The organism is Embleya sp. NPDC059237, from assembly GCF_042754105.1.
In the GTDB taxonomy this organism is placed as follows: Bacteria; Actinomycetota; Actinomycetes; order Streptomycetales; family Streptomycetaceae; genus Embleya.
The window spans coordinates 587,367-645,037 of record NZ_JBHZAE010000003.1 but is presented as its reverse complement, the minus strand read 5'-3'; the positions used below and the strand labels follow the sequence as shown (position 1 = coordinate 645,037).

The window sequence follows — 57,671 nt, the reverse complement described above, 5'->3', positions numbered from 1 at the left end:
CACCCAGCTGGTACACCATGTAATAAATCAAGAACGTGGTCCCGATGAACACCGGGATCATCTGGAGCAGCCGCCGTACGACATATCGCCCCATGCCAGCCTCCTGCTGTCGTCGTCGGCCCGAAGCGAGAGATCGGACCAGAGGCCGGCACGTGGATCGCACGTCGCCGGCCCGGCCCGCCACCGGCAAGATCCGGCCGCACCTGTCGAGGGTGCGGCCGGACCGTGGTCAGTGCCGGGTCATGTCCCGATCACTTACTTGACGGTGACCTCGGTGAAGACCGGGTTGCCGTACGGGTCGAACTGGACGTTGGAGACCTTGGTCGAGGAGCCGGCCTTGGTCACGTAGTACCACAGCGGGATGGACGGAACGTCCTTCGCCATCTGCTGCTCGGCCTGCTTCCACAGGTTGACGCCCTCGGTCTGGTCCGAGGCGGCCATGGCGCGCTTGGCCAGGTCGTCGAACGCCGGGCTCGAGTAGCCGGAGTCGTTGGACGCGGCACCGGTGAAGTAGACGTCCGCCAGGAAGTTGTCCGGGAACGGGTAGTCGGCCTTCCAGCCGGTGCGGTAGGCGCCGGTCATCTTGTGACCGGAGATGTCCTTGCGCGCCACGCTGAACTCGGGGTACAGCTTCGGCTCGCAGGCCTGAGTCTTCAGCGACTCGTTGATGCTGTTGCAGACCGCGGTGACCCATTCCTTGTGCGGGCCGTCCGCGTTGGTGGCGATGGTGAACTTGCCACCGGGGATGCCGCCACCGGCCTCGATCAGCTGCTTGGCCTTGACCGGGTCGTACTTGGTCAGGTCACCCGTGATGTCCTTGCTGTAACCCGGGATGTTCGGGGCCAGCCAGTCGGTCGCGGGCTGCTCGGCACCCTTGTACAGCGCCTTGACGATGCTCGCGCGGTCGATCGCCATGGAGATGCCCTGACGGACCTTCTCCTTGCCCGGGGCACCCCAGGCGGCGTCGTACAGCGGGAAGGCGATCTTCTGGATCGAGAACTGCGGCGCCTCGATGGCGCGCTCGCCCAGGTCCTTCTTGTAGCTGCCGACCGCCGACGTCGGGATCTGGTCGATCACGTCGAGCTTGTTGTCGCGCAGCGCGGTGTAACCGGCGTCGTACGTGGTGTAGACGCTCAGTCGCACACCGGCCGACTTCGCCTTGTCGTCACCGGCGTACTTGTCGTACCGCTTCACGGTGATCGACTTCTTGTGGTCCCAGCCGCCGTTGGCGGTGTCCAGCTGGAACGGACCGTTGCCGATCGGCGCGTTGCCGTACTTCTCGGGGTCCTTGTAGAACTCCTGCGGCAGCGGCGCGTAGACCACGTAGCCCAGGCGCGACTTGAAGGACGAGACCGGCTGGGTCAGCTTGATCGTGAACGTGTTGTCGTCCACGAGCTTGAGACCGGTCATCTCCTTGGCGGTCGGCGCACCGTCCTTCGGGTGCACCGCGTCGTAGCCCTCGATCAGCGAGAACCAGCTCGCGTTGATCTGCTTGCTCGTGGAGAGCGCGCCCCAGTTCCAGGCGTCGACGTACGACTTCGCGGTCACCGGCTCGCCGTTGTGGAAGGTCCACCCCGGCTTGATCTTCACGGTGTAGTTGGTCGAGTCGGTGCTGTCCACCGACTGCGCCATGGCCGGCACGGGCTGGCCGGTCTTGGAGTCGTACGTGTAGAGGCCGCGGAACATGAGCTGGAGGGCGTAGAACCCACCCGTCTCGTTCGAGTTCGCCGGCTGGATCCCGTTCTGCGGGTCGGTGCTGTAGGCCGAGTAGTAGCCGGCGGGCAGGCCGTTGCTGCCACCGCCGCCGCCCTTGTCGTCCTTCTTGTCGTCGCTGCTGCTGCCACACGCAGTCGCGGCCAGGCCCAGAACGGCCACACCGACGACCCACTTCACGCGCGTTGTTCCGCGCATGGGTTGCCTCCTCATGGAATCACTACCGAAGTGAAGTGCAACGGGGCCACCCGAGCGGGAAGCATCCGTCACAGCTGCTCGTAGAGTCGGCGCCCCCGAGCGCGTGACCAGGTTCCGAGCACAAGCGGATCCACTATCCGTCACCGATTGGCCGTGACCAATCCCCTGCAGGTTTCAGTTTGATCACGTAAATCCGTGATCAATCTCGAAACCCAGACATATGAGACCAGTAACGAAGCCGTATCAAACGGACACCATGTACCGCTGCCCGGAGCATACAGTCCGATGAACGAACACCCATAAGACGCCCCTACCTCGTCTCACAAAGCGAGAAACGCTACGGAGCGTGACGGTACTCGCTCGGCCGAGACGGCGCGGACCGACTGGTCGTATCGGGTTCAACGCGCGTAGCTGACCTGCAGGAAAGCACGAAAAACGGGATGTCACCAAATCGGTGGCATCCCGTTCTCGGGTGCGGTATGACGATTCGCCGTCACGGCGATGCGTCGTTACTCCGGGTCGGTCGTGATGCCGGCCTCCAGCGCCGCCTCGATCCGCTCCTCGGGCATCGTCTCCTCCGCCTTGGCGGTCGCCTCCAGCGGACCGGGGAAGTGGCACGCCACCCGGTGGCCCGCGAGCAACGTGTCGATCCCGATCAGCGGGGGCTCCTCGTTCGCGCACACGTCCTGCGCCTTGGGGCAGCGGGTCCGGAAGCGGCAGCCGGACGGCGGGTTGATCGGACTGGGCATGTCGCCGAAGGCGTGTACCCGTGTCCGGTTTCCGCTCTTGTCCGGGTCCGTCTCCGGCACCGCGGCGAGCAGCGTGTGCGTGTACGGGTGGTGCGGGTTCGCGTACAGCGACGTGCGGTCGGCGATCTCGACGATCTTGCCGAGGTACATCACCGCCACCCGCTGGGAGAAGTGCCGGACCACCGCGAGGTCGTGCGCGATGAACACGAACGCGATGCCCATGTCCCGCTGCAGGCCCTGGAGCAGGTTGACCACCTGCGCCTGGATGGACACGTCGAGCGCGGACACCGGCTCGTCGGCCACGATCAACCGCGGCTGGAGCGCGAGCGCGCGGGCGATCCCGATCCGCTGCCGCTGGCCACCGGAGAACTCGTGCGGGAAACGGTTGTAGTGCTCGGGGTTGAGACCGACACGTTCCAACAGCTCCTGCACCCGCTTTTTCCGGCCACCCTCGGGGTTGATCCCGTTGACCTCCATCGGCGAACTCACGATCGCGCCGACCGTCTGACGCGGGTTCAGCGACGAGTACGGGTCCTGGAAGATCATCTGGATCTGGCTGCGGATCGGGGCGATCTGCTTGCGGGTCGCGTGCGTGATGTCGTTGCCGTCGTAGTGGATCGTGCCGCCGGTGGGCTCGAGCAACCGGCTGATCAGCCGACCGGTGGTGGACTTGCCACACCCGGACTCGCCGACCAGGCCCACGCTCTCCCCCGCCGCCACGGACAGGTCGATCCCGTCCACCGCACGCACGTTGAGCATCTTGCGACGGACCAGGCCGCCGCCCTTGACGGGGAAGTACTTGACCAGCCCCCGTACGTCGAGCAGCGGTTCGCCGGGCGACTTCGGCGCGGGGTCCGGAGCCGGCGCCGGGGTCTCGCTGATCGTCTCGGTCATCGTCGTTCTCCTGCTTTCTGCCGTCGGCCGAGCCTCGGCGATCAACCGAGCAGCGGGCGGACGTCGTCGATGAAGATCCGCTGCTTGTCCTCGGCGCTCAGGTGACAGGCCGACCCGCGCCCCTCGGACAGCGCCAGGACCGGCGGCTCGGTCCGGCACCGCTCGCCCCCCACCACGTCGGCGTAGTCGCACCGCGGATGGAAGGGACAACCCGACGGCGGCGCCAGCAGGCTCGGCGGCGTACCGCGCACCGGCCGCAGCGGAATGTCGACGTCACCGGAGAGATTGGGCATCGAGGACAGCAGCCCCCACGTGTACGGGTGCCGCGGATTCTTCAGCACCTCGCGCACGGTGCCCTTCTCCACGCTGCGTCCCGCGTACATCACCAGCACGTCGTGCGCCATCTGGGCAATCACGCCGAGGTCGTGGGTGATGAACAGGATCGCGGTGCCGAACTCGTCCTGGAGGTCGCGGAGCAGATCCAGGATCTGCGCCTGGACCGTCACGTCGAGCGCGGTCGTCGGCTCGTCGGCGATCAGCAGGTCCGGGTCGCACACCAGCGACATCGCGATCATCGCGCGCTGGCGCATGCCGCCGGAGAAGTGGTGCGGGTAGTCGTTCACCCGGGTCTTGGGATTCGGGATGCCGACGCGGTCCAGCATCTCGATCGCCCGCGCGTGCGCGTCGCTGCGATTGGCACCCAGGTGCCGCCGATAGGACTCGGCGATCTGCTCGCCCACCGTGTAGAACGGCGACAGCGCGGTGAGCGGGTCCTGGAAGATCATCGAGATCCGCCTCCCGCGCAGGTCGCGCAGCTTGCGCTCCGGCATGGTGATCAGCTCGCGGCCGTCGAACCGGATCTCGCCCTCGATCTTCGTCTTCTCCCGGTTGTGCAGCCCCAGGATGGTCAACGAGGACACCGACTTGCCCGAGCCGGACTCGCCGACGATGCCGAGCGTGCGGCCCTTCTCGACGTCGAAGGACAACCCGTCCACGGCCTTGACCACGCCGTCGTCGGTGGAGAAGTGCACCCGCAGATCGCGCACCGACAAGAACGCGTCGGTGCCGTCGGCGCGGGCGGACGCCCCCGCCTTCCCGGCGGTCTCGGCCTTGCCGGTCGGCTGATCGGCGGTGGTATCGGTACTCGCGGCCATGCCCTGCTCCTCGGCCCCTGCGGCTGGTGGACGGTGACGCTGACTCATCGGACGCCGCCCTCTCACGAGAGCCGGACCCGTGGATCGATGACGGCGTACAACAGGTCCACCACGAGATTCGCGAGCATCGTGAAGCTGGCCGCGATGACCACCACGCCCATCATCATCGGCAGGTCGGAGTCGGTCACCGAGGTGACCGCGAGCATGCCGATGCCGTGCAGGCTGAAGGTGCTCTCGGTGATGATCGTGCCGCTCATCAGCACGCCGATGTCCACGCCGAGCACGGTGACGATCGGGCTGAGCGCGCCCCGGAAGGCGTGTTTGATGTACACGCTGCGTCCGGACAGGCCCTTGGCCTTGAGTGTTCGTACGTAGTCCTCGGACAACACGTCCACCATCGTGGATCTGGTGAGGCGGACGTACATGGCCATGTGGATGGTCATCAGACAGATCCACGGCAACAGCAGTCCCGACGCCCATTCGAACGGATCGTCGGTGAACTGGTGATACTGCGGTCGATCCATCCAGCCCAACTGCTGGACGAAGAGATAGATGAACAGGGGCCCGAGCACGTAGATCGGTGCCGAACCGCTGAGCAACGCAAAGCCCGTGGCGACCTTGTCGGTCTTCTTGCCCCGCCGCATCGCGGCCAGGATGCCCAGACCGATACCCAGCGTCATGAACAGCACGACCGCGCCGATGGCCAGCGACACCGTGGTCGGGAAGCGGTCCGCCACCGTGTGCGCGACGTTCTGGTTGTTGGCGAACGAGTAGCCCAGACACGGGAAGTTGCAGGTTTTCTCACCGATGTTACGGCCGGCGAAGATCCCGGATATGAAGATCCAATACTGCTCCAGGAGCGGTTTGGTCAGGCCGAGGTTGTGCCGGACCGTCTCGCGCATCTCTGGCGTGCAGTTCTTGCCACACGACAGGCGCACGACCGAGTCCTCGCCGGAGGCGGCGAAGAACAGGTAGAACGTGATGAGGCTGACGACAAGCAGGATCGCCGCTACGCCGAGCAGCCGCCGGACCAGGAATCGAAGCATGAGGCCGGTCTTCCTCCGCGATGTGCCCCCGGCGATCGATCCGGTCGGACCGGTCGGTCCCGGGAGTCGCATGCGCGACTCCCGGGACCGACCGACCGACGGGCGGATCGACCGCCGACGGGCCTGACGGCTACTTGATGAAGATGTTGTTCAGGTCGATCGCGCCCTTGGAGTTGAGCGCGGCGCCGCCGATCTGCGGGCCGTACACCAGGCGGTGACGCTGGTAGATGTACGGGATGGACGGCACGTCCTGCATGATCTTCTCGTCGAGCTTCATCCACTCGACGGCCTGCGCGTTGGTGTCGGTGATCTTCAGGATGCGGTCGATCTCCGCGTCCACGGCCGGGTTCTTGTACTTGGCGTAGTTCTGGCCGTTGTCGAGCACCTGGCGGCTGTCGTACACCGGGGTGTAGACGGTCGAGCCGGTCGGCCAGTCCGCTCCCCAGCCCGCCCAGTAGAGGTCACACGGCGTGTCGAGCTTGCCGATGACGTCGTAGTACTCCTTGTCGGAGATCTCCTTGCGCTCCATCTGGAAGCCGGCCTTGCCGAGCATGTCCATGATCGGCAGCGCGCGCTCCTGCTGGACCTTGGTCGTGTTGATGCACAGCACGACCTTCTGGCCGACCTTGCCCGCGGCCTCCAGCATCTGCTTGGCCTTGGCCTGGTCGCCGTCCGGCGGCAGACCGTCGAACAGGCTCTTGTACGGCGCGTAGCCCAGCTGGGTGGGCGAGGCGATGGTGGTGGAGAAGTCGCCCGCGGTCGGGCCACCCTCGGCCAGTCGCGCGGACTGGCGCGGGAACGCGATCGCCATCGCCTTGCGGACGTTGACGTCGGTGATCCGCAGGTTGTTGATGTCGAACCGGTTCGCGTACGGGCCGATGCCGTCCGTGACCCGGTTCTTCAGCGCCGGGTCGGTGGCGATCTGCTGGGCGAAGTTGGCGTCGGGACGCTCGTTCAGGGTGAACGCGGCGGCGTCGCTGCCGGCCGCGGCGGTCAGCCGCTGGAACTGCGTCGCGCCCGGGATGCCCATCTCGAACTTGAACTGGTCCACGTACTGGTGGCGCACCGAGTCGCTGGCCGGGTCCCAGTTCGGGTTCTTGTCCAGGATCAGCTGCTTGTCCGGCTCGTGCGTGGTGATCTTGTACGGGCCGCTGGCGAACGGCTTGGTGTCGATCTGCTCCTTGGTGTCCTTCGACTTGGGCATCGGAGCGGTGGTGCCCATCGCGGCGGCGAAGGGGAAGTCGCCCTGCGGCGAGGCCAGATGGAAGATGATCGTCTTCGCGTCCGGAACCTCGATCTTGTCGTTCGGCAGCTCGGCGCCGTCGTACGGACCGGGGTAGGTCTCCCAGTACTTGTCCGAGCCGGTCAGCCAGCCCTGGATCCAGACCGGACCCTCGTTCCACGCCTTGTTGAACATGCGCTCGACGCCGTACTTGACGTCGGCGGCCACGATCGGCGTGCCGTCCTCGTACTTCAGGTTGTCCTTGAGCGTGTACTTCCAGGTCTTGCCACCGTCGGTGGTGGTGCCGGTGTCGGTCGCCAGGTCACCGACGAGGGTGGTCTTGTCACCCTCGCGCTTGTAGGTGGTCAGCCGGCGCGAGATCAGCTCGGACACCGTCATCAGGTTGCTGACGTAGGCGCGACCCGGGTCCAGGTGCGAGAAGCCGGTGCGGTTGAGGACGCCGGCCACGCCGCCCTTCTTGGCGCCCGGTACCTCGGCCGCCGGGCCCTTCGAGTCGGCTGCGGTGCCGATCACGACGGACGCCGTCTTGGCGGAGGGTTTCGCCGTGTTGTCCTTCTTGTCTCCGCCGCCGCTGCTGCACGCGGAGGCCGAGGCCGCGAGGGCCCCTACCGCGAACAGCGCGACGAATCGGCGCTTCCCCGTCGATGTCATGTGATCCCCTCATCCAAGAAACCGTTCACCGGGCCCAGGTGCCGCGGCGGTGGGACGTACGCAGGAGCGGTTGCGCAGGCTCCGGGGTCACGACGGGCACGATCGGCCCGCGCGTGGACCCCGGCCGGTCATCGGTTCGACTTGGGGTCGAGCGCGTCGCGTACCGAATCGCCGAGGAGGTTGAAGGCGAGGACGAAGATCACCATCGCGATGGCCGGGAAGGCCAGGTAGGTGACGTCGCTCTGCATGCCTTCGAAACCCTTGTTGATCATCCGACCCCAGTCCGGGGTGGGTTCGGTCATGCCGACCCCGAGGAAGGACAGCGCCGCCTCGGTGGTCACGTATGTCGGCAGGTCGAGCGTGGCGACGATCAGGATCGGGGTCCACAGGTTGGGCAGGAGTTCCTTGAAGATGATCCGCCCGGATCCCGCCCCGCTGACCTTCGCCGCCTCGATGTACTCGCGTTCGCGCATCGACAGCACCTGGCCCCGCAGGATGCGGGCGATCCGGGTCCAGCCGAACAACGACAGCACGATGATCAGGGCCGTCGCCCGGAGCATCGTCGGTGTCGTCTCGCGCTCGCTGACGAACAGCGCGAGCACGATCGGGGTGAACGCGATGAAGAACAACTGCGAGGGCATCGCCAGCAGGGTGTCGATCACCCGGCTGATCACGTAGTCCACCTTGCCGCCGAGGTATCCGGCGGTGATGCCCAGGACGGTGCCGACCACCGTCACGATGATCACCACGACCACGGCGAGCAGCAGCGAGGTACGGATCCCGTACACGAGCTGCATCAGCACGTCCCGACCGACCGCGGGTTCGATGCCGAACCAGTGCTCGCCCGAGATGCCGCCGTTGGGCGCGATGGGCGCGCCGACCTCGTTGAGCAGGCCCGGGTGGATCTGCCCGTAACGTGTGTACGGGTCCTTTCCGTACAGCTTTTCGATCAATGGCGCAGCGAAAGCGATCAAGAAAAAGAAAATCACGATCGACGCGGATATGACGCCGCTGCGATCCTTGCGGAAACGCCGCCAGGCGAGCTGGCCGGGCGATCGCCCGACCACCTCTTGCGGTGCCGCCGCGACCCCCGCTTCGGAGAGCGGTGAGTCGGGCGTTCCCGGATTCGGGGATCCTCCCGCCTCCGGGACCAGCTGGGGTTGCATGGTCATGACTGCAAATACCCCCGAGTCGCGGTCGAGTGCGACCGGATTCCGTTTGGTTTGGTGGCCGCACGGACTCTCGCAACCCAATTACCGTGTCGTCAAGAGGACAGTCATACTAAACCCGAGAGCGAAAGATATTCGTCATTTAGGTTTGTTAGAAGTTTCGAATCTGATCGATTTTTGCTCGAAAATGTTAATCGCATTGGAAACATAACGAATATAACCGGGCAAAGATATCGAGTTGGTCTCAGCATGCGAAAAGCCGGTGACCTGCGGGTTCGACCGCAGGTCACCGGCTCGTTTCGGGTCGCCGAACGGCGTCCTTCGTGTGATCAGCGCTTGGCACGCGAGGCCGAGCGGCCCCGCTCCTTCTGATCGAGGACGACCTTGCGGATGCGCACGGTCTCCGGGGTCACCTCGATGCACTCGTCCTCACGGCAGAACTCGAGGGCCTGCTCCAGCGACAGCTTGCGCGGCGGGATCAGCTTCTCGGTCTCGTCGGAGGTCGACGAGCGCATGTTCGTGAGCTTCTTCTCCTTGGTGATGTTGACGTCCATGTCGTCGGCGCGCGAGTTCTCGCCGACGATCATGCCCTCGTACACCTCGGTGGTCGGCTCGACGAACATCTGGCCGCGTTCTTGCAGGTTCATCATCGCGAACGGCGTCGCGACACCGGCGCGGTCGGCCACCAGGGAGCCGTTGTTGCGGGTCCGAATCTCGCCGAACCAAGGCTCGTAGCCCTCGTGCACGCTGTGCGCGATGCCGGTGCCGCGGGTGTCCGTGAGGAACTCGGTACGGAACCCGATCAGGCCGCGGGCGGGCACCACGAACTCCATCCGGATCCAGCCGGTGCCGTGGTTGGTCATCGTCTCCATGCGGCCCTTGCGGGACGCCAGGAGCTGGGTGATCGCGCCGAGGTACTCCTCGGGCGAGTCGATGGTCAGCCGCTCGACCGGCTCGTGGACCTTGCCGCCCACCTCGCGGGTGACCACCTGCGGCTTGCCGACGGTGAGCTCGAAGCCCTCCCGGCGCATGGTCTCCACCAGGATCGCCAGCGCCAGCTCGCCGCGGCCCTGGACCTCCCACGTGTCGGGGCGCTCGGTGGGCAGCACGCGCAGCGACACGTTGCCGACCAGCTCGCGCTCCAGGCGGTCCTTCACCAGGCGGGCGGTGACCTTGTGGCCCTTGCCCCCCTTGCCGACCAGCGGCGAGGTGTTGGTGCCGATGGTCATCGAGATCGCGGGCTCGTCCACCGTGATCAACGGCAGCGGACGCGGGTCCTCGGGGTCGGCGATGGTGTCGCCGATCATGATGTCCGGGATGCCGGCGATGGCGATGATGTCGCCGGGGCCGGCCTCCTCGGCGGGCTTGCGCTCGAGCTGGTCGGTCATCAGCAGCTCGGTGATCTTCACCCGCTCGATGGTGCCGTCGTGCCGGCACCACGCGGCCTGCTGGCCCTTGCGGATGGTGCCCTGGTGCACGCGGCACAGCGCGATGCGGCCGAGGAAGTTGGACGCGTCCAGGTTGGTCACGTGGGCCTGGAGCGGCGCGCCCTCCTCGTACTCCGGGGCGGGGATGGAGTCGAGGATGGCCTGGAAGAACGGCTCCAGGCTGTCGCTGTCGGTCGGCACGGTGCCGTCGGCGGGGCGCACGAGCGTGGCCACACCGTCTCGCGCGCACGCGTAGACGATGGGGAACTCGATCTGCTCCTCGGTGGCGTCCAGGTCCATGAACAGCTCGTAGGTCTCGTCGACGACCTCGGAGATGCGCGAGTCGGGACGGTCGACCTTGTTGATGCACAGGATGACCGGCATCTTCGCCGCGAGCGCCTTGCGGAGCACGAAGCGCGTCTGCGGGAGCGGTCCCTCCGACGCGTCGACGAGCAGCACGACACCGTCCACCATCGACAGGCCGCGCTCCACCTCTCCGCCGAAGTCGGCGTGGCCGGGCGTGTCGATGATGTTGATGGTGACCGTGGGGCCACCGTCCTTGGGGTGATAGGCGACGGCGGTGTTCTTCGCGAGAATGGTGATGCCCTTCTCGCGCTCCAGGTCATTGGAGTCCATCACCCGGTCGTCCATCTGGTGGTGGGCACTGAACGTGCCCGCCTGCTTCAGCATGGCGTCGACGAGGGTGGTCTTGCCGTGGTCGACGTGGGCGACGATGGCGACGTTGCGGATGTCATGGCGCGTGGGCACGGCTGCGTGTCTCTCGGCTTCGGTCGGGGATGCTACGGACGGCCGGCGACCGCGGGCCTCCTCGGTCGTGCGATGGGCATCGCGCGAACCGGCCTGCCTCCTCGGCGCCAAGGTCAATCGTACGGGGAGTAACGCGCGCCGCTCGGTGCCGGCGCCCGCGAGAAGCCGTTCGGGGGGCGTACAGGGCACAATCCGTAGGTGTGAGCGAGTCTGGCGAGTCCTTCAACGAACGCATCCGCAAGCGGTGGTCCCGGCGGGCCGCGGAACGGCGGGACGGAACCTTTGGGCCCGTTCCGGCCGATATGGGGGCGGACGAAACGCCCGCCCCGTCGGATCGGGGCACCCCCGAGGGGCGGGCGCGGGTGCTGTACGAGCGGGCCACCGAGGCCTATCGCGACGGAGATGTCGCCCTGGTCGAACAATTGGCGGATCTGATCCCCGACGGGCCGGAAAGTGAGCCCTATCGCACTTTCGCGCGTGTCCAGTCCTTGGAGGCGCACGCGGACGACGCCGCGGCGGCCGCGGTCGCCCGGGCCTATCTGGACCGGATCGGCCCCAGCCATCCGGCCTGGGACACCGCCCGCGCGTTGTTCGGCGAGGTCATGGTGCAGGCGCTGATCATGGGCACGGTGCCGCTCGCGGACAACCTGGCCGCCGCCGAGGAGGCGCTGCGCAAGCCGGGCGATTCGTACCGACACCCCTCGGGCGCGACGATCCGCTTCGAGGCCGAGGACGACGAACCGCTGCTGATGGTGTTGCACGGAAACGCCGCGAAAGCGGTACGCGCCGCCAAACGCCTGGTGGACACCGAAAAGCGGGCATCCCGCGCGGGGCATGCCGACGCATTGTGCACATTCGCGCTGTGTGTATGCGCCGAAGGCGACATCGTCTCCGCCCGGGAGGCGCTGGCCGAGGCGGAACGTATTCTTCCCGGCCGACCCCGGATCGCCGCGACCCGCGCCCGGGTGGAATCCAGCCCGGCCGCCACGATGCGCCTCGACGATCGCTGAGTCGGCCCGATCGCCGAAACCGGCAATCGGCGGACATCGACAAGATCGTTAAACCTCGATCGGCTCGCCCGATCGAAGATCTTTATCGCCCATCCCCCCTGATCACCGGAATTCGATCTTGTTTCCCGAAGATCGAATTCCGGTGATCTTTCCGTTCCCGATCATGTTTTCCCGATCTGTGACCGACGAGATCCGCGAAACACTTTCCTTCGATTGATCGTTCGCGCCAGACTGCCGACGTTCCCACCTCGGGAATCCATGGCAAGTCCGCAACACCATCCCCATCCCCCGGCCCCCGACGACGTGGCGCCGGAAAAGCAGGAGGTGAGCGCGATCTTGACGACTCGGGCGCACGAGGACCTGGCCCTTGCCCGGCGCAGGCTCGACGAACTGGCACGCGCGGTGCGCGCTCTGCGCCGCACTCTCGGCGATACGTACGGCGTCCGTCGGCTCTGCGACGACGTGGAGCGGGCTCGGAGCAGTCTCGGCTTCGTGGGCGAGACGATCGCCGAGGCCGAACCCGTGGTCGTGCCCGTCCCGACGCCGACCGAAGTGATGTCCGATCTGCCGTACGACCCGGTCATCTTCGCGGACGCGGACGACGAAGGCGTGGGCGGCATGCGACCGCAGCGCCGGACAGGAAGGTGACGTCTTGGCTACAGGGACGACGGGGCCGGCGGGCAACACCGGCACCAACGCGCCGGGCCGCGCACAAATCCCGGCGCGACATCTGCGCACGGACCGCTGGTGGCTCTCGCCCGCGGTGACCGTGACCATCCTGTCCGCGTTCATCGTCTACTCGACCTGGCGGGCGTTCGCGAACGACGACTACTTCGCCGAGCCGTACGTGTCGCCGTTCTACTCGCCTTGTCTGGCGTCCAAGTGCGACAGCATGCCGATGAGCGCCAACGCGCCGCTTTTCGGCGACTGGTGGAGCCTGTCCCCGGCGCTGCTGATCCTGATCTTCCCGCTCGGCTTCCGGCTGACCTGCTACTACTACCGCAAGGCGTACTACCGGGGGTTCTGGGCGTCGCCGTCGGCGTGCGCGGTCCCCGAGCCGCGCGGCTCGTACTCGGGCGAGACCCGGTTCCCGCTGATCCTGCAGAACATCCACCGCTACTTCTTCTGGTTCGCGGCGGTGGTGGCGGTGATCCTGACCTGGGACGTGCTGATCGCGTTCCGCGACGAGCACGGCGCCTGGGGGCACATGGGGCTCGGCACCCTGGTGCTGCTCGCGAACGTGCTGCTGATCTGGGCATACACGCTGTCCTGCCACTCGTGTCGGCACATCGTCGGCGGCAAGCTCAAGCACTTCTCCAAGCACCCCGTGCGGTATCGCCTCTGGGGCTTCGTCAGCCGGCTCAACGGCCGGCACATGGAACTGGCCTGGGCCTCGCTGTTCGGCGTCGCGCTCGCCGACCTGTACGTGTACCTGGTCGCGAGCGGGGCCTTCGACGATCCCCGCTTCTTCTGAGCGATCCCCCCGCACGGTTGTTCGCCCCCGGCACCAACGTCCCAGCCCAGTACAGGAGTGGCACTCGTGTCCGAAGTGGAACGTCATTCGTACGACGTGGTCGTGATCGGCGCGGGCGGCGCCGGATTGCGGGCCGCCATCGAGGCCCGCACGCGCGGCCTGCGCACCGCCGTGGTCTGCAAGTCGCTGTTCGGCAAGGCCCACACCGTGATGGCAGAGGGCGGCATCGCCGCCTCGATGGGCAACGTGAACTCGCAGGACGGCTGGAAGGTGCACTTCCGCGACACCATGCGCGGCGGCAAGTTCCTCAACCACTGGCGGATGGCCGAGCTGCACGCCAAGGAAGCCCCGGACCGCGTCTGGGAGTTGGAGTCCTGGGGCGCGCTTTTCGACCGCACCGCCGACGGCCGGATCAGCCAGCGCAACTTCGGCGGTCACGAGTATCCGCGCCTCGCGCACGTCGGCGACCGCACCGGACTGGAGCTGATCCGCACCCTTCAGCAGCGCATCGTCGCGCTCCAGCAGGAGGACGAACGCGAGTTCGGCGACCCCGAGGCGCGGCTGAAGGTCTTCCAGGAGTGCACGATCACCCGGCTGCTGACCGTGCCCGACGCCGGCTCCGAGGCGGGCAACCGGATCGCGGGCGCGTTCGGTTATTGGCGCGAGTCGGGCCGCTTCACCGTCTTCGACGCGCCGGCGGTGGTGCTGGCCACCGGCGGGATCGGCAAGGGCTTCAAGGTCACCTCGAACTCGTGGGAGTACACGGGCGACGGGCAGGCGCTCGCGCTGCTCGCGGGCGCGCCGCTGATCAACATGGAGTTCGTCCAGTTCCACCCGACGGGGATGGTCTGGCCGCCGTCGGTGAAGGGGATCCTGGTCACCGAGTCGGTGCGCGGCGACGGCGGGGTGCTGCTCAACTCCCAAGGCAAACGTTTCATGTTCAACTACATCCCGGACGTGTTCAAGGAGAAGTACGCCAGGACCCCGGACGAGGGCGACCGCTGGTACACCGACCAGGAGAACAACAGGCGCCCGCCCGAGCTGCTGCCCCGGGACGAGGTGGCGCGGGCGATCAACTCCGAGGTCAAGGCCGGTCGGGGCTCGCCGCACGGCGGGGTGTTCCTGACCGTGGTCGGCCGGATGGCCGGCGGCACCGAAGAGATCCGCCGCAAACTGCCTTCGATGTACCACCAGTTCAAGGAACTGGCCGACGTGGACATCACCGCCGAGGCGATGGAGGTGGGTCCGACCTGCCACTACGTGATGGGCGGGATCGCGGTGGACCCGGACACCGCGGCCACCCCGGGCGTGCTCGGCCTGTACGCGGCCGGCGAGGTCGCCGGCGGCATGCACGGCAGCAATCGGCTCGGTGGCAACTCGCTGTCCGATCTGCTGGTGTTCGGCCGCCGGGCGGGCGAACACGCGGCGCGCTACGCCGAGGAGATCGGCGAGGCACGGCGCGAGGCCCCGCAGGAGCAGCTGGAGGCGGCCGAGGCCGAGGCACTGGCACCGTTCGCCGTGGAGAGCGCGGAGAACCCGTACACGGTCCACCAGGAGCTCCAGCAGACCATGAACGACCTGGTCGGCATCATCCGCCGGGAGGGCGAGATGGCCGAGGCGCTGACCCGCCTGGAGGAGCTCAAGGCGCGCGCGGCCAAGGCGGGCGTGGAGGGCCACCGGCAGTACAACCCGGGCTGGCACCTGGCCCTGGACCTGCGCAACATGCTCCTGGTCTGCGAGTGCGTGGCGCGCTCGGCCCTGGAGCGGCAGGAGAGCCGCGGCGGGCACACCCGCGACGACTTCCCGGCGATGTCCGCCGAGTGGCGTCGGGTGGTGCTGGCGTGCTCGATCGTCGACCCCGACGCAGAGACCCTGTCCGTGCGGCTGACCAGGAGCGAGGCCGTGCCGATGCGCGCCGACCTGTTGGAGCTGTTCGAGCGGGACGAGCTGACGAAGTACCTCACCGACGCGGAGCTTCCCGGGAAGGACGGCTGATGACCCACAAGGCGGACTTCCGCATCTGGCGCGGCGACACCGACGGCGGCGAGCTGCGCGACTTCAAGGTCGAGGTGAACGAGGGCGAGGTGGTCCTCGACATCATCCACCGGCTCCAGGCCACCCAGGCCCCGGACCTGGCCGTGCGGTGGAACTGCAAGGCGGGCAAGTGCGGTTCGTGCAGCGCGGAGATCAACGGCCGGCCGCGGTTGTTGTGTATGACCCGGATGAGCACATTCGCGCCGGACGAGGTGGTCACGGTCACCCCGATGCGCACCTTCCCGGTGATCCGCGACCTGGTCACCGACGTGTCGTTCAACTATGCGAAGGCCCGACAGGTGCCCTCGTTCACGCCTCCGGAGGGGCTGAAGCCTGGCGAGTATCGGATGCAGCAGGTCGACGTGGAGCGCTCGCAGGAGTTCCGCAAGTGCATCGAGTGTTTCCTGTGCCAGAACACCTGCCACGTCATCCGCGACTTCGAGGACAACAAGGCGGCGTTCTCCGGCCCGCGCTTCCTGATGCGGATCGCCGAGTTGGACATGCACCCCCTGGACGTGGCGGACCGGCAAAAGGCCGCGCAGGAGGAGCACGGGCTCGGCCTGTGCAACATCACCAAGTGCTGCACGGACGTGTGTCCGGAGCACATCCACATCACCGACAACGCGCTGATCCCGATGAAGGAACGGGTCGCCGACCGCAAGTACGACCCGCTGGTCTGGCTGGGCAACAAGATCCGCCGGCGGGGGTCCGGGGACTGAGACGGGGCGGGGGCGGCCGGCCGGTCGGGCATCAATCGCGCACGAAGGCGGCCACTCGCACAACAGATCGACGGGTGCGCGCGTTTTGAGAGGGTGAAGATCGCCGCCTCGCTGCGCCGCCGCCCGGATTCCGCGAAGCCGCGGCCGGCCGCCGGGGCCACCGCCCCCGGCCCGGTCGGCCCGCCGGCCGCCCCGCTCGCGACGCCCGCCTCCCCGCGGCGCCTGGCCGCCCTGGACGGGTTGCGCTTCCTCGCCGCGCTCATGGTCGTGCTGTACCACTACGCCGGTTACGCCGGCGGCATCGGGAGCGGGGCCTGGAACGGCAAGTCCACGGCGGTGCTCTTCCCGACCGTGGCCGGGATCGCCGCGTACGGCTGGCTTGGGGTCGAACTGTTCTTCCTGATCAGCGGGTTCGTGATCTGCATGAGCAGTTGGGGGCGCACGCTCGGCGACTTCTTCCGCTCCCGTGTGGTCCGGCTCTACCCGGCCTACTGGGCGGCGGTGCTGATGACAGCCGTGGTGCTGCGGTTATGGCCGACGGTGCGCGGCGCGCCGAGGCCGGGCGACGTGCTGACCAACCTGACGATGCTGCACGAGGCGCTGGGCGTTCGGCATGTGGACGGCGTGTACTGGACGTTGTGGGCCGAACTGCGCTTCTACCTGCTCTTCGCCCTCGTCGTCGGGTTCGGCCGCGGCGTCACGTACCGGCGCACGGTCCTGTTCTGCGTGACGTGGACGGTGGCCGCGGTGGCGGTCACCTCGACCGGGGACGAACTCCTGGAGTCCGTCGTCCAGCCGAGGTTCGCCCCGTTCTTCATCGGCGGCGTCGCGTTGTACCTGGTCCGCCGATTCGGCCCGGACCCGCTGCTGTGGGGCATCGTGGGCATGTCGTGGCTGTTGGCCCTGCACTCGACCGCCGCGGAGATCCCACGCCAGGTGGACGCGAACCACCCGCACCTGTCCGCAACCATCTGCATGGGCGTGGTCACCGCCTTCCACGCGGTGATGATCGCCCTCGCGCTGGGTCTGCTGGACCGGATCACCTGGTCCTGGCTGACCGCTCTCGGAGCCCTCACGTACCCGCTCTACCTGCTCCACGAGAACATCGGCTGGACCCTGATCCACTGCCTCGACCGCCCGGGCCGCTCGGCCTTCGTGGTCCTGGGCGCGGTCACCCTCGGCATGATCGTGGCCGCGTGGCTCCTGCACCGAGTGATCGAACGCCCGTTGGCGAGGATCCTGAACCGGGCCCTGGTCCGAGGCATCGCCCGGATGCGCGAGTCGGCGCCGGAACCGCGCCGAGCGTGAGCGGAGCGTCGCCCACACCGGTGCAGGCGGTGCTCCCGGGCGGCACCCGCAACGGCTATTCCGGCAAAGGCAGTTCGAACCAGACCGTCTTGCCGTGGCCGGATTTTCGGCTGCCCCAGCGTTCGGCGAGCTGGTTGACCAGTTGCAGGCCCCGGCCGCCCTCGTCGGTGTCGTCGGCCTCGCGCATGCGCGGCAGGGTGGTGCCCGCGTCGGCGACCTCGCACAGCAGCGCCCGACCACGCAGCAGGCGCAGTCGGATCGGGCCCGCGCCGTAGCGCAGCGCGTTGGTGACGAGTTCGCTGACCAGCAGCTCGGTGATGTCGACCAGGGCGTCCAGGCCCCACTCGGTGAGCGTCTTGCGGCTCAGCTCGCGGGCCCGGGAGACCACGGCGGGTTCGGCGGGCAACCACCACGAGGCGACCGAGTCCTCGGCGAGGGCGTCCAGGCGGGCCACCAGGAGGGCCACGTCGTCGAATCCGGGCTCCTCGTGCACGTCCGCGACGATCCGGTCGGCGGTGCGCTCCAGGGGCCCCGGCGGGCCCGCCAGGGCGTCGCACAGCAGGCCGATGCCGACGTCGAGCGAGCGATCCCGGGTCTCCACCAGGCCGTCGGTGTACAGCACCAGCGTGCTGCCCGACTCGACCGCGAAGTCGCCCTGTTCGAAGCCCAGTCCGCCCACGCCGAGCACGGTGCCCGGCGGATTGTCGACCACCCTGGGCCGACCCGTCGGCGGCACCAGGATCGGCGGCATGTGGCCCGCGCTGGCGAACTCGCAGGTACGCGCCACGGGATCGTAGACCACGTAGACACACGTCGCGTAGTGCAGTTCCCCGAGCCCCACCACGATGTCGTCCAGATGCCCCAGCACCTCGGCGGGCGGCAGTTCCAGCCCCGCGAGGGTGCGCACGGCGGTGCGCAACTGGCCCATCACCGCCGCCGCGTGCACCCCGTGGCCCATCACGTCGCCGACCACGAGCCCGATCCGGCCGCCGGACAGCGGGATCACGTCGTACCAGTCGCCGCCGACCTCGGTGACGGAACTGCCCGGCAGGTAGCGGTGCGCGACCGCGATGCCCGGCAGATCCGGGAGGTTCTGCGGGAGCAGGCTGCGCTGCAACATCACCGCCGTCTCGCGCTGGTGGTGGTACAGCCGCGCGTTGTCCACCGACACCGCCGCGCGCGAGCCCAGTTCGGTGGCCAGGGTCAGGTCGTCGGGGTCGAAGGCGGGTCGGCCCTCGCCGCGCCCGAGCAGCAGCGTGCCCAGCACCACGCCCCGGGCGCTGAGCGGAACCACGATCATCGTGTGCAGCCCGAGGGCCCGCGCCGCCTCGGCCCGGGTCGGGTCGTGGATCAGCTCGTCGTACATCTCGTCCTGCACGTTGCGCATCAGGTACGAGCCGCCCGTGCGCAGGCAGCGGCCGAAGGTGGAGTCGGCCGCGTAGACCAACGTGCTGCCCTGGCGCAGCAGTTCGTCGGTGTACCGCCCCGGGCGCGCGCCGCGTGAGGCGACGCGCTGCAGGCGGGCCTTCTCGGCGTGCGCGCCGGGCGGGATCTCCTCGCCCTGCACGATGGCCTCCAGCAGGTCCACCGCGGCCAGGTCGGCGAATCCGGGCACCACCGACGCGGTCAGCTCCTCCGCGATCCGGGGGATGTCGAGGGTGGCGCCGAGCCGGGTGCCGGCCTCGTTCAGCAGCGCGAGCCGCTTGCGCGCGGCGTCGACCTTGACCATCGCGTAGTGCCGCTCGGTCACGTCGATCAGCGAGCAGCTGATGCCCAGGATCCGGCCGCCGGGCGCCTCCAGGCGGTTGTACGACATCGACCACACCGTGCGCGGGCTGCCGTCGACGGGGATCGGGCCGAAGATGCGCGAGTCGACCACGGGCTCGCCGGTCTCCAGGACACGCTGCTGGATGGTGCGCACCCGCTCGGTGTCCATCCCGGGGCGGACCTCTTCGAGCCGGCGCCCGATGTGCGCCTCGACCGGCGTGCGGTTGATCGCGGCGAGCGCGTCGTTGACCGCGACGTAGCGCAGGTCGGCGTCGAAGATGCCGACCCCGATCGGCGACTGGTCGAACAGCGCCTCGCGGATCGCGAGGTCGGCCTCGACCTTGTGCACCACCGCCGAGTCCATCGAGGTGATCAGCACGAACCGGTTGCCGTCCAGGTCCTCGGCGAAGGCGGCCCGCGACTCGACCGTGCACAGCGTGCCGTCGCCGCGACGCATCGTGTACAGCCCGGCGAACACGTCGACGCCGGCCACCGCGTCGGTCGTGGCCGCCTGCTGCTCGGGGGTGAACGGCGGATGCACCAGGTCGACCGCGCGGGCGCCGAGGATGTCCTCGCGCCGGTAGCCGAACAGCTGCTCGGCGGCGGCGCTCCACATCACGATCCGGCCCTCGGCGTCGAGCACCCAGGTGGCCGACGGGACGAGATCGAACAGGGATCCGGGCGCCGTCGAGCGCCGGGCCGGGTCCCCCGGATTCCGGTCGACTTCTCGGCGCTGCTCCATGGACGGCGGATTCCTTTGTCGCTGCTACTCCGGACCGTTTTCCCGATTGATCACCATCTCAAGCCCGGCCCCCGGGCACGGCCACGTCGACCTTATCCACGCATTGGCAGCGATTCGTCACCCATGACCTGCTTTCCGGTAGCCGACTCGTCCATGACCGCCGCGACCAGGTCCACCGCCGGTCGATCCGCCGCGAGCCAGTCCAGGTCCGCCACCGCGGTCGGGGCGAGCCAGCGCACTTCCGAGTGGTCCTGGAGCGGACGCGGCTCACCCGAGATCAGATCGGCGAGCCATACATGCAACACGTACCCTGTCCCGAGCGGCCAGGCACCGGGCAACCGGCGCACCGGGCGCACGGTCACGCCCAGCTCCTCGCGGCATTCGCGCACCAGCGCGGCGGTCTCGTCCTCGCCCGGCTCGACCTTGCCGCCGGGGAACTCCCAACCGCCCGCCAACGCGGCGGGCGCACTGCGGCAGGCGGCCAGCAGGCGTCCCCGGTGGAGGATCGCGGCGCCGACGACGATGCGGGTCCCGGTCATGGCGGACAACTCTACGTGCCGAGCGGGCGCCGCAGCAGGCAACCTTTGTCGGTTCGCGAGCGTCTGTCTTCGGGGACATGCTTCCCGAACGGACCGGATCCGGACCCGGGTCGCCGAACGAGGTGGGGTGGGCTGTGGCGGGATTCCGGTACCCGGGCCTGCGGGGGGTGGGTCGCGCGCTCGCGGTGTTCGCCGCGGTCGCCGCCGTACTCGCCGTGTTCGCGCTGTCCCGACTGACCGCGCACGCGAACGATCCCGCCGCGCGGGCCCGCTCCGCCGCGGTGGACGTCGGCTGCGACGGGCGCGACCGGCAGGGGTGGGTGAGCGTGCCCGTGTCCTTCTCCGGCGAGACCTTTCGGGTCCAGGCGTACCTGCCGCAGAGCTACGACGGCACCGATCCCCGGCCGCTGGTGCTCAACCTGCACGGCAGCAACAGCACCGGCGCGGCGCAGATGGCGATCACGGGGATGGGGGCGTCCGCCGAGCGCCACGGATTCGTCGTCGCGATCCCCGAGGGTGGGCTCAAGTATCCGGGCAGCGGTCCCGGGCGGGCCTGGAACATCCCCGGCGTGCCGCTGTACGGCGGGCACCCGGCCGCGGCGGGCGGGCGGGACGAGGTCGGCTTCGTGGGCGCCGCGCTGGACGCGCTGGACCGCTCGTTGTGCCTGGACGATCGGCGGGTGTACGCGACCGGGTTCTCCGGCGGGGCGCGGATGACGTCGCTGCTGGGGTGCACGCTCAGCCGGCGGATAGCGGCGATCGCCCCCGTGGCGGGTCTGCGCGCGGACGGCACGGACGGTGCCCGGCCGGCGCCGTGTCGGCCGATCCGGCCCGTCCCGGTGCTGACCTTCCACGGGCTGGCCGACCAGGCGAACCCCTACGACGGCGGGCCCGCCTCGCGCTGGACGTACACGGTGCCCGAGGCGGCGCGGCGCTGGGCCGGCATCGACGGCTGCCCGGGCAAGCCGGTGCGCACGCGTGTGTCCCGGCACGTGGAGCGCACGACGTACGGCGACTGCGCGGGCGGTACGTCGGTGGTCCTGTACACCCAGTCCGACGCGGGGCACACCTGGCCGGGCGCGCCCGGCGTCGAGGTGCGCGGCTTCGGGCGGATCAACCAGGAGATCTCGGCGAACGACCTGATGTGGGCCTTCTTCACCAAGTACTCGTTGTGAGGCGGCTACTCGCGGTGAGGCGGCACGGCGGCGCGGGGCGGTCGGGGTTCAGGACTGCGGGCGCAGCCGGTCGAAGCCACGCATGATCGCCCGATGCGCGGGGCGCTCCACCAGCACCGTGAGCAGCCAGCCGAGCCCGATCGCGAGCAGGGCCAGCGCCAGGAGTTGGCCCCACGCGCCGACCCCGTGGTCCTGGAGGCGGCGCATCACCACGTAGCCGATCGACTGGTGCACCAGGTAGACCGCGTAGGTGATGCCGGCGATCCATTCGAGCACGCGGCCGGCCCATCCGGGCAGGAAGCGGTTCCAGTCCGGGCCGAGCGCCGCCAGGCAGATCGCGGCGATGCCGATCGCCAGTCCGACGCTCCAGGACACGTGCCGGGTCTGGCACAGATGCGCGAACGTACAGGTGCCCAGCAGGAATACCGCGTGTGCGCCGCGCACCCGCCGCCGCGACCACAGGTGCACGACGATGCCCGCCACGAACAGGTGCACGCGGTACAGGCCGAACCCGTCGTAGAGGGTGCGGAACGCCTCCGACTGCAGGTGCAGCCGGATCGGCAGCAGGAACATCTCGACCAGCAGCACCGTCCACAACGCCCGGGCCGTCGCGTCGCCATGCACCCGGCGCCAACGCCACAGCGCGAAGATCGCGGTGAACCAGAGGAGCTGCAGCGGAATCGTCCAATAGGCCGCGTCCACATAGGTGTAGGACTGCGGTTTCCAGTTCCACAACATGGCCAGATTGGCCAGCACGTCGCGCAGGTCCGGCGCGTACCACCCCGGCGGCGCGCACAACCGCAGGAACAGCGAGGTGCCCAGGACGCCGACCAGGAAGGCGGGCACCATCCGCGCCATCCGGCCGACCCACCAGCGGACCACGTCCCCCCGGCGCAGCGAGTGCGCCGCGAAGTAGCCGGAGACGACCAGGAGCAGGCTCGCGCCGAGCTGGTACGGGAACACGATCGGGCGGGCGACCAGTTCGGGATGCCACTGGCGGGCCAGGTAGGTGCCGTGGAAGAGCAGGACCAGCGCCACGAACGCCACCCGCAGCAGATCCCAGCTGACCCGGCGCCGTTTCGCGGATGCCCGACCGCCCGAGGTGTCGTTTTCGGGCCGTTCCGCTGAGCTGAAGGGCATCCGACGTCTTCCCGTGGACGGCGTGGGCGGGCACGGGTACGGCGGATTCGCAACCGGCCCCGACCAAAGGACCCTATTACGTGCGCTTTGCCGCTCGGACGCCGATGGATCACCGATCGGCGCCCGTACGATGGAGCCATGTCGTCAACCAGCCGCGTCCTGCTCGCCGCCCCCCGGGGCTACTGCGCGGGCGTCGACCGAGCCGTCGAGACCGTCGAGAAGGCCCTCGATCTGTACGGTGCGCCGGTGTACGTGCGCAAGCAGATCGTGCACAACAAATACGTCGTCGAGACGCTGGAGAAGCGTGGGGCGATCTTCGTGGAGGAGACGGCGGAGGTGCCCGAGGGCGCCACGGTCGTCTTCTCCGCGCACGGGGTGGCCCCCGTGGTGCACGAGGAGGCGGCGGCCCGGTCGCTGCGCACGATCGACGCCACGTGTCCGCTCGTGACCAAGGTGCACAAGGAGGCCGTGCGCTTCGCCGAGGAGGGCTACGACATCCTCCTGATCGGCCACGAGGGCCACGAAGAGGTGATCGGCACCTCCGGTGAGGCGCCCGACCACATCCACCTGGTGGACGGTCCCGAGGGTGTCGCCAACGTCGAGGTGCGCGACCCGTCGAAGGTGGCCTGGTTGTCCCAGACCACGCTGTCCGTGGACGAGACCGTGGCCACCGTCAAGGAGCTGCGCAAGCGGCTGCCACTGCTGATCGACCCGCCCAGCGACGACATCTGCTACGCGACGCAGAACCGCCAGGTCGCGGTGAAGCAGATCGCCGCCGAGTCGGACCTGGTGATCGTGGTCGGCTCGACCAACTCGTCCAACTCGGTGCGCCTGGTCGAGGTCGCGTTGGAGGCGGGCGCTCGCGCGTCGTATCTGGTCGACTACGCCGAGGAGCTGAAGGAGGAGTGGCTGGAGGGGGTCGGCACCGTCGGCGTCACCTCCGGGGCCTCGGTGCCCGAGGTGCTGGTCGACGGCGTGCTGGCCTGGCTCGCCGAGCGCGGCTTCGGCGATGTGCACATCCACCGCTCGGTCGAGGAGCGGCTGCAGTTCGCGTTGCCGCAGGAGTTGCGGCGGGATCTGCGCAACTCCTGAGCGGTGGCGCGTGGGCGCTACGTGTGGGGCCTGTCCGGGTGCGCTCGGGCGGGCCCTTTTGGGTGGCAGGCCCTTTTGGGTGGCGGGCTCGGCGGGGGTGGGCGGGCCGCTCGGGTGCCGGTGCTCAGGTGCGGTCGGTCAGGCGGCGTTTGATCAGGACCACGACGGCGGCCAGGGCGGTGCCGCCCCACAGCAGGCCGGCCTTGAAGGACAGCGCGGTGAGCAGGTCCAGGCCGACCCGGGTGAGGTAGCTCTCGTGCGTGTCGCCGCCGAGGAGGGTGCTGACCAGCACGACGGTCACGGCGAAGGCGATCGGCGGCGCGATGATGGCGGCGATCCAGTCCTGCGCGCGTACCTTCCAGGCCACGAAGACGGAGCTGATCAGGAACGCGAGGCCGAACACGAGGCCGAGGCGGTCGGTCGCCAGGTGGTCGACAAGGCCGCCGAGCAGGGTGCCGCCCAGGCCGAACACGGCCGCGCCCGCGGCGGTGAGGCCGCCGGTGTAGGCCGGTCGGTACGCGCCGGCGGCACCGGGCGGGCGCCGGGACGGGCCGGGACGCGGCTGTGGGCGGGCGGCCCGCTGCGGATGGGCGCGTCGGGGCCGGCCGGCGCGTTCCCCCGGCCCGCGCTCGGCCGGCGGTGGGCCCGCGGTGGGTGGCGGCGGTCCGGTCGGCGGTCGACGACGCACCGGCTCACCTCGTCCCGGCGCCGGCACGCGAGACCGCTTCGGTGGGTTCCGGGGCGGGACGGGACGCGCTCCCGCTCGGCTGCGCTGTTCCATCCCCACAAGGTATTGCCGCATCACGGTCAAAACCGTCCAAGAACACGAAAAACCTCACCCGCCCGTGTCGAACCGTGCGCCCGGTCGCCGTTTCGTCCTCGATTGTCCGTCCTCGATCGTGGTGAATCGCCGTGGATCGTTGTGCTTGTGCCCCCGATCCGGGTGGGCTCACCAGGGAGGACGCTCGCGGGGCGGGAATCGGTGGCGGAATCGGCCGAGGAATTCGGCGGACAGGCGAAATCGGGCGGAGGGACCGTCACCCCCGAGCGCCGCTCTCCACGAGGTCGACGGCACGGACCACCTCGTCGGTGCTCAGCACCCGGACCGCGATGCCGCGCGGCGCGGCGTACCAGCGCAGGTCCACCGCCAGATACGCCAACGTGTCCTTGTCCAGGAAGTTGATCGTGTGCTGCTTCCGGGAGCCGTCGCGCATCGTGCAGCGCACCACCGCGTAGCACGGGGCGTCGCCGGTGCCGACCTTGAGCTTCGCCTCGACCGCACCGATCTCCTCCCAGCGCAGACCGCGGGTGCGGAACAGGCCGTGGAAGACCAGGCCATTGGGGCCGATCGACAACTTCCGGTACTGATAGAGCGCGTAGCCCAGGAGTACGAACAGGGTCAGCCCGCCCCACAGCGCGACGCTCCAGAGGGTGGACAGGCCCAGATCGGCCAGGTCGAGCAGGCCGAGTCCGACCGGGACGAACGCGGCGACCAGCAGGACCCGCATGGGTTTGGCCTCCCACAGGACGCCGTCCGTGAGCTGCCTGCGGTTGAGGTTGATGTTCGAGGTGCGGCTCATCGATGTCCCCGTCGTCGAGTGTCCGGCGTACGAAACCAGGGATGCTACTGGCCGCGGGCCACCGCCTACACTTCCCGGAGGCGCTTGTATGTCCGCAGCGCGCCACATCGATCGCCGAGAAGCCAGGGAATCCAGTTGTCGCTCACCATCGGAATCGTCGGCCTGCCCAATGTCGGCAAGTCGACCCTCTTCAACGCCCTGACCAAGAACGACGTGCTCGCGGCGAACTACCCCTTCGCGACCATCGAGCCGAACGTGGGCGTGGTGGGCGTACCGGACCCGCGACTGGACAAGCTGGCGGAGATCTTCGGGTCGGCCCGCAAGATCCCGGCCACGGTCGACTTCGTGGACATCGCGGGCATCGTGCGCGGCGCGTCCGAGGGTGAGGGCCTGGGCAACAAGTTCCTCGCCAACATCCGCGAGTCGGATGCGATCTGCCAGGTCATCCGGGTCTTCACCGACCCCGACGTGGTGCACGTCGACGGCAAGATCTCGCCGGCCGACGACAAGGAGATCATCGAGACCGAGCTGATCCTGGCCGACCTGCAGACCATCGAGAAGGTGCTCCCGCGCCTGCAGAAGGACTCGCGGCTGCAGAAGGACAAGATCGCCGTCGCCGCCGCCGTGCAGCAGGCCAAGGAGGTCCTGGAGGCCGGCACCACGGTCTTCGCCGCGGGCCTGGACCCCGAGCCGCTGCGCGAGCTGCACCTGCTGACCGCCAAGCCGTTCCTGTACGTCTTCAACGTGGACGAGGAAGAGCTGGTCAACGAGACGCTCAAGGCCGAGCTGCGCGAGCTGGTCGCGCCGGCCGAGGCGATCTTCCTCGACGCCAAGATCGAGTCCGAGCTGATCGAGCTGGACGAGGCCGAGGCCCTGGAGCTGCTGCAGAGCCTGGGCCAGGAGGAATCCGGCCTGTCGATCCTGGCCCGCGTCGGCTTCGACACCCTGGGCCTGCAGACCTACCTGACGGCCGGCCCCAAGGAGGCCCGCGCCTGGACGGTCCCCAAGGGCGCCACCGCCCCCGAGGCCGCCGGCGTCATCCACACCGACTTCCAGCGCGGCTTCATCAAGGCCGAGGTGATCGGCTTCGCCGACCTGGTCGAAACCGGCAGCCGCACCGAGGCCCGCACCAAGGGCAAGGCCCGCATGGAGGGCAAGGACTACATCATGCAGGACGGCGACGTGGTGGAGTTCCGCTTCAACGTCTGACCGCCGCGACACCTTCCATCGGGTCCGGAACCCGGCGGGGGCCGACCCTCGAGGACCGGCCCCGCCGGGACGGCGTTCACCCGGGTGCCTGCGCCCGGCGCGGACCCGAAGCCGAGGTCCGCACCCGGGTGAACGTCACACAGCCGCGAGACTCGATGTCGCGCCGGTCAGCTCCCGCAGCTTGCCGCGGGTCTCGGCGTCGGTCGAGTACACCACCGTGCCGATCATCCCCCGCGTCAACAGCACCTTGTAGGTGTTGCGGATCAGTCGGTCGACGTCCGCGTCCGGAGTGGACTTCCTGAAGACCGGATCCTTGGACGCCGTACGGTCGGTGATCCAGCGATCACCGCGCCACACCAGGTCGGGGCCGATGATGACGCCGCTCCAGTCGTACTCGAAGCCTTGTGCCGTGTACACGCATCCCACCTGACCGAAACCGGCCGGATCGGTTGCCCACAGGGCGGCCGGTGGCGCGCCTGCGACGGCTCGGTCACCGTAGACGTTCCAGGGGCGCTTCCACTCCCCCACGACGACATCCGCCGGCAGTGCCTGTCCGGCCGGCACCTCCTTCGTCCACTGCCAGCAGTAGCCCGCGGCCATGCGCGCGCTGTACTTCAGGGCACGGCGGCCGTCGAGGAATGCCTCCATCTCCTGCGGACTGTCCGCGATCAGGAGCTGCATCCTGTCGTCCGGCTCCCAGGTCACGGGGCCGCCCGGCTCGAGTTCCAGCAGCCGCACCACCCACCGCAGATATGCATCGCTGCCACCGCACCGGAACTGACTGTCCAGCGGCACGACCCGGCAGCGAAGCCCCTTCTTTGCGGCCGTCGTCTCGATCTCCCCCAGCGTGCCCATCTCGCCGGGACGAACGACCTGATGCTCGTCCAGCAGGAACACCGGAACACGAGCCGCGTCGATGAGTTCCTCGATCTGGGGTTTGCCGGTGCGATGCGAAGCCCGCGTGTAGCGGTTGGCCGACGTCTCCCGCATACGGTGGGCTTCGTCGCAGATCAGCACATCGAGACTGTTGCGTTCGGCGGTCATGAAGCTGTTGAAGTACTTGAAGAGATCCTTCACTTCGCGCTTTCGAGCGCCCACGATCTTCCTCATCGTCGTGGTGAACGAGCTGGATCCCGTCGCGTGCAGCGCGGTGATTCCGCGCCGGTACAGCTCGCCGAGGAGCGACAGCGCGATGACGCTTTTGCCGGTGCCGGGGCCGCCGGTGACGACCACGACCTCCTTGTGATCGGACTCCTTGGCCCGACGGACGGCGTTGAGGACGATGCGATACGCGACCTGCTGCTCGTCGAGCAGGACGAACTGCTCGCGCTCGCGCACCTCTTCGGCGGCGACCGCCATGAGCTGTCGCGACGGGCCGATCTTCCCGTCGACGAACTCGTCCGCAGCCGACGCACCGGAGCCGGCTCCCAGCCTCGTCCGCAGAAATTCAAGGAACTCCCCGCGCCGCGCGCCGATGAAGAGCCGACCGAGTCGGTTCTGTTCGGTGCCGAAGAGCCCGCCCACGCCGAACTGGGTTGCGTTGTGCAAGTAGGCGGCGCCGCTGATGCGTTCGGGGTGTTCGGCCAGGGCTCCGTTGAAGGAGACGAGGTACTCGCAGTATCCGCGCACCTGGTCGACGGGGTTCAGCACCGGCCGGGCGTAGGCATCAACGTGGCACAGCGAGGGATCGTCGTCGTCGGGTTCCGCGCTGCTCCACTGCTTCAGTTCCACGACGACATACGACGGCAGACCGGTCTCGGGGTGTACGCCGGCCAGCACGGCGTCGGCCCGCTTGCTGGTCAGTGGCAGCCCGTACTCCAGGAGCATCTCCACCTGCCCGAGCCCGGCATCGTTGAGCGCGCTCGCGAGTACCGGGATGCTCCGCTCCCACGAGCGGACCTCGGACGAGCCGGGCCGGTAACCGTGCAGGTGCACGAACTGCTCCGTCAGGCGGAGATAGAGAGCGCCGGAGAGGCACTCGGCGGCGACCGCGGCGGCGGAGTCGCGGAACAGCAAGGATTGCCCCCAGGCAGCACGAAGGAACTCGTGCGGGTGGGGGCATGTCCTTGGCGACTCCGCCAGGCGGAGCGGAAGCCCGGCGGGCCGCAACTACGAGGAAACAAAGGCTACCTGCGACCTCTGCCATAGGCCGGTGGCAGTTGTGATCCTTCCGCGGTGAGCTTGGGTCGGGCACCGACATAGTGCTGCATGCCGATGGTGCCCGGGATGAGCCTGCGCAGCGCGTTGTGGGTGTCGGGATCGACCGAGTAGACCACCGTGCCAACGACGCCGCGGGTGAGAAGCACGTGATAGGCGTTGCGGACGCACCGGGCCACGGTCGCGTCGTCGACCGAGGTCCGGAAGGCGGGATCGCAGGACCCGGTCCGGTCCACCGTGAACCTTCCGTCCCGGAAAAGCAGGTCGGGGCCGATGATGACGCCGTTCCAGTCGTACTCGAAGGTCTGCGCCGTATAGACGCAGCCGATCTGCCCGATGCCCCGGGAATCGGTCGACCACATCGCCGCCCTCGGCGCGTGCGCAACGCTGTGATCGGGCTTCACGTTCCACGGCATCCGCCAGTCGCCGATGTGCACATCGTCGACGAGCCGTTCTCCATCCGGGGCGCTCCACGGCCAGCAGTAGCCCGCGGTGATGCGTGCGGTGGCCCCCTCCAGGGCACGTTGCCGTAGGAAGTCGTCGAGTTGCCCGGGGGAATCGGCGACCATGAGATTCATCCGTCCATCCGGGCGCCAGGCCACGGGGTCGGAGACGTCCAGCCCCAGCAGCTGCTGGACCCAGCGCTGATACCGCTTGCTGCCGCCCGCCCGGAACATCACCTCCAGATCGATCATTTCGACCTGACAACCGCACTCTTCGGCGCGCTGCCTGAGGTAGTCGGCGGTGCCCACCTCGTCCGGGCGGATCGACTGATGGTCATCGAGCAGGAAGATCGGTACCTTCGCGGCCCTGATCAATTCGTCCGCCTGCGGTCGGTCGTCGTTCCGGAGTTCCTTGCGGGTCCAGCGGGATGTCGAGTTGCGCCGCAGGCGATGAGCCTCGTCGCAGATCAGGACGTCGATACCGTCAGGCGGGGCATCGGTGAAGCTGTTGAAATACCTGTACAGCTTGCGGGCGCTCCGGTGTCCGTCCGACCTCAGCGTGCGTGCCGTACTGCCCATCAGTTCACGCAGCGTCTCCGTGTACGCGTGGGATCCGCTCGCGAGCACCGCCTCACGGCCCTTGAGCCCGAGCGCGCGCAGCAATTCCAGCGCCACGGCGCTCTTGCCGCTGCCGGGTCCACCGCGCAGGACGAAAACGCGCTTGCCGGCCGAAACGAGGGCGGGGCCGTCGACCGAGTCGAGGTCGGCGAACAACCCGACGTTGAAACCCGTGTGGGGCACGGTCTTTTCCAGATGCCGGGTGATCCGGTCGCACGCGACCCACTGCTCGTCGAGGAGCATGAGGCCGCCGCCGGTGACGGAGCGCTGCCGTGCCACGTCGGTGACCTTGAGCAAAGGTTCGCAACGTGCCTGTTCCAGTGCGCGGGCGGCCTCCTCTCCGGACGCAGCGGCGAATTTCGAGGTGAGGACTCGTCGGAACCGCTTGAGGTCGTCGAGTGTGTAGAGGAAACCGTGCTCGGACTCCGGGAGTTCGAACAGTGCCTCCACGTCGGCGTCGCGCGCGTTGTGCAGCAGCACCACCCCTGTCAACCGGTCTTCATTCTCTCGAAGATGGGGGAGATAGCGCATCATGAACTCGCAGTAGCGCTGAACCTGGCGCACCGGATGGAGCTTGTTCTTCCCGTCGCCGAACCCGAGATCGACGGCGATCGGGCACCGTGGATCGACCGTGGCGTGCCGTACCTGCTTCAACTCCACCGCGAGGTAGGAGTCCATTCCCGTGCCGGGATGCCGGCCGCATAGCACGAGGTCGACCGCACAGTTGGTGTGTGGCAGGTCGACCTCGACCTGCACCATCACTGCGCCGAGCCCACAGTCCAGCAGAGCCCCGACCACTATGGGGATGCTGTTGTTCCACGCGGCGATGTCGCCCTTGCCGGCCGGCCGCTCCTTGACCTCGGAATGCCGGCGCATCAATCGCTCGGTAAGCGGAAGATCCGTCGATCCGGCCGAGGCGACGACGAGTCGACCGAGTTCGGCGGCGGACAGTTGCAGGAGCACGAAGGATCCCCAGGCACGAGATGACTCGTGCGGGTGGGGGCATGTCCTTCGTGGCTCCGCCGAAGCGGAGCGGAAGCCCGTCGGGCCGCATTGACAGGCCGTAGCCTAACCCGCGCCGTGGCTGGGCGAGGGCGGGATGAGGGCGGGTCCCGGAGACCCGCCCTCCGCCCGGCTCAGCCGAGGCGGTGCACCACGATCTGCGCCAGCATCCATGCCAGGTTCGAGCCGAAGCCCGCCATGACGCCCACCAGGACGTCACGGACCCAGATGCGGTGCTTGCGCGGGTACTCGACGGCAGCCATGGGAATCCGTCCCCTTCGGTTGTGACCGATGACGGATGCCGGATGGCTCCCGCCGGGAACACACCGTGAAATCACGCCACCGAACCGAACGGCCCATCAACCCGCAGACCACGTCGCGTACTTCCGCCGGGAAGGACACGTAGTGCGCGGCCACGCTAACTCACGACCGGGCGCCGTGGTCAAGCCGTTTCCGCCACAAGGCGGGTAGCGCACGGGGAGTGGTGGGGCCGGGTGGGGGGGTTGGTTCGTAGCCTCGCGGCGCTGCCGTACCCGCCGCACCGGGTCGGGCTGGTGTGCGGCGGGCCTCGGCGGCAGAGCGGGACGTATTGCAGAACGCGCAGCGGCGGTGGCCGGCGGTAGGGGCGCCATCGCCCCCGAGGCCGGCGGCTTCATCAAGGCCGAGGTGATCGGCTTCGCCGACCTGGTCGAATCCGGCGGTCGCACCGAAGGGGTCAGGGGTCGGAGGTGCGGAGGCGGGTCAGGGATGTGGTCAGGGCTTTGTCGAGGGTCTTGGACATCGGGCGTTCGGCCAGGCGGTGGAGGAGCCAGGCGGATATGAGCATCGTGACCGTCACCGCGGCGAGGACGGCCCAGGCGGGGCGGCCCGGGCGGTAAAGGGCGTGGATCAGGGTCCAGCCGAGGTTTTCGTGGAGCAGGTAGAGCGGGTAGGTCAGGGCGCCCAGGGTGGTCAGGCCGGACCAGGAGACACGGTCCAGCTTGCCGAGGGCGAGGGCGATCATCAGCGCGTAGAACACGGTGACCAGGGCCATACAGATCGTCGCGGACAGGTGTGGCGGGTTCGCGTCCACCCGGCGGGGCATCTCCTCGACCGTGGAGTTCTGGGCCAGCAGCCAGGACATGCCGACGATGCCCCACAGCAGCGGGTCGGGGCCGAATCGGCGGACCAGGTACAGCGCGACGCCGCCGATGAAGAACGGGGCGTACCTCGGCTCGGTGACGGCCCGGAGCAGGTCGTCGTGCGCGCCGGCGGCGGAGACGGTGACCACCGTCCATGCCACGCAGAACAGGACCGTACGCCGGTAGGTGACCCCGCGACCGAACCCCACCACCAGGGCGAACAGCAGGTAGAAGCGCAGTTCGGCCCACAGGGTCCAGTACACGCCGTCGACGTGCGGGACGCCCAGCGGCTGTTGCAGCATGGTCAGGTTGGTCAGCACGTCGCTCGGCGTGGGCGCGTGCCGCACCGTCGGCCACAGCCGCAACACCACGGCGCTCAGCACTACCGCCACCCAGTAGGCCGGGTAGAGCCGGACCACACGGGAGCGGAAGAAGTCGCCGAGCGTACGCCCCCAACTGCTCATGCAGATCACGAACCCGCTGATCAGGAAGAACAGTTCGACCCCGAGCCAGCCGTAGGCGGCGAACCGGGACAGGCCCGGCAGCAGTTCAGCCGCGGACCGACCGTCCCAGGCCCGGGTCTCGTCGCCGCTCTCGTAGCCGACGTAGTGGTACAGCATGACCATGACCGCGGCGAGGAAACGAAGCCCGTCCAGAGCGGCCAGCCGGACCCTGGGCGGCTTGCCCACGTGCGCGACGGGTGGGGCCTCGACCGATCCGAGTCTCACGGGTCTCATAACTGCATAAATGCACGACGCTCTCGTTTCGTTGTGTCGATCGGCGCGTGGTGTCGCTCGGTGCGCCGTGCCGGCCGGCGCATCGGGGTGCGTGGAGACCGGGCGGATAACCTCTGGGGATGGCTCTCACGACGTCCGCCGAAGCGCCCCTGCCCGTGGCCGAGATCTCTCGGTTGATCGGGGGGTGGATCGATCGGCTCGGGGCGGTGTGGGTCGAGGGGCAGATCACGCAGCTCAGTCGGCGGCCGGGGGCCGGGGTGGTCTTTTTGACCCTGCGCGACGCCGAGCAGGACGTGTCGATTTCGGTGACCTGCTATCGGAAGGTCTTCGACGCGGTCGGGGACATCGTGGCCGAGGGGTCGCGGGTGGTCGTGCACGCGAAGGCGGACTGGTATCGGGCGCGCGGGACGTTGTCGTTGCGGGCGGCGGAGATTCGGCCGGTGGGCATCGGGGAGTTGTTGGCCCGGCTGGAGCAGTTGAAACGATCGCTCACCGCGGAGGGGTTGTTCGATCCTCGGCACAAGCGGCCATTGCCGTTTTTGCCGCATCGGGTGGGGTTGGTTTGCGGGCGGGCCTCGGCGGCCGAGCGGGACGTGTTGGAGAACGCACGGCGGCGGTGGCCGGCGGTGCGGTTCGCGGTGCGGAACGTGGCGGTGCAGGGGGTGAGCGCGGTGCCGCAGGTGGTGTCGGCGGTCCGGGAGTTGGACGCGGATCCGGATGTGGATCTGATCGTGGTGGCTCGTGGGGGTGGCAGCGTCGAGGACCTGCTGCCGTTCTCGAGCGAGGAATTGGTGCGGGCGGTCTTCGCCTGTACGACGCCGGTGGTGAGTGCGATCGGGCATGAGCCGGACTCGCCGTTGCTGGATCTGGTGGCGGACTTTCGGGCTTCGACGCCCACGGATGCGGCGAAGCGGATCGTGCCGGACATCCGCGAGGAGTTGCACAAGGTGCACCAGGTCCGCGATCGGGGGCGGCTCGCGCTCCGGGCCCGGTTGGATCGGGAGTATCAGGGTCTGCGGGCCGCGCGTTCGCGGCCGGTGCTGGCCGACCCGCACCGGATGGTGGACCTGCGCGCGGAGGAGGTGGCCGCCCTGGTGGACCGCTCGCGGCGTACCCTGCGGCACCTGTTGGACCGGGCCGAGAGCGACCTCGCGCACACCCGCGCTCGGGTGGTCGCGCTGTCCCCGGCGGCCACCCTGGAGCGCGGCTACGCGGTGCTGCAACGCGCGGACGGCCACGCGGTCCGGGACCCGGCCGAGGTGGCGGCGGGCGAGAAGCTGACCGCGCGGGTGTCCACGGGGCGCTTCGACGTGGTGGTGGCGGACGGCCCACCGGCGTCGGGCGACTGACGGGGGCTCGCGACATCCGGGCCGCGCTCATCCGGGTCTCGCTCATCCGAGTCCCGCACGTTCGGGTTTCGCTCGACGCGTCTCACTCGTTCGGGTGTGGCGGGCGGGTCGGCTTGGCCCATTCGTAGGACAAGACGTCCTACCTCACCCGATCAGCTGTCGAAGCGGCTTATTTTGCGCATGTGTTGCGTCATCTGCTCGCCGCGTCCGCGTTGTTGCTCACCGGCGTCGCCACGTCCTCCGTGGCCGCCGCCGACGACTCGCCCGCGCGGTGGAATCCGTCAGCCGCCGACTCCTACGTCAACTACGTCGCGCCGAGGGACCCGTTGCCGCCCGACGGACCACCGGGCGCCTCCCCCGAGGTCCGCGCACGCGCCCTGGCGGCCGATCGGCGCGCCCGGCAGTACGACCGCAAGTTCGCCGCCGGGAATCCCGTCGCCGCGCGCCGGCTTGCCCGGGCCGAGGCGGTCGCCGCTCGGACCGGGGTCAGTCCTCGGGCCCAGGAGGGGGCGCCGCACCGCGAGGCGCGGCTGCTGACCGTCCTGGTCGAGTTCGACGATCACGCCGACGACGACTTCTCCGGGTTCCGCCGGCCCACGAGCGTGGCCGATCCGACCTGTGTGACCGAGCCGCCGGGCACCGTCAAGAACGGTCCCCGGCACAATCTGCTGCCGGATCCGGCGGTCGGCGGCGGGGACAACAACACGCTGTGGGTCGCGGACTTCGGCAAGGATCACTACGAGCGGATGCTCTACTCCGATCGGGGCATCACCGAGCGCGTCCGGCCCGACCTGACCGGCCCCGACGGCAAGCCGGGCATCGACCTGACCGGCCTGACCATGCGCTCGATGTACCGGGAGATGTCGCACGGCTCCTACTCGATCGGCGGCGAGGCGGCCGGCTGGGTGACCGTCCCGCACTCCGAGGCCTGGTACGCCGCCGGCCACTGCGGCGCGATCCGCCAGGACAACGGCGGCAGCCCGCAGAACCCGCGCGGGGTACGGCAGTTCGTCACCGACGCAGTGGACGCCCTGGCCACCGCCCGGCCCGACTTCCCGTGGGCGGATTACGACAAGGAAGACCCGGGCGACGCCGACCACGACGGCAACACCCAGGAGCCGGACGGCGTGGTGGACCACCTGGTCCTGGTCCACGCCGGCAAGGACAAGTCCGCCGGCGGCGGCGCCGAGGGCACCTACGCCATCTGGGCACACGCCTCCACCGTGCTCTTCGGACACCAGGTCCCCGGCAGCAACATCAAGATCGCCAACTACATCGTCCAGCCCGAGGACTCCGGAGTGGGCGTCTTCGCCCACGAGTTCGGCCACGACCTCGGACTCCCCGACCTGTACGACAACTTCAGCGGCGGGGACACCGACGTCGACTTCTGGGACCTGATGTCCTCCGGATCGCACGCCGGCCCGCTGTTCCAGACCATGCCCGCGCACATGGGCGCGTGGTCGAAGTACGTGCTGGGCTGGATCGATCCCCAGGTCGTCCCGGTCGGCGGCGCGCCCTCCACCGTGCTGCTCGGCGCCGCCGCCGCTCCGCCGCCCGGCACCCGCGACGCGGTCCGGGTGAACCTGCCCGACGAACGTGTCCGGATCGGCACCCCGCACAGCGGCACCCACATGTGGTACTCGGAGCGGGACCAGGAGTGGTCCGACGCCCGCCTCGTCCGCGACCTCACGATCCCCACCGGCGGCCCCGCGACCTTCTCCATGTGGAACGACTACACCATCGAACAGGACTGGGACTTCGGCTTCGTCGAGGCCTCCACCGACAACGGCGCCGGCTGGACCCAGCTCGCGGTCAGGGACGAGGCCGGCAACCCGGTGAGCACCCCGCCCGACTATCCCGACCCGAACCACAACCTCGCCGAGTTGCGCAAGACCAACGGCCTGACCGGCACCACCAACGGCTGGCGGCACGACCACGTCGACCTGACCCCGTACGCGGGCCGAAACATCAAGCTGCGCCTGACCTACAACACCGACGCCGCCTTCATGGAGAAGGGCTGGTTCGCCGACGACTTCACGCTCACCGGCGGCGCCGACGGCGGCACGGTGTGGTCCGACGACGTGGAGCGGGGCGACAACGGCTGGATCGCGACCAAGGGCAGCACCACGGTCACCCGCGGGGCGGGCTGGGGGCAGACCTCCGGCGAGGTCGAGCGCGAGCAGTACTACCTCCTGGAATGGCGCGCGCCCGTCGGCTTCGACCGCGGCCTGAGCCACGCCTACACCGCCGGGCACAACGACGAACGGGGCGTACAGGTCCGCCGGTTGGCCTACAACGTGCCCGGCATGCTGGTCTGGCTGCGCGACGCCGAGTACCAGAACAACGGCGTGAACTTCAATCTGGGCGCACCGCCCAGCTACGGCGCAAAGGGCCAGACCCTGCTCGTGGACGCCCATCCCGACCCGCGTCGCTGGACGGGCGAGGCGGCCGCGCACTACACGGTGAAGAGCAACCCGCGGAAGAACCTGGACAGCCGGGCCCAGTCCGCCGATGCCGCGTTCGGCTTCGCCCCCACCCCGACGTTCGTCGCGTGCCACTCCAACGGCGCGTGGTGCCAGGATTTCGCCGCCCGCGAACCGGTCCGCGCGTTCTCCGACGCGCGCGGCTGGGCGCCGGGCGTGGAGTACGTCGACGGCACGCCCGTGGACCGCTTCACCGACGGGTCGACCGTGGTGCCCGCGCGCGGGCCGTACAGCACCCGGGTGGTCCTTCCGGACGGCTCGCCCGATCCCGAGCACTACGGCGTGCCGTACCAGGGTTCCGTGCTGGGCAGTGGCGATCCCGGCCCCACCCTCGCCTACGGCGCCTCGGCCGCGCTGGTGAGCCCGGCCGGACGCGACCCCCACCGCGGCGCCGCCGTGCGGGTCACCTCCGCCCGCCGATGACCCCGACACCCACGAACTAGGCTGGCGCCATGAGCGAGCAGCAGACCGCATCCGTGCCGGAGGACGAGGCGCCGGCCTACGAGCAGGCCCGTGACGAGCTGATCGAGGTCGTGCGCCGCCTGGAGACCGGCGGTATCACCCTGGAGGAGTCGTTGGCCCTGTGGGAGCGCGGCGAGCGGCTCGCCGTGGTCTGCGAGCAGTGGCTCGACGGCGCCCGGGCCCGCCTGGACGCGGCGGTCCGCGCCGAGCGCGCGGGCGCGGACAACGGCGCGCCGGACGAGTCGGCCGAGCGGGACGACTGACCCGCCGACCGACCCGAGGCACCAACGGCACGGCAAAAGGGGCGCCCCCACTCGGGAGCGCCCCTTTCGTCCTACGAATCCCACGGATCCACCGGATCCAACGGATCCACCGGACCTACCGGTTCCACCGCCGCGCGACCGTCACGCGCGGAGGAACCTACTTCTGCGCGGGCAGGATCCAGACCACCGCACCGGAGCCGCCCGGAAGCGGGACGACGGGCAGCACGGTCACGCCGTAGCCCTTGTCGAAGCCCGGGTTGCCCGTGCCCAACTCGGAGCCGTGGAACAGCTTGCCGAACGCGTCCTTGTCCGGCGTGCCGTCCGCCTTGGTGACCTTGGTCGTGTACGGCGCCTTCGCCGGGACCACGGCCGAGCCGTAGCGGTCCTTGGGCAGCGCGCGACCCTTGTACATCTCGGTGCCCGGCGCCCAGCCGACCGTGTCGGTGAACAGCGTCACCGGCTTCTGCGCCTCGAACGAGGTGCAGTACTTGGTGCCGGGGATGCAGTCCGTGAACGGCGTGGTCTTGGTGAAGCCGAACGCCGCGTTGGCCGACTGCGACCGGGAGCCGAGGTTGCCGAACACGTTCTTCGACTCGATGCCCGGGGTGTTCGGGTCGGGCTTGGGGAACTGCGCCGCGGCGTCGCCGGAGAAGCGCAGCGGGTCCGGGTGCGAGTCGACGATCAACAGCTCACCCTTCGGACCCCACGAGGGCCCGTTGTTGATGTTGAAGTTGACGCCGTTGTTCTGGTACTCGTTGTCGCGCAGCCACACCAGCATGCCCGGCGCGTTGTACGGGACCCGGTTGGTCTTGCCGTTCTCGCCGGCGGTGTACGCGTACTTCAGGCCCTCGTCGAAGCCGGACAGGTTGCGCCACTCCAGCAGGTAGTACTGCTCCCGCTCGAAGGTGCCGTTGGTCCGGCCCCAGCCCTCGCCCTTGGTGATGGCGTTGGTGCCCTTGATCGCGGTCCAGCCGTTGTCGCCCTGCTCCACGTCGTCGGACCACACGGTGGTGCCGCCGTTGGTGAGCGAGAAGTCGTCGGCGAACCAACCCTTCTCCATGAAGGCGGCGTCGGTGTTGAGGTCGAGCCGCAGCTTGATGTTCTGGCCCGCGTACGGGGTCAGGTCGACGTTGTCGTGCCGCCACCCGTTGCTGGAACCGGTCAGACCGCTGGTCTTGCGGAACGTGGCCAGGTTCTTCTGCGGGTCCGGGTAGTCCGCCGGCGTGCTGACCAGCGCGCCCGCCTCGTCCTTGACCGCGAGCTGCTTCCAGGTGGCGCCGTTGTCGGTGGACACCTCGACGAAGCCGAAGTCCCAGTCCTGCTCGATGACGTAGTCGTTCCACATCCAGAACTTCACGTCGGAGCCGGCCGGCACCGCGATGTTGCGCTCGATCCGGACGTCGGACCAGGCCTGGTCCTGACCGGAGTACCACATGCCGTTGCCGCCGTGCGGCTTGCCGACCGCGACCTGCTTGTTCGGCAGGTTGACCCGGATGCCCCGCGAGGTGCCCTTGGGCGTCTTCGCGGCCTGACCCAGGGTGGCGACCTTGGGCCGGTCACCGACCTTGACCAGGTCCGGGGTCAGCCAACCGAGCGCGTATTTGTCCCAGATGCCCATGTGCGCGGGCTGCGACTGGAACAGCGGGCCGGTGTGCGAACCGGCCGACATCAGGTCCCAGAAGTTCAGGTCCGTCTGCCCGCCGCTGAAGTTGTCGTACAGGTCGGGGAGTCCGAGGTCGTGGCCGAACTCGTGGGCGAAGACGCCCACTCCGGAGTCCTCGGGCTGGACGATGTAGTTGGCGATCTTGATGTTGCTGCCGGGGACCTGGTGTCCGAAGAGCACGGTGGAGGCGTGTGCCCAGATGGCGTAGGTGCCCTCGGCGCCGCCGCCGGCGGACTTGTCCTTGCCGGCGTGGACCAGGACCAGGTGGTCCACCACGCCGTCCGGCTCCTGGGTGTTGCCGTCGTGGTCGGCGTCGCCCGGGTCTTCCTTGTCGTAATCCGCCCACGGGAAGCTCGGCTGCGACTTGGCCAGCTGGTCCACCGCGTCGATGGCGAGCTGCTGCGCGCCGAGCGGGTTCTGCGGGCTGCCGCTGTTGTCCTGCTGCGCGTTGCCGCAGGCGCCCGCGCCGTACCAGGCCTCGGAGTGCGGCACCTTGATCCAGGAGGTGGCCTCGCCGGAGACGGAGTACTTTCCGGCCGACATCTCCTCGTACATGTTGCGCATGGTCTGGCCCGCGAGGCTGATGCCCGGCTTGCCGTCCGGCCCCTTGAGGTCGGTGCGCATGCGCTCGGTGATGCCCTCCTTGGAGTAGAGCATCTTGTTGTAGTGGGCCTGGTCGAAGTTCGGCACCCACTGCGTGTTGTTGTCGTTCGGGTTCAGCGCCGGGTTGGGCAGCTGGTTGTGCAGCGGCCCGTTCTTCACCGTGCCGGGGGGCTCGGTGACACAGGTCGGGTCCGACACGCTGGTCGGGCGCTTGTACCCGGAGAAGTCGTCGTTGGCCTGGTCGTTGAACTCGACCAGGACGGTGAGCAGCTTCGCGTTCTGCGTGGCGTCGGCGGGCTTGCCGCTGCGCTCGGCCTTGATCTCGGCCGGGCTCTTGCCCGTGCGACCCGCCTCGGCCTCGAGCTCCTTGAGCTGGGCGGCGGCGCGCGGGTTGCCGTCCGAATTCTTGCGCTTGGTCGCGGCGTTGCGCTCGTTCTGCGCCTTGAGCGCCGCCGCCTTGGCCGGATCGTCCGGCAGCGCGCTGGTGTCGATCGCCGCATCGACGGAGTTGACGTAGTGGTCCTCGGGGCCCGGGTTCCACACCGCCTTTGTGGTGTCCACGCGCGTAGGCGTGGCGGATGTCGAGGGCGCGGTCGTGGCCGCGAGGCCGGTGATCGCCAGCGCGGACACGGACAGCAGTGCCACGCGGCGCTTCACCCGCCGGACGCCTTGGGGCGGCGTCGCACCCCTCCCGGGTATCAATGGACTCAACGTGCTCCCCTTTCCGACCGGGGGGCCATCCCCCGGACGCAAAGCGACGCCGCGCGGGATCTGATCAAGCGCACACGGCGTCGGGACGGCTCGGAAAGCCCGGCGGACCTGTGCCGGCAACCATCGGGTCACGACGGCGCCGACGCATGTTCGACCGGGCTTCCGGACCCTAGGGGCGGGAGCAACGAACGGGGCAGGGGAGGACGTTGGGTCTTTACAAAACCTTTACAAGCACCTGCGCAACATGTGCACTGGGCCGCCCGAATCGCCCCGATACGTCGGACGGATCTCGCGTATATCGGCTCAGGCGCCGGCCGGACGCAGAGATGCGGCGAGAACGGTCAAATCCTCGAAAGTCGCGTTGCCCGTGACCATCGTGGTGACACCGTCGCGCACCCGGACCAGCGAGCGGTACTTGGGGCCGTCGTACGCCTTCCACTGCTCGCCGGCCACGTCCCGATCGCCGATCGGCTGGCCGCGCTTGCCCTTGTCCCGGACCAGTTCGTCGCTGAAGCCGTTGCTCTGCTCCACCGCGGCGTACTTCTCGGCGGGGTTGATGAACCCGATGTGCCACTTGGTCTGGTTGCGGTCGAGGCCCTGGTAGTCCACCGAGGTCGCCCGCCAGCGCTCGTCCAGGCCCTGCGGGGCGAGCAGCGGGTACGGGGCCACCCGGGCCGCCTGTCGGAACGACGTCTCGTAGGCGACCCGCCGCACGGGATCGCTCTCGTTGTGCGGAGCCACCAGGAACAGCGCACCGACCACAAGGCCGCACGCGCCCAGGGAAAGAACCATGTCTCGAACGGTCTCGCGACCCGACTTCCTCGCCACCCGAACATGGTCGCATTGCCCGCCGGCCGGTTCCGCACGGCCTACCCGCACCGATACCACCGCCCACCGATAACATCGGGGCAATCCCGTTGGAACCAGTCCGGACCCGGGCCGCGCGATCGCCGTGCCACCCGCACCCGATGGCGCACACGGCTCCGGGGGATCAGGGCACCCCTCGTGGTCACGGATCGGTTCCCCTACAGGAAGGCCCGCCGCATGACGGACCAATCTGTACCCCCGCAACTCGAAGTCGCTCCGGAAGCTCCGGATCGCAACCTCGCGCTGGAACTCGTCCGGGTCACCGAGGCCGCCGCGATGGCGGCCGGCCGGTGGGTCGGTCGGGGCGACAAGAACGGCGCGGACGGCGCCGCGGTGAAGGCGATGCGCAGCCTGATCCACACCGTGTCGATGAACGGCGTGGTGGTGATCGGCGAGGGCGAGAAGGACGACGCCCCGATGTTGTTCAACGGCGAGCGCGTCGGCGACGGCCACGGGCCCGAGTGCGACGTCGCGGTCGACCCCGTGGACGGCACCACGCTGACCGCGAAGGGGATGAACAACGCGGTCGCGGTGATGGCGGTGTCCGAGCGCGGCAGCATGTACGACCCCTCGGCCGTGTTCTACATGGAGAAGCTGGTCACCGGCCCCGAGGCGGCCGACGTGGTGGACCTGACCGCGCCGATCGCGGAGAACATCCGCCGGGTGGCCAAGGCCAAGCACAGCGCCGTCGAGGACGTCACGGTCTGCATCCTGGACCGCCCGCGGCACGACTCGATGGTCAAGGAGATCCGCGAGGCGGGCGCCCGGATCAAGTTCATCACCGACGGCGACGTGGCCGGCGCGATCATGGCGGCCAAGGACGGCACCGGCGTCGACCTGCTGCTCGGCATCGGCGGCACGCCCGAGGGCATCATCGCCGCCGCCGCGATCAAGTGCATGGGCGGTGTGATCCAGGGTCGGCTGTGGCCCAAGGACGCGGCGGAGCGGGCGAAGGCGATCGACGCGGGGCACGACCTCTCGCGCGTCCTGCTGACCGACGATCTGGTGCGCGGCGACAACGTCTTCTTCGTCGCCACGGGGATCACGGACGGCGAACTCCTGCGCGGGGTGCGGTATCGGGCGAGCACGGCGCTGACCTCGTCGCTGGTGATGCGGTCGAAGTCCGGGACGATTCGGCAGATCGACAGCCAGCATCGGCTGGCGAAGCTGCGGGCGTACAGCGCGATCGACTTCGACCACGCGCGATAGGCCTTTGCGGCCGGTGAATTGACCCCGGCCTTCGGCCGAGGGTGGCCTCGAACGCCGGCCGGGCCGGATTTTGGCTCGGTCGGCGTTTGGCGCGGAGGCTTGGGTGATTGCGAGGCCGCGCGATTGCGAGGCTTCGTGATTGCGAGGCTGCGGTCGGGCTTTCGGTCGGGCCTCGCCCCTTGTCCCACTAATAGGCGCGGATTTTGTACCTGTTTGTGGGGATCCTCCTTGAGCGTCGATCGAGGAGGCCACCGGATGAGCGCGCCACAGCGCAGGCATGGCAGCAGTCCGGCCGGGGTGGAGGCCGCGCCCCGACTCGGGTTGGTGTTGACCGGGCTGATGCTCGGGATGTTGGTGGCCGCGCTCGATCAGACCATCGTCTCGACCGCGCTGCCGACCATCGTCGGCGACCTCGGCGGGCTCAATCACCTGTCGTGGGTGGTCACCGCGTATCTGCTCGCGTCGACCGTGAGCACGCCGCTGTGGGGCAAGCTGGGCGACCTGTTCGGGCGCAAGAAGCTCTACCAGGCGTCGATCGTGATCTTCCTGATCGGCTCGGTGCTGTGCGGCATCGCCCAGGGCATGACCGAGTTGATCGCCTTCCGCGCGATCCAGGGGCTCGGCGGCGGCGGGCTGATGGTGTTGTCCCAGGCGATCATCGGCGACGTGGTGCCGCCCCGCGAGCGCGGGCGCTACCAGGGCCTGTTCGGCGCGGTGTTCGGGGTGACCTCGGTGGCCGGGCCGCTGCTCGGCGGGTTCTTCGTGGACCACCTCACCTGGCGCTGGGTGTTCTACATCAACCTCCCGATCGGCGCGATCGCGCTCGCGGTGATCGCCGCCGCGCTGCACACCAAGGAGGTACACACCCGGCCGAGCATCGACTACCTCGGCATCACCCTCCTGGCCACCGGCACCACCTGCCTGATCCTGCTCAGCACCTTCGGCGGCACCACCTATCCGTGGGGCTCCGCACAGATCGTCGGACTGGGCGTCGCGGCCGTGGTGTTGCTCGTCGCCTTCGTCGTGGTCGAGCGGCGCGCGGCCGAGCCGGTGCTCCCGATGACCCTGTTCCGCAACCGGATCTTCTCGGTGACCGCGGGCATCGGCTTCATCGTCGGCTTCGCGATGATGGGCGGACTGAGCTTCCTGCCGCTGTTCATGCAGGTCGTCAACGGCGCCTCGCCGACCGAGTCGGGCCTGCGGTTGCTGCCGATGATGGGCGGACTCCTGGTCACCTCGATCGTCAGCGGTCGACTGATCAGCCGGACCGGCCGGTACAAGATCTACCCGATCCTGGGCACCGCCGTGATGGCGGTCGGCATGTTCCTGATGTCGCGGATGGACGAGTTCACCACCACCGCCGCCTCCTCGCTGTACATGCTCGTCTTCGGCGTCGGCTTGGGCCTGGTCATGCAGGTCATCGTGCTCGCCGTGCAAAACGCCGTGCCCTACGCCGAACTCGGCGTGGCCACCGCCGGCGCGACCTTCTTCCGCTCCATCGGCGGCTCGTTCGGCGCGGCCATCTTCGGCACCATCTTCAACAACCGCCTGGCGGTCCATCTGCGCGAGGCCGCCGCGCGCGGCGAGGGCCTGCCGCCCGGCACCGCGCCGGGATCCTCGTCCGCGATCAACCCGGCCGAATTGAACCGGCTGCCGCCCGCGGCCAAGACCGGATTCATCCACGCGTACGCGCAGTCGCTGCAAACCGTCTTCCTGGCCGCCTCCTGCATCGTGTTGGTCGCGTTCGTGCTGTCGTTCCTGCTCCGCGAGGTGCCGCTGCGCGAGGCCACCCGCGAGACCGAGCAGACCCCGTTGATGTCGCCCACCGCGCGCAGTTCCGTCGACGAGATCGAGCGGGCGATGGCACAGATGGTGCACCGGGAGAACGGCTGGTCACGCTACGAGCGCATGATCGGCCGCTCGGGCGTGGAGTTGTCGGTGCCGTGCGCGTACGGGCTGGTGCAACTCGACCTGCTCGGACCGATCTCGATCCCCGACCTCGCCGTCCGCATCCACGAGCCCGAGGCCAGGGTCCGCCGCTACGCCGACGAACTGACCTTCTCCGGGCACGTCGAGCGGCTCGGCGAGGGCACGATGGTGCTCACCGCCAAGGGCCACGAGACGCTGGAGGCGCTGGTCGAGGCCCGTCGGCAGATGCTCACCGAGGTGATGGCGGACTGGTCCCCCGAACAGTCCGAGGAACTGAGCGCGCTGCTGCGCAAGTTGGCCCGGCTGACCACGGACACCCCGCACGACCACATCGTCGGCGAGGCGGACCGGCACCCGGGGTGACGGCGCGTCAGTGATAGGCGCGCCGGCGGCGCACCGCCCCACGCTCGTTCGGCGTCAGGCCGCCGCGGACCCCGACCGGGTTGGTCTCGGCCAGGGCGCTTTCCCGGCATTCCAACAGGACCGAGCAGCGTGCGCAGACGCGTTTGGCGTCCTCCTCGCGGGCGAGCCGGGCGACCACGGGTTCCCCGGGGTAGCCGAGAAAGATCTGCCGGTCCACGCTCGCACACGCGCCGGCCGGCGGCGGTGTCCAGGTGGCGCGGGCGCTGCGGATGATGTCGATCCGTTCCGTCACGCTGTGCTCCTCACGTCGGCTGGTGGGCTCGGTGGGTGTCGCCTACCCGACGAATTCCCAGGCATGCGTGCCGGCGTGACAAGGCGACGACAAGTAACCACAAGGAAACGTCAAGGAAACCGAGGGCCCACGGCCCCACTTTCCGAACCGCGGAAAACAGCGTCCATGTATTTGATAGCCATGTACTGTTTTCGCCATGAGCACGACGACCGAAGGGGCGACGCCCGGCTTTCTGGTGTGGCGTCTGTCGATGAAGTGGCGGGTGGCGGTGGATCGGGCCGTCGGGCCGGTGGGGCTGACCCACGCGCAATACTCGCTGCTGGCCTCGCTGTACGGCATGGCGCGCTCCGGCCGACAGCCCAGTCAGCGCGAACTCGCCGACCACACCGGTCTGGAGGCGCTCTACGTCTCGAAGCTGGCGCGCACCCTGGAGGGCTCGGGCCTGATCGAGCGCACCCGCGACGCGGCCGACAGCCGGGCGATACGGCTCTCCCTCACCGAGCACGGACACGAGGTCACCGGCCGCGCAATCGGCATCGTCCGAGAGCTGCACGAACGTTTCCTGGCCCCGCTCGGCGGCCCCGGCAGCCCCCGCACCGCGGCCTTCACCGCCGAGTTGGCCGCGCTGCTCGACACCCCGCTCGACCCCGACCCCGCCGAGGGATCCGGCGGGGCCTGACGACGGCCGCGGCCCGGGTGTCGAACCTGCTCGACACCCGGGCCGCGACGAAGCCGACCGGTCTCACGGCCGCCGGTTGATTTGGAACGTCGGCGTGGTGACGTCGGCGAAGAAGTCCTCGCCCTTGTCGTCGACCACGATGAAGGCGGGGAAGTCCTCGACCTCGATCTTCCAGACCGCCTCCATGCCCAGCTCCGGATACTCCAGGACCTCCACCTTCTTGATGCAGTCCTGGGCCAGGCGCGCGGCCGGGCCGCCGATCGAGCCGAGGTAGAAGCCGCCGTATGTCTTGCACGCGTCGGTGACCTGCTTGCTCCGGTTGCCCTTGGCCAGCATCACGAACGAGCCGCCCGCGGCCTGGAACTGCTCCACGTAGGAGTCCATCCGCCCGGCGGTGGTCGGGCCGAACGAGCCCGACGCGTAGCCCTCGGGAGTCTTCGCCGGGCCCGCGTAGTAGACCGCGTGGTCGCGCAGGTATTGCGGCATCGGCTTGCCCGCGTCGAGCAGTTCCTTGATCTTGGCGTGCGCGATGTCGCGCGCGACCACGACCGGGCCGGTCAGCGACAGCCGGGTCTTGACCGGGTACTTGGACAGCTCGGCGCGGATCTCGCTCATCGGCCGGTTGAGGTCGATCTGTACGACGGCGTCGTCGAGGTCGTCGTGCGTGGTCTCCGGGAGGTACTTGGCCGGGTCGGTCTCCAGCTCCTCCAGGAACACCCCCTCGGCGGTGATCTTGGCCAGCGCCTGCCGGTCGGCCGAGCAGGACACCGCGATCGCCACCGGACACGACGCGCCGTGCCGGGGCAGCCGGATCACCCGCACGTCGTGGCAGAAGTACTTGCCGCCGAACTGCGCGCCGATGCCCATCTGCTGGGTCAGCTTCAGCACCTCGGCCTCGAACTCCACGTCGCGGAAGCCGTGCCCCAGCGGCGAACCCTGACCGGGCAGCGTGTCCAGGTAGCGGGTGGAGGCGTACTTCGCGGTCTTGAGCGCGTGCTCCGCGCTGGTGCCGCCGACCACGATCGCCAGGTGGTACGGCGGGCAGGCGGCGGTGCCGAGCGAGCGGATCTTCTCGTCCAGGAAGCGCAGCATGCTCTGCGGGTTCAGGACCGCCTTGGTCTCCTGGTACAGGTACGACTTGTTGGCGCTGCCGCCGCCCTTGGCCATGAACAGGAACTTGTACGCCTCGCCCGGGGTCGCGTAGAGCTCGATCTGGGCGGGCAGGTTGTTGCCGGTGTTCTTCTCGTCCCACATGGTCAGCGGGGCCATCTGCGAGTAGCGCAGGTTCAGCTCGGTATAGGCGTTGGCGATGCCGCGCGACAGGTGCTCCTCGTCCCGCCCGTCGGTGAGCACGTGCTGCCCGCGCTTGCCCATCACGATCGCCGTACCGGTGTCCTGGCACATCGGCAGCACGCCGCCGGCCGCGATGTTGGCGTTCTTGAGCAGGTCGAGCGCGACGAAGCGGTCGTTGGCCGACGCCTCGGGGTCGTCCAGGATCCGCGCGACCTGGGCCAGGTGCCCGGGGCGCAGCAAGTGCGAGATGTCGCGCATCGCGGTGCGCGCGAGCAGTCGCATCGCCTCGGGATCGACATTGAGGAACCGGCGTCCGCCCGCCTCGAACGTGGACACGCCGTCGGCGGTCAGCAGCCGGTAGGGCGTGGTGTCCTCCCCGAGCGGCAGCAGATCCGTGTAGGCGCTGAAGGAGTTCTCAGGGGCGGACATCGTGATCCTCACTCATGCGGTAACGGGGCCTCGTCCAGAGTAGAGCGGCCCCGGATCGCTCACGGCTTCGAGGTCACCGCCGGGGTCGGGTAGTACGCACCCGGCGAGTACGGACGGTCGTCCTCGTGCTGCGACGGCGGCACGTAGCCGGGCCTGGGTTCGAGTTCGCACGGCCCCACCGGACCGGTGGCGAGGGCGTAGGACCCGATGGATCCGGAACGGTCGGAGTCGCCGTAGTAACCCTCGGTGAGCACGAGTGTGGTGCCGGGCGGGATCAACCCGGGCACCAGTTCGTGCCACCTCTGCTTCATCTCCTCGAGCGCGGCATCGTCGAGCCCGTCGCCGGTCGCGACCGGAACCTCCTTCCAGTGGTAGATCGCGGTGAGGTCGTCGCCCGACATCGGGTATTCGACGAAGCGCGGCTCCCGGCATCGCTTGCTCGCCGGCACGTAGTCCACGACCACCGCGACGCCCAGCTCGCGCAGTCGTTGTTCGAGCGCCTTGGGGTTGCGGAACTCGACCACACGGAACAGGATCCGCCCGTCGTCCTTCCGGATCACTTTGAAGGGTCGGGCATCGGCCGAGGAGCCCTCGCCCAGCAGGGGCGCGCCGACCGCGATGCCGGTCGCGAGCAGCACCGAGGCGGCCAGACCGAACACCGTCCGCCGATTTCGCCCGAACCGCCGGCCGGGCTCGACCGGCGGCGGCACCGTCTCGTCGGCCGCGGCCACCTTCCGCAATTCGTCCAGCAGTCGTTCCTCGAAGGTGCTCATGCCTTCGCCTCCGCTCGCAAAGCCGTGCCGGGGGTGCCCTTCGGGTGGGTCGCAACGCGTGCGCCGCCGATGCGCCAACCCTCGGGCGGCACCGGACGGGTCGGCTCCCGGTCCCGCGCCGGCTCCTCCTGCGGCTCCCCCTTCAACTCCTCGGTCAGCCGCCGTCGGGCCCGGTGCAGCCGCACGCGCGCCGACACCGGTCGGATCCCGAGCACCGCCGCCGCCTCGGTCACGTCCAACCCGTCGACGCTGACCAGTTCGAGCACCGCGCGATCGGCCTCGGACAGCCGCTCGATCGCCCGATAGGTGCGCCGAGCCGCCGCCTCGGCGTCCAGCCGCTCCTCGATCCGCACCAAGTCGTCGTCGTCGACCAGACGCCGGCCGGCTATCCGCCGCGACGCCTGCTCCTCCCGTGCGGCCCGCCGCCGCTCGCTCGCGACCACGTTGCGAGCCACCCCGTACAACCAGGCCCGCTCGCCACCCGGGCCGCCGCGATAGCTCGCCCGTGTCCAGCACGGCGAGGAAGACCTCCGCGGTCAGATCGGCGGCCGCGTGCGGATCGCCGACCCGGCGGGCCACGAAGCGATTCACCGCGTCGATGTTTCTCCGATAGAACGCCTCCAGCAGGGCCGGGTCGCGAGCGATCCCGGTCACCTCCCGAATGCCCTGTTCGGCCAAGACGCCCTCCACGGTTCGCTGAACCTCGATGAACACTGTCATCGGTTTGTGGGCGGCAGCTCCGCGGTTGTTGCGGCCGGCGCGGAGATTTCCTCGACCGATTGCCCGGCCGGCTCCACGTTCGGCGCGTCCGGCTCACCCTCCTCCGCACGCAGCCCGAGGACCACGCCCACGCCGACCAGGAGGGCGCCGGCGAATTGGCCGATCGTGGGTGTACCGGTGCCGAGCACCAGGCCGGACAGCGCGGCCGTGACCGGCACCAGACCCATGAACAGCCCGGCGCGCTCCGGCTCGACCCGGGCCAGCGCCGAGTACCAGAGCAGGAACGCCCCGGCGGTGAGCGGCAACGCCAGGTAGAGCAGCGCGACCAGCTCGGTGCCCGACGGCGTCCGGATCAGGTCCGCGCCATCGGTGAACACCCCCACCACCAACATCTGCGGAATCGCCATCGCCGTCGCGTACGCCGCGATCCGCCAGGCACCCAACCGCGGCAGCAGCGGCACCGCGATCAGCGTGAAGCCCATCTCGCACAGCGCCACCCCGCACGCGAACACCAACCCGACCGCCGTCCCGCCGCCGAGCCCCTGCACCACCGCCGCCCCCGCCACCACGAGTACCGCGGCGGCGAACACCGACCGACTCGGCCGGCGCCCGCCGAGCAGCGGCGCCACCAGCACGAGCAGCAGCGGCGTCGCGCCCAGGATGCTGCCGACCGTGGCCGGGTCGGCCCGATCGAGCGCGGCGAACAGGCACAGGTTGAACACCGTCTGCCCGGACAGCGAGAGCAGCCCGAGCCGGACCAGCTCGCGCCGGGTCGGCCGCAGCAGCGGGATCCGACGCACCCGCAACACCCCGAACAACACGAGCGCGGCCAGCGTGTAGCGAAGCATCTGGCCGCCGGTCACCGGATAGTCGCGCAGCACCGCAGAGACACCGGCGGCGGCGCCGATCAGCCCCTGCGCGGAGGCCGCGCACAGCAGACCGATCGAGCGGGGGGACATCGAGGAGGGCGTCATGTGCCGTAACGTTAGGAAGCCGGTGGAGCCCTCGGCAGAGCCACTTCCGCCCCGAAAAACCGGACCACTTCGGGGCGGTGGGCCCACCGCCCTCCCGTCCTCCGGGGCGGGCGCACGAACCCCGGCCACCCCAGGGCAGGCACCCATGCGCGAACTCCTCGTCCACCTCGACCGATCCGCGGGCCGCCTCGGCGCCCAGGTGCAGTCGGGTCTGCGCGAGTCGATCCGCTCGGGCCGGCTGCCCGCCGGATTCCGGATGCCGTCCACCCGTGCGCTCGCGGAGAGCCTGGACGTCTCCCGGGGCATGGTCGTCGACGCCTACGAGCAACTGGTCGCCGAGGGCTACCTGGTCTCGCGGCACGGCTCCGGCACCCAGGTCACCGCCGCCTGCACCGCGCCCCAGCCGGCCGCCGCGCCCGATCCCGACGCGGCCGTCCCGATCACCCACGACCTCAAGCCCGGGGTGCCCGACCTGTCCGCGTTCCCGCGCTCCGCGTGGCTGGCCGCGACCCGGCACGTGCTGAACACCGCCCCGCACCGCGCGCTCGGCTACCCCGGCCCGTCCGGCGCGGGCGAGTTGCGCGCCGCGCTGGCCGACTACCTGGGCCGGGTCCGCGCCGCCCAGGCCCGGCCCGAGCACATCGTGGTGGTCAACGGCGTCGCCCAGGGCCTGTCCCTGGTCTCCCAGGCGCTGCGCCGCCTCGGCCGGGACGTACTCGCGGTGGAGGACCCCTCCAGCGACCGGCAGCGCGGCATCTTCACCACCCACGGCCTGGCCGTCGCCTACGCCCCCACCGACGCCGAGGGTCTCGACGTCGCGGCGCTGGCCCGCACCGGCGCCCGGGCGGTGCTGGTCACCCCGGCGCACCAGTACCCCACCGGCGTGGTCCTGTCCCCCCGCCGCCGCGCGGCCCTGGTCGCCTGGGCCCGCACGCACGACGGATTGATCGTCGAGGACGACTACGACGCCGAGTTCCGCTACGACCGCGACCCCGTCGGCTGCCTCCAGGGCCTGGCGCCGGACCGGGTGGTGCACCTGGGCTCGACCAGCAAGGCGCTCGCGCCCGGGATGCGCCTGGGCTGGGCCGTACTGCCCGCACCGCTGATCGAGCAGATCCACGACCTGAAGACCAACGCCGACCTCGGCTCGGCCACCCTCCCCCAGCTGACCCTGGTCCGGATGCTGGCCACCGGCGCGTACGAGCGGCACCTGCGGGCGATGCGCGCGCACTACCGCGCCCGCCGCGACGCGGTGGTCGAGGCGCTGTCCGAACACCTGCCGGCCGCCCGGGTGCACGGCGTCGCCGCGGGCATCCACCTCTACGTCGAACTGCCGCCCGGCTCCGACGAGTCGGCCACGGTACGCCGGGCCGCGGCGCTCGGCGTGCGAGTCGAGCCGATGGCCGACCTGCGCGCGTTCGCGACCGGCCCGCCGGCGGTGATCATCGGTTACGCCGGGTTGTCCCCCGACCGACTGCGCGAGGCCGTGCGCCTGCTCGCGCGGTCCGTACTCCCGGCGGATGCACCCCCGGGCTAGATTTGACCTCGTGGACACCAGCCCAGAGCGTCGATCGCAACCGCCCATACCCGAGCTGCGGGCGTCCGACGCGGACCGCGACCGCTACGTCAACGTATTGCGCGACGCGCTCGCGGAGGGCCGCCTGACCGCCGACGAACACGCCGAACGGGTGGACGCGGCACTGGCCGCGAGGACGGTGAGCCAACTCGAACCGCTGATTGCCGACCTGCCGGCACCGGCCCCGATCGGCTACGAGCCGGCCGCGGCCACGTCGGTGTCACCGACTCCGGCCCGGTCGAACATGTTCGCGTTCTGGAGCGGCTCCACCCGCAAGGGCCGCTGGCGCGCGGGCGGGAAGCTGAACGCCGTCGCGATCATGGGCGGGGTGGACATCGACCTCACCGACGCGGTGTTCGACGAACCCGAGCTGGTGATCCGGGTGTTCACCATCTGGGGCGGGATCGACATCAAGATCCCGGAGGGCGTCACCGTGCGCGACCACGGGTTCGGCTTCATGGGCAGCTTCGACGTGCACGAGCAGTACACCGACGACCCGCGCGCACCCGTCGTGGTGGTCAAGGGCCTCGCCGTGATGGGCGGCGTCTCGGTGCGGGTCAAGCGGCGCAAGGAACAACGCGAGCGCAAGCGCGAGATGGACATGGAGCGCGTCCGCGAAATGAAGGCGGACCGCTTCCGCGAGATGGAGGCGGACCGCGTGCGCGAGCTGCCCCCGGAGAGCGAGTACCGCCCCGAACTCGACCGGGGCCGCGAGCGCGACATGTTCCGCAAGGACGAGCCCGTCCGCCGTGACGACCCCGTCCGGGAGGACCCCCTCCGCAAGGACCCCGACCGTGACTGAGCCGCGGCCCGGGATCGACCGCGGCCACGGCCCCCGTCCCGGCATCCGGACGGGGGCCGCGTGGTGCGTGCGCGCTCAGTACGCGTCGTACGGAATCACCGAGTAGGGCAGGGCCACCGAGGCCCCCGCCGTCCACGTCTGCGCCGGCGACGCGCCCACCGGCTGCTGGGTGACCGCGCCGTTGCCCGCCGGGGCGGTGACCGCCAGGCCGGAGACCCGGCTGACCAGGCGGCCGGCCGCGTCCGTGTCGAAGCGCAGGTTGTTCAGGTACGCCCCGTGCGCGTCGTCACACCGCCAGATGCCCAGGCCCGCGCCCGCCGCCGTGGCGCCGCGGTTGTCCAGGCAGTACGCCGGGTCCTTCAGACTGTGCACCTGGCCGGTGGCCGGGTTGCGCCACCACTTCTGGTTGGTGTTGCCGGTGCAGTCCCAGGCCAGTACGGCCCGCCCGGACGACATCGTGCCGCCGTCCACGTCCAGGCACTTGGCGCCGGAGACGAGTTCGGCGAACCGTACCGGCGCGGCGGGCTCCTTCACCCACCGCTGCCCCGCCGAGCCGTCACACCCGGCGAGCACCAGCTTCGCGCCGAGCGTCGCGTCGGCCGCCGGCGCCGCCACGCACAGGGTCTGCGTGTCGGCCGGCCGCAGGGTGCCCGCAACCTCGACGAAGCGCTGGTTGGTACCGCCGTTGCAGTTCCACAACACCAGCGCGGTGCCCGAGGCGCGCCCGCCGCCGAGCGGATCCACACACCGGTCCTCACTGAGTTCGGTGTGCAGCGACTGGTTCGCGGCGTCGTACCGGAAACCCTGGTTGCGCCCGCCGTGGCAGGGCCACAGGTCCACCGGGGTCTGGTTGCGCGAGGAGAAGCCGTACGCGTCGGCGCACAACCCGGTTCCCTCGTTGCGCAGTTGCCGGAAGTCGGCACTGAGCACACCCTGATACAACTTGGCCTGTCCGGTGCTTGCCGGGTCCGCGCAGCCGGCCTGGCTCCAGCCCGAGGTGTACAGCTGGGTCAGGCAGGACGCGAACGCCAGGTGGCCGCGCGCGTTGGGGTGGAAACTCTGCCGGGTCGTGTTCGGGTCGAACACGTTCGGATTGGCGAACCACAGGCCGCGTGCCCAGGTGTTGTCGGTACAGACCTCGTGGCCGTGGAAGAGCCGCGAGTTGTCCAGGTAGGTGACACCGGTGTTCGCCGCGGCCTGGCGCTCGGCCCGCTCGAAGATCGGCACCGCCTCGTTGCGCCCCCACGCCGCATCGCGCAGGTAGCCCACGCAGCCGCCAGCGTACCAGCCGGGGAAGTCGGGGTTGTCCTCCACGTCCGGGGCGATCGGCGACGGGTAGCCCATCAGCACGAGTTTGTAGTCGCCGCTCGCGTAGCCCGCGTCGGCCATGACGGTCTTCAGATCACGCACGGTCTGCTCGACCTTGGGCCGCATCGCGTCCGCGCGCGCCTGCCAGCCGGGCTGGTACGTGCCGTAGCACTCGCCCTGGAAGAACACCCGCCTGGTCACGCAGTCGGTCATGGTCGGGCCGAACTGGATGTCGTCGTTGGCCCCGGCTACCAGCAGGATCAGCTGTACGCGGGTGTTGCGCGCCTTGATCGCCAGGCTGTCCGACTGCACCAGCTCGTCGGCGTACTGCTTGCTGCCGCCGATCCTGATGTTGACCGTGGACGCCCCGGAGCAGGCCACGTTGTACGTCAGGTCGGTCGGGATCCCGGTCTTGTGGATCGCCGCCTCGGGCGACCGGTGGCACCAGTTGTCCGGGCCGTCGGTGCCGGGTTCGTACACGCCGACGCCCTCGCCGGCGATCTCGCTGTCGCCGAGCGAGATCAGCGACGTCTTGCGCTCGGTGATCGGCTTGATCCCGGTACTCCCGTAGAGCGCCTGGGCCTCGGCCTGCCGGATCGCCTCCAGTTGGGGGGACAGCGCGGTGGCCGCGGCCGGGGCCGCACCGGCCGACCCGGTCGCCGTCAGACCGCCGGTGAGACCCATCAGGGTCGCCATCAGCGCCACCGGCAACACCTTGCCGCGCACCCGTCCCAGCGTCCGCACCCGCTCGAATCTGGACATGCACCCTCGCCTTCGTGGCATGGAAGGAACACGCACGAGCCGCCCAAAGGGGACTTGGGCACAGTGGAGCGAGAGCAAGCTACCGGTGGGTACACCGGAAGAGAAGTGACTTGCGGCACAAAGGGTCGGCCGGCACCCGACCGGACCGCCGGGCCGCGTGCGCGGCGCGGGGGCGGTCCGGGCGGTTGCCCTATCGTGGAGAAGCCGGGGGATCGGCCGCCCACACGCACCCGACAGGTGGTTCCCATCAGTACTCGCACGCCGACGTTGTCGCAGCTCAGAGCCTTCGCCGCGGTGGCCGACTACCTGCACTTCCGGGACGCGGCGGCGGCGGTGGGCACCAGTCAGCCCGCACTGTCCGGGGCGATCGCCGCCCTGGAGGACGCCCTGGGCACCCAGCTGGTGGAGCGCACCACGCGGCGGGTCCTGCTCACCCCGGCCGGCGAGCGGGTCGCGCGGCACACCCGCCGCGTGCTCGACGCGCTCGCCGACCTGGTGGACGAGGCCGAATCGGCCCGGCGCCCGTTCACCGGGCCGCTGCACCTGGGGGTGATCCCGACGGTGGCGCCGTATGTGCTGCCGGCGCTGCTGCGGCTGGCCCGCGAGGAATACCCGGACCTCCAGCTCTACGTCCACGAGGAGCAGACCGGCTCGCTGATGGACGGCCTCACCGGCGGCCGGCTGGACCTGCTCCTGCTCGCGCTGCCCTCCCCCGGGCTCGGCGGGGTCGAGGAGATCCCGCTGTACGAGGAGGACTTCACCCTGATCGTGCCCGAGGGCCACGAGCTGGCGGGCCGCCGGAACCTGCCCCGCGACGCGCTGCGCGGCCTCGACGTACTGCTCCTGGACGAGGGCCACTGTCTGCGCGACCAGGCGCTGGACGTGTGCCGCGAGGTCGGCGCGTCCGAGGCGGGCGCGACCCGGGCGGCGAGCCTGCCCACCCTGGTCCAGCTGGTCGCCGGCGGCCTGGGCGTGACCCTGCTCCCGCAGACCGCGATCGACGTGGAGACCCGCCCGGGTTCACAGCTGGCGGTGTCCCGCTTCGCCGCGCCCGCCCCGTACCGACGCATCGGCCTGGTGATGCGCTCCAGTACGGGGCGGGGCGCGGAGTTCGCCGACCTGGCGGTCGCGCTGCGACGCGCGGTGGGCGATCTGCCGGTGCGGGTGGTGCGGTGAGGGCCGGCGCCGGGTCGTGACGGCGCCGTTCGGGTCGGCCCTCAGCGGCCGATCCGGTTGTCCCGCCAGAAGTCGACCAGCTCCAGGAACGTCGGGTCGGTGACCACCTTGGCCAGTTGCTCGTTGCCGACCGCCGGCGCCGTATTGGTCTTCACGTCGGCGAACAGCGCGAGCATGACGTCGGCCCCGCGGTAGCTGAACACGGCCATCGGCACGGGCGGGCTCATCACCGTGCCCGCGCGCGCCGCGGGCCGGCTCGTGATCGAGATCGCCGTGCCGTCGGGCAGCTTGGCGTCGGTGCAGGAGACCTCCGTGGTCTTGCTCTGACGCAGCACGGCGGTCTCGGCGCACGTGCCGTTCACCGACGAGGGCGGCGCCGCCCCGCCTGCGTCGGCCCCGCCGGCCGGGGTGGGCGCGATGCTCGCGGGGCCGCCGCCGGACACGTCGACGCGGAACGTGATGTCGTACGTCTTGTCGCCCGACACCAGTCGATAGCTCTGCGCGCCGTTGTCCGGAATCCGCATCTCGCCCACGTCGGGCGGCAGCAGTCTGGTCAGCACGTCGGCGGCCTTCTGCTTGAACGCGTACCGGAGTTCGGTCTCCTCCCTGGTCAGTCGCGGCCTCGGCCCGGACTCGCCCGTCTGCTCGACGTGCACTGTCGGATATGCCTTGGTCGGCACGGCGAGCGGCTGACCCGTCGGCCAGTTCGCCGGGGCCAACGGCAGTTCCCCGCCGCTTCGCGAGGCGCCCGCCCGGGCGGTGTCCTTCCCGGCCAACGGCCCGAGCAGCAGGGTCGGCGCGGCGACGGCCGCCACCGCGCCGACCACCACCGCGCTCAGCACCGCCCGCGAACGCACCCGGCGGCGGCGCCCGTCCCGGATCGCGTCGGCCACCAGGTCCGGCAGCGGGGGCAGTTCGACCGTGGCCCGGTCCATCACCATGCGCAGATCCCGACCCGTGTGCTCTTCGTACCCGTCGTCGTGCATGACACCGCCTCAGCTTTCCGTCGCGTACAGGTGGAGGTCTCCGAGTTCGGCCCGGAGCTTGGCCATCGAACGGGCGCACTGGCTCTTCACGTTGCCGGTGCTGCAGCGCAGGAGGGCGGCGACGTTGTCCACGCTCAGGTCCTCCCAGTAGCGCAGGATGACCATCACGCGCGGCTTGGGCGGCAGCGTCGCCAGCGCGGCGAGCAGGGTCAGTCGCAGGTCCGGGTGCCGCGCGGACGGCGGTCCCGCGGCCCCGAGTTCGTGCGCCGCGTACTCGCGTCGGCGACCGCGCTGCTCGCTCAGGAACGTGCGGCTGAGCACGGTCTTCGCGTACGCGTCCAGGTTCTCCGCCCGGCTCGCCCGCTTCCAGTGCTGGAACAGCTTGGCCAGCGTGGTCTGGGCCAGGTCCTGCGCCCGATCCGCGTCGCCGCACAGCAGGTACGCGGTGCGATAGAGCTGATGTTGGCGCGCCCGCGCGTACTCCTCGAAATCTCGCCGTCCGGCTGTCGGCATCTCGGCCCCCTTCGGTTCACCCCGTTCAGAGCGGCCGAGGGGCGAAAGGGTTGCACCCGACGACGAACCGATCCGCACACGCGTCGGGCCCGACCGAAGTCGGGCCCGGAAATGGAGACTCGCCCCGGCGGTCGCCAGGCCCTGTCCGGCGGATCTTGGTCTAGGCGATGCGGGCGTTGTCCGCCCAGTCGTCGGGGAGTTGCGGCAGCGGCCAGGCCGGGTCGGGACGCCAGTTCTCCCACCCCTGGTCGAACGGGGCGCCCCACGCCTCGATCGCCGCGACGGCGGCCCGGCCCTCGGCCTCGATCGCCTCGACCTGGCGATCGGTGAGCCGGCCCGCCTCGCGGGAGGCGGCGAGTTCGTCCTCGTCCTTGTACTCCCAGCGGCGATCCGGGGTGACCCACACGTCCAGCACGTGGTCCTCGGTGTCCACGCCGCCCGCCCAACGGGTGCGCGGGCGTTCGAGGTTGACGTACCAGCCGGAGAACCGCCAGCCGGGCTGCCAGAACAGCCAGACCGACCACGGCTCGCCCGGCCGGGCCAGCATCAACACGCCGGTCCCGTGCCACTCGACGACCGAGGGGATCCGGCCGAGCCTGAATCTGCG

Annotated in this window: 45 protein-coding genes and 2 pseudogenes (2 of these 47 cut by a window edge); 19 read left to right on the top strand and 28 right to left on the bottom strand. The window is 69.7% G+C overall.

All coding sequences use genetic code 11. The features are described 5' to 3' along the window. From ACFXKZ_RS13505 to typA, 8 genes are all read right to left on the bottom strand, one after another. Positions 1–94 carry the 5' portion of an ABC transporter permease gene (locus ACFXKZ_RS13505; protein WP_379999728.1) on the bottom strand. It extends 836 nt beyond the left edge of the window, so 94 of the gene's 930 nt are visible here — the first part of the coding sequence; the start codon lies at positions 92–94; its stop codon lies beyond the left edge, outside the window. Positions 95–255: 161 nt separating this feature from the next. Further along, positions 256–1,911: an ABC transporter substrate-binding protein gene (locus tag ACFXKZ_RS13500; protein ID WP_379999726.1), complete on the bottom strand. Its 1,656-nt coding sequence runs from the start codon at positions 1,909–1,911 to the stop codon at positions 256–258. Between the two features lie 509 nt (positions 1,912–2,420). After that, positions 2,421–3,554: an ABC transporter ATP-binding protein gene (locus tag ACFXKZ_RS13495; RefSeq protein WP_379999724.1), complete on the bottom strand. Its 1,134-nt coding sequence runs from the start codon at positions 3,552–3,554 to the stop codon at positions 2,421–2,423. 41 nt (positions 3,555–3,595) lie between these two features. Beyond that, positions 3,596–4,708 carry an ABC transporter ATP-binding protein gene (locus ACFXKZ_RS13490; protein ID WP_379999722.1) on the bottom strand — a complete coding sequence of 371 codons (1,113 nt, stop codon included), beginning with the start codon at positions 4,706–4,708 and terminating at the stop codon, positions 3,596–3,598. Between the two features lie 62 nt (positions 4,709–4,770). After that, positions 4,771–5,754 (bottom strand): ABC transporter permease, encoded by a 984-nt coding sequence (locus ACFXKZ_RS13485; protein ID WP_379999720.1) that lies wholly within the window; start codon positions 5,752–5,754, stop codon positions 4,771–4,773. Positions 5,755–5,884: 130 nt separating this feature from the next. Next, positions 5,885–7,648 carry an ABC transporter substrate-binding protein gene (locus tag ACFXKZ_RS13480; protein ID WP_379999718.1) on the bottom strand — a complete coding sequence of 588 codons (1,764 nt, stop codon included), beginning with the start codon at positions 7,646–7,648 and terminating at the stop codon, positions 5,885–5,887. Between the two features lie 128 nt (positions 7,649–7,776). Further along, positions 7,777–8,820 (bottom strand): ABC transporter permease, encoded by a 1,044-nt coding sequence (locus tag ACFXKZ_RS13475; RefSeq protein ID WP_379999716.1) that lies wholly within the window; start codon positions 8,818–8,820, stop codon positions 7,777–7,779. A gap of 326 nt (positions 8,821–9,146) precedes the next feature. Further along, a complete protein-coding gene (gene typA, locus ACFXKZ_RS13470) occupies positions 9,147–11,012 on the bottom strand; it encodes a translational GTPase TypA (protein WP_380000026.1) in 1,866 nt (621 codons plus the stop codon). A 200-nt stretch (positions 11,013–11,212) separates the two neighbouring features. Between typA and ACFXKZ_RS13465 the strand changes: the two genes are divergently transcribed. From ACFXKZ_RS13465 to ACFXKZ_RS13440, 6 genes are all read left to right on the top strand, one after another. Then, the gene (locus ACFXKZ_RS13465) at positions 11,213–12,022 is read left to right on the top strand and encodes a hypothetical protein (RefSeq protein ID WP_379999714.1); all 810 of its coding nucleotides are present in this window, start codon (positions 11,213–11,215) and stop codon (positions 12,020–12,022) included. A 324-nt stretch (positions 12,023–12,346) separates the two neighbouring features. Beyond that, on the top strand, positions 12,347–12,670 hold the full coding sequence (locus ACFXKZ_RS13460; protein WP_379999712.1) for a hypothetical protein: 324 nt from the start codon (positions 12,347–12,349) through the stop codon (positions 12,668–12,670). 4 nt (positions 12,671–12,674) lie between these two features. Beyond that, positions 12,675–13,496 (top strand): hypothetical protein, encoded by an 822-nt coding sequence (locus ACFXKZ_RS13455; protein ID WP_379999710.1) that lies wholly within the window; start codon positions 12,675–12,677, stop codon positions 13,494–13,496. Between the two features lie 66 nt (positions 13,497–13,562). After that, entirely contained in the window at positions 13,563–15,491 is a 1,929-nt protein-coding gene (locus ACFXKZ_RS13450; protein WP_379999708.1) for a fumarate reductase/succinate dehydrogenase flavoprotein subunit, read from the top strand. Next, positions 15,491–16,249, top strand: a complete 759-nt coding sequence (locus ACFXKZ_RS13445) for a succinate dehydrogenase/fumarate reductase iron-sulfur subunit (RefSeq protein WP_379999705.1) — start codon at positions 15,491–15,493, stop codon at positions 16,247–16,249. Before ACFXKZ_RS13450 ends, ACFXKZ_RS13445 begins: the two co-directional genes overlap by 1 nt. A gap of 93 nt (positions 16,250–16,342) precedes the next feature. After that, positions 16,343–17,557, top strand: a complete 1,215-nt coding sequence (locus ACFXKZ_RS13440; RefSeq protein WP_379999703.1) for an acyltransferase family protein — start codon at positions 16,343–16,345, stop codon at positions 17,555–17,557. 55 nt (positions 17,558–17,612) lie between these two features. Here the strand turns inward: ACFXKZ_RS13440 and ACFXKZ_RS13435 are convergent, their stop codons facing one another. Further along, complete coding sequence (locus ACFXKZ_RS13435) at positions 17,613–20,066, bottom strand: SpoIIE family protein phosphatase (RefSeq protein WP_379999701.1); 2,454 nt, start codon at positions 20,064–20,066, stop codon at positions 17,613–17,615. A gap of 92 nt (positions 20,067–20,158) precedes the next feature. Continuing rightward, complete coding sequence (locus ACFXKZ_RS13430) at positions 20,159–20,605, bottom strand: (deoxy)nucleoside triphosphate pyrophosphohydrolase (protein WP_379999699.1); 447 nt, start codon at positions 20,603–20,605, stop codon at positions 20,159–20,161. Between the two features lie 134 nt (positions 20,606–20,739). On the opposite strand from ACFXKZ_RS13430, the gene ACFXKZ_RS13425 reads away from it, so the two are divergent. Continuing rightward, the gene (locus ACFXKZ_RS13425) at positions 20,740–21,780 is read left to right on the top strand and encodes an alpha/beta hydrolase family esterase (RefSeq protein WP_379999697.1); all 1,041 of its coding nucleotides are present in this window, start codon (positions 20,740–20,742) and stop codon (positions 21,778–21,780) included. A 48-nt stretch (positions 21,781–21,828) separates the two neighbouring features. Here the strand turns inward: ACFXKZ_RS13425 and ACFXKZ_RS13420 are convergent, their stop codons facing one another. Continuing rightward, on the bottom strand, positions 21,829–22,920 hold the full coding sequence (locus ACFXKZ_RS13420) for an acyltransferase (RefSeq protein ID WP_379999695.1): 1,092 nt from the start codon (positions 22,918–22,920) through the stop codon (positions 21,829–21,831). 138 nt (positions 22,921–23,058) lie between these two features. Between ACFXKZ_RS13420 and ACFXKZ_RS13415 the strand changes: the two genes are divergently transcribed. After that, entirely contained in the window at positions 23,059–24,012 is a 954-nt protein-coding gene (locus ACFXKZ_RS13415; protein ID WP_379999693.1) for a 4-hydroxy-3-methylbut-2-enyl diphosphate reductase, read from the top strand. A 124-nt stretch (positions 24,013–24,136) separates the two neighbouring features. On the opposite strand, the gene ACFXKZ_RS13410 is transcribed toward ACFXKZ_RS13415, so the two are convergent. Together ACFXKZ_RS13410 and ACFXKZ_RS13405 are read right to left on the bottom strand one after the other, a co-directional pair. Beyond that, positions 24,137–24,700: a DUF6542 domain-containing protein gene (locus ACFXKZ_RS13410; protein WP_379999691.1), complete on the bottom strand. Its 564-nt coding sequence runs from the start codon at positions 24,698–24,700 to the stop codon at positions 24,137–24,139. A gap of 349 nt (positions 24,701–25,049) precedes the next feature. Beyond that, positions 25,050–25,592 (bottom strand): hypothetical protein, encoded by a 543-nt coding sequence (locus ACFXKZ_RS13405; RefSeq protein ID WP_379999689.1) that lies wholly within the window; start codon positions 25,590–25,592, stop codon positions 25,050–25,052. 135 nt (positions 25,593–25,727) lie between these two features. Here ACFXKZ_RS13405 and ychF point away from each other — a divergent pair, with 135 nt between their 5' ends. Continuing rightward, entirely contained in the window at positions 25,728–26,801 is a 1,074-nt protein-coding gene (gene ychF / locus ACFXKZ_RS13400; protein WP_379999687.1) for a redox-regulated ATPase YchF, read from the top strand. A gap of 135 nt (positions 26,802–26,936) precedes the next feature. On the opposite strand, the gene ACFXKZ_RS13395 is transcribed toward ychF, so the two are convergent. The 3 genes from ACFXKZ_RS13395 to ACFXKZ_RS13385 form a co-directional block, all read right to left on the bottom strand. Continuing rightward, on the bottom strand, positions 26,937–28,817 hold the full coding sequence (locus ACFXKZ_RS13395; protein WP_379999685.1) for a DNA/RNA helicase domain-containing protein: 1,881 nt from the start codon (positions 28,815–28,817) through the stop codon (positions 26,937–26,939). 110 nt (positions 28,818–28,927) lie between these two features. After that, the gene (locus tag ACFXKZ_RS13390) at positions 28,928–30,778 is read right to left on the bottom strand and encodes a DNA/RNA helicase domain-containing protein (protein WP_380000024.1); all 1,851 of its coding nucleotides are present in this window, start codon (positions 30,776–30,778) and stop codon (positions 28,928–28,930) included. A gap of 377 nt (positions 30,779–31,155) precedes the next feature. Then, positions 31,156–31,284, bottom strand: coding sequence for a DUF6408 family protein (locus ACFXKZ_RS13385; protein ID WP_379999683.1), 129 nt, complete (start codon positions 31,282–31,284; stop codon positions 31,156–31,158). A 198-nt stretch (positions 31,285–31,482) separates the two neighbouring features. Between ACFXKZ_RS13385 and ACFXKZ_RS13380 the strand changes: the two are divergent. Next, positions 31,483–31,643 (top strand): annotated as a pseudogene (locus tag ACFXKZ_RS13380) (exodeoxyribonuclease VII large subunit); the annotation flags it as partial. A 93-nt stretch (positions 31,644–31,736) separates the two neighbouring features. Here ACFXKZ_RS13380 and ACFXKZ_RS13375 read toward each other — a convergent pair. After that, positions 31,737–32,879 (bottom strand): acyltransferase family protein, encoded by a 1,143-nt coding sequence (locus tag ACFXKZ_RS13375; RefSeq protein ID WP_379999681.1) that lies wholly within the window; start codon positions 32,877–32,879, stop codon positions 31,737–31,739. Between the two features lie 119 nt (positions 32,880–32,998). Here ACFXKZ_RS13375 and xseA point away from each other — a divergent pair, with 119 nt between their 5' ends. From xseA to ACFXKZ_RS13360, 3 genes are all read left to right on the top strand, one after another. Beyond that, complete coding sequence (gene xseA / locus ACFXKZ_RS13370; protein WP_379999679.1) at positions 32,999–34,228, top strand: exodeoxyribonuclease VII large subunit; 1,230 nt, start codon at positions 32,999–33,001, stop codon at positions 34,226–34,228. A gap of 182 nt (positions 34,229–34,410) precedes the next feature. After that, entirely contained in the window at positions 34,411–37,134 is a 2,724-nt protein-coding gene (locus ACFXKZ_RS13365; RefSeq protein WP_379999677.1) for an immune inhibitor A domain-containing protein, read from the top strand. A gap of 29 nt (positions 37,135–37,163) precedes the next feature. Further along, the gene (locus ACFXKZ_RS13360) at positions 37,164–37,436 is read left to right on the top strand and encodes an exodeoxyribonuclease VII small subunit (protein ID WP_379999675.1); all 273 of its coding nucleotides are present in this window, start codon (positions 37,164–37,166) and stop codon (positions 37,434–37,436) included. 157 nt (positions 37,437–37,593) lie between these two features. Here ACFXKZ_RS13360 and ACFXKZ_RS13355 read toward each other — a convergent pair whose 3' ends face one another. Continuing rightward, positions 37,594–40,359 carry an immune inhibitor A domain-containing protein gene (locus ACFXKZ_RS13355; protein ID WP_379999673.1) on the bottom strand — a complete coding sequence of 922 codons (2,766 nt, stop codon included), beginning with the start codon at positions 40,357–40,359 and terminating at the stop codon, positions 37,594–37,596. A 357-nt stretch (positions 40,360–40,716) separates the two neighbouring features. After that, entirely contained in the window at positions 40,717–41,241 is a 525-nt protein-coding gene (locus tag ACFXKZ_RS13350) for a DUF4245 domain-containing protein (RefSeq protein ID WP_379999671.1), read from the bottom strand. A 216-nt stretch (positions 41,242–41,457) separates the two neighbouring features. On the opposite strand from ACFXKZ_RS13350, the gene glpX reads away from it, so the two are divergent. Continuing rightward, positions 41,458–42,489 carry a class II fructose-bisphosphatase gene (gene glpX, locus ACFXKZ_RS13345; protein WP_379999669.1) on the top strand — a complete coding sequence of 344 codons (1,032 nt, stop codon included), beginning with the start codon at positions 41,458–41,460 and terminating at the stop codon, positions 42,487–42,489. A gap of 255 nt (positions 42,490–42,744) precedes the next feature. Then, positions 42,745–44,781, top strand: a complete 2,037-nt coding sequence (locus tag ACFXKZ_RS13340) for an MFS transporter (RefSeq protein ID WP_379999667.1) — start codon at positions 42,745–42,747, stop codon at positions 44,779–44,781. Between the two features lie 7 nt (positions 44,782–44,788). On the opposite strand, the gene ACFXKZ_RS13335 is transcribed toward ACFXKZ_RS13340, so the two are convergent. Continuing rightward, a complete protein-coding gene (locus ACFXKZ_RS13335) occupies positions 44,789–45,073 on the bottom strand; it encodes a WhiB family transcriptional regulator (protein ID WP_379999665.1) in 285 nt (94 codons plus the stop codon). 196 nt (positions 45,074–45,269) lie between these two features. Between ACFXKZ_RS13335 and ACFXKZ_RS13330 the strand changes: the two genes are divergently transcribed. Next, positions 45,270–45,752, top strand: coding sequence for a MarR family winged helix-turn-helix transcriptional regulator (locus tag ACFXKZ_RS13330; RefSeq protein WP_379999663.1), 483 nt, complete (start codon positions 45,270–45,272; stop codon positions 45,750–45,752). Positions 45,753–45,815: 63 nt separating this feature from the next. Here the strand turns inward: ACFXKZ_RS13330 and ACFXKZ_RS13325 are convergent, their stop codons facing one another. From ACFXKZ_RS13325 to ACFXKZ_RS13310, 4 genes and pseudogenes are all read right to left on the bottom strand, one after another. Continuing rightward, positions 45,816–47,474 (bottom strand): fumarate hydratase, encoded by a 1,659-nt coding sequence (locus tag ACFXKZ_RS13325; protein ID WP_379999661.1) that lies wholly within the window; start codon positions 47,472–47,474, stop codon positions 45,816–45,818. Between the two features lie 59 nt (positions 47,475–47,533). Further along, positions 47,534–48,247, bottom strand: a complete 714-nt coding sequence (locus ACFXKZ_RS13320; protein ID WP_379999659.1) for a hypothetical protein — start codon at positions 48,245–48,247, stop codon at positions 47,534–47,536. Next, positions 48,244–48,937 (bottom strand): annotated as a pseudogene (locus tag ACFXKZ_RS13315) (RNA polymerase sigma factor). Before ACFXKZ_RS13315 ends, ACFXKZ_RS13320 begins: the two are co-directional and overlap by 4 nt. 26 nt (positions 48,938–48,963) lie before the next feature. After that, positions 48,964–49,941, bottom strand: coding sequence for a DMT family transporter (locus ACFXKZ_RS13310; protein WP_379999657.1), 978 nt, complete (start codon positions 49,939–49,941; stop codon positions 48,964–48,966). A 145-nt stretch (positions 49,942–50,086) separates the two neighbouring features. Here ACFXKZ_RS13310 and ACFXKZ_RS13305 point away from each other — a divergent pair, with 145 nt between their 5' ends. Next, positions 50,087–51,478 carry a PLP-dependent aminotransferase family protein gene (locus ACFXKZ_RS13305; protein WP_379999655.1) on the top strand — a complete coding sequence of 464 codons (1,392 nt, stop codon included), beginning with the start codon at positions 50,087–50,089 and terminating at the stop codon, positions 51,476–51,478. Positions 51,479–51,488: 10 nt separating this feature from the next. After that, positions 51,489–52,319 carry a DUF1707 domain-containing protein gene (locus ACFXKZ_RS13300; protein ID WP_379999653.1) on the top strand — a complete coding sequence of 277 codons (831 nt, stop codon included), beginning with the start codon at positions 51,489–51,491 and terminating at the stop codon, positions 52,317–52,319. A gap of 75 nt (positions 52,320–52,394) precedes the next feature. On the opposite strand, the gene ACFXKZ_RS13295 is transcribed toward ACFXKZ_RS13300, so the two are convergent. Continuing rightward, positions 52,395–54,389, bottom strand: coding sequence for a ricin-type beta-trefoil lectin domain protein (locus ACFXKZ_RS13295; protein ID WP_379999651.1), 1,995 nt, complete (start codon positions 54,387–54,389; stop codon positions 52,395–52,397). A gap of 267 nt (positions 54,390–54,656) precedes the next feature. Between ACFXKZ_RS13295 and ACFXKZ_RS13290 the strand changes: the two genes are divergently transcribed. Further along, positions 54,657–55,565 (top strand): LysR substrate-binding domain-containing protein, encoded by a 909-nt coding sequence (locus ACFXKZ_RS13290; protein WP_379999649.1) that lies wholly within the window; start codon positions 54,657–54,659, stop codon positions 55,563–55,565. Between the two features lie 41 nt (positions 55,566–55,606). Here ACFXKZ_RS13290 and ACFXKZ_RS13285 read toward each other — a convergent pair whose 3' ends face one another. The 3 genes from ACFXKZ_RS13285 to ACFXKZ_RS13275 form a co-directional block, all read right to left on the bottom strand. After that, positions 55,607–56,551 (bottom strand): hypothetical protein, encoded by a 945-nt coding sequence (locus tag ACFXKZ_RS13285; RefSeq protein WP_379999647.1) that lies wholly within the window; start codon positions 56,549–56,551, stop codon positions 55,607–55,609. Positions 56,552–56,560: 9 nt separating this feature from the next. Next, entirely contained in the window at positions 56,561–57,064 is a 504-nt protein-coding gene (locus tag ACFXKZ_RS13280; protein WP_379999645.1) for a SigE family RNA polymerase sigma factor, read from the bottom strand. A gap of 160 nt (positions 57,065–57,224) precedes the next feature. Beyond that, a protein-coding gene (locus ACFXKZ_RS13275) for a DUF402 domain-containing protein (protein ID WP_379999643.1) crosses the window boundary here: on the bottom strand, positions 57,225–57,671 show its 3' portion. The gene runs 240 nt beyond the window's last position; the window shows 447 of its 687 coding nt (coding positions 241–687); the start codon falls outside the window, past its right edge; its stop codon occupies positions 57,225–57,227.

Bases quoted from the DNA above. Each gene is read 5' to 3' on its own strand.
- ACFXKZ_RS13500 (WP_379999726.1), bottom strand. From the start codon at position 1,911: ATGCGCGGAACAACGCGCGTGAAGTGGGTCGTCGGTGTGGCCGTTCTG.
- ACFXKZ_RS13495 (WP_379999724.1), bottom strand. From the start codon at position 3,554: ATGACCGAGACGATCAGCGAGACCCCGGCGCCGGCTCCGGACCCCGCG.
- ACFXKZ_RS13490 (WP_379999722.1), bottom strand. From the start codon at position 4,708: ATGGCCGCGAGTACCGATACCACCGCCGATCAGCCGACCGGCAAGGCC.
- ACFXKZ_RS13485 (WP_379999720.1), bottom strand. From the start codon at position 5,754: ATGCTTCGATTCCTGGTCCGGCGGCTGCTCGGCGTAGCGGCGATCCTG.
- ACFXKZ_RS13480 (WP_379999718.1), bottom strand. From the start codon at position 7,648: ATGACATCGACGGGGAAGCGCCGATTCGTCGCGCTGTTCGCGGTAGGG.
- ACFXKZ_RS13475 (WP_379999716.1), bottom strand. From the start codon at position 8,820: ATGACCATGCAACCCCAGCTGGTCCCGGAGGCGGGAGGATCCCCGAAT.
- ACFXKZ_RS13445 (WP_379999705.1), top strand. From the start codon at position 15,491: ATGACCCACAAGGCGGACTTCCGCATCTGGCGCGGCGACACCGACGGC.
- ACFXKZ_RS13435 (WP_379999701.1), bottom strand. From the start codon at position 20,066: ATGGAGCAGCGCCGAGAAGTCGACCGGAATCCGGGGGACCCGGCCCGG.
- ACFXKZ_RS13430 (WP_379999699.1), bottom strand. From the start codon at position 20,605: ATGACCGGGACCCGCATCGTCGTCGGCGCCGCGATCCTCCACCGGGGA.
- ACFXKZ_RS13420 (WP_379999695.1), bottom strand. From the start codon at position 22,920: ATGCCCTTCAGCTCAGCGGAACGGCCCGAAAACGACACCTCGGGCGGT.
- ACFXKZ_RS13415 (WP_379999693.1), top strand. From the start codon at position 23,059: ATGTCGTCAACCAGCCGCGTCCTGCTCGCCGCCCCCCGGGGCTACTGC.
- ACFXKZ_RS13405 (WP_379999689.1), bottom strand. From the start codon at position 25,592: ATGAGCCGCACCTCGAACATCAACCTCAACCGCAGGCAGCTCACGGAC.
- ACFXKZ_RS13390 (WP_380000024.1), bottom strand. From the start codon at position 30,778: ATGGTGCAGGTCGAGGTCGACCTGCCACACACCAACTGTGCGGTCGAC.
- ACFXKZ_RS13385 (WP_379999683.1), bottom strand. From the start codon at position 31,284: ATGGCTGCCGTCGAGTACCCGCGCAAGCACCGCATCTGGGTCCGTGAC.
- ACFXKZ_RS13375 (WP_379999681.1), bottom strand. From the start codon at position 32,879: ATGAGACCCGTGAGACTCGGATCGGTCGAGGCCCCACCCGTCGCGCAC.
- xseA (WP_379999679.1), top strand. From the start codon at position 32,999: ATGGCTCTCACGACGTCCGCCGAAGCGCCCCTGCCCGTGGCCGAGATC.
- ACFXKZ_RS13360 (WP_379999675.1), top strand. From the start codon at position 37,164: ATGAGCGAGCAGCAGACCGCATCCGTGCCGGAGGACGAGGCGCCGGCC.
- glpX (WP_379999669.1), top strand. From the start codon at position 41,458: ATGACGGACCAATCTGTACCCCCGCAACTCGAAGTCGCTCCGGAAGCT.
- ACFXKZ_RS13340 (WP_379999667.1), top strand. From the start codon at position 42,745: ATGAGCGCGCCACAGCGCAGGCATGGCAGCAGTCCGGCCGGGGTGGAG.
- ACFXKZ_RS13330 (WP_379999663.1), top strand. From the start codon at position 45,270: ATGAGCACGACGACCGAAGGGGCGACGCCCGGCTTTCTGGTGTGGCGT.
- ACFXKZ_RS13325 (WP_379999661.1), bottom strand. From the start codon at position 47,474: ATGTCCGCCCCTGAGAACTCCTTCAGCGCCTACACGGATCTGCTGCCG.
- ACFXKZ_RS13320 (WP_379999659.1), bottom strand. From the start codon at position 48,247: ATGAGCACCTTCGAGGAACGACTGCTGGACGAATTGCGGAAGGTGGCC.
- ACFXKZ_RS13310 (WP_379999657.1), bottom strand. From the start codon at position 49,941: ATGACGCCCTCCTCGATGTCCCCCCGCTCGATCGGTCTGCTGTGCGCG.
- ACFXKZ_RS13305 (WP_379999655.1), top strand. From the start codon at position 50,087: ATGCGCGAACTCCTCGTCCACCTCGACCGATCCGCGGGCCGCCTCGGC.
- ACFXKZ_RS13295 (WP_379999651.1), bottom strand. From the start codon at position 54,389: ATGTCCAGATTCGAGCGGGTGCGGACGCTGGGACGGGTGCGCGGCAAG.
- ACFXKZ_RS13285 (WP_379999647.1), bottom strand. From the start codon at position 56,551: ATGCACGACGACGGGTACGAAGAGCACACGGGTCGGGATCTGCGCATG.
- ACFXKZ_RS13280 (WP_379999645.1), bottom strand. From the start codon at position 57,064: ATGCCGACAGCCGGACGGCGAGATTTCGAGGAGTACGCGCGGGCGCGC.